The 57671-nt window shown below is 39.2% G+C and carries 48 protein-coding genes and 1 other RNA gene (1 of these 49 only partly in view); 27 read left to right on the top strand and 22 right to left on the bottom strand.

Annotated features, from left to right (window positions below; translation table 11 throughout):
- The 4 genes from B3H30_RS21975 to B3H30_RS21960 form a co-directional block, all read right to left on the bottom strand.
- Nucleotides 1-481 carry the 5' portion of an N-formylglutamate amidohydrolase gene (locus tag B3H30_RS21975; RefSeq protein ID WP_286710307.1) on the bottom strand. It extends 299 nt beyond the left edge of the window, so 481 of the gene's 780 nt are visible here — the first part of the coding sequence; the start codon lies at nt 479-481; its stop codon lies beyond the left edge, outside the window.
- A gap of 818 nt (nt 482-1299) precedes the next feature.
- Nucleotides 1300-2586: a Glu/Leu/Phe/Val dehydrogenase dimerization domain-containing protein gene (locus B3H30_RS21970; protein ID WP_236560153.1), complete on the bottom strand. Its 1287-nt coding sequence runs from the start codon at nt 2584-2586 to the stop codon at nt 1300-1302.
- Complete coding sequence (gene hppD, locus B3H30_RS21965) at nt 2558-3685, bottom strand: 4-hydroxyphenylpyruvate dioxygenase (protein WP_070569291.1); 1128 nt, start codon at nt 3683-3685, stop codon at nt 2558-2560. Before hppD ends, B3H30_RS21970 begins: the two co-directional genes overlap by 29 nt.
- Before the next feature lie 30 nt (nt 3686-3715).
- On the bottom strand, nt 3716-4873 hold the full coding sequence (locus B3H30_RS21960) for a homogentisate 1,2-dioxygenase (RefSeq protein WP_070569289.1): 1158 nt from the start codon (nt 4871-4873) through the stop codon (nt 3716-3718).
- 317 nt (nt 4874-5190) lie between these two features.
- On the opposite strand from B3H30_RS21960, the gene B3H30_RS21955 reads away from it, so the two are divergent.
- Together B3H30_RS21955 and B3H30_RS21950 are read left to right on the top strand one after the other, a co-directional pair.
- Nucleotides 5191-6165, top strand: a complete 975-nt coding sequence (locus B3H30_RS21955) for a fumarylacetoacetate hydrolase family protein (protein ID WP_286710306.1) — start codon at nt 5191-5193, stop codon at nt 6163-6165.
- A 10-nt stretch (nt 6166-6175) separates the two neighbouring features.
- Nucleotides 6176-7075 carry a flavin reductase family protein gene (locus B3H30_RS21950; RefSeq protein WP_070569284.1) on the top strand — a complete coding sequence of 300 codons (900 nt, stop codon included), beginning with the start codon at nt 6176-6178 and terminating at the stop codon, nt 7073-7075.
- 105 nt (nt 7076-7180) lie between these two features.
- Here the strand turns inward: B3H30_RS21950 and B3H30_RS21945 are convergent, their stop codons facing one another.
- From B3H30_RS21945 to B3H30_RS21925, 5 genes are all read right to left on the bottom strand, one after another.
- Complete coding sequence (locus B3H30_RS21945) at nt 7181-8938, bottom strand: aromatic amino acid hydroxylase (protein WP_070569281.1); 1758 nt, start codon at nt 8936-8938, stop codon at nt 7181-7183.
- A 133-nt stretch (nt 8939-9071) separates the two neighbouring features.
- The gene (gene tyrS / locus B3H30_RS21940; RefSeq protein ID WP_070569280.1) at nt 9072-10271 is read right to left on the bottom strand and encodes a tyrosine--tRNA ligase; all 1200 of its coding nucleotides are present in this window, start codon (nt 10269-10271) and stop codon (nt 9072-9074) included.
- 239 nt (nt 10272-10510) lie between these two features.
- Nucleotides 10511-11350, bottom strand: coding sequence for a hypothetical protein (locus B3H30_RS21935; protein ID WP_070569277.1), 840 nt, complete (start codon nt 11348-11350; stop codon nt 10511-10513).
- Nucleotides 11351-11578: 228 nt separating this feature from the next.
- The gene (locus B3H30_RS21930) at nt 11579-11998 is read right to left on the bottom strand and encodes an SH3 domain-containing protein (RefSeq protein ID WP_046675658.1); all 420 of its coding nucleotides are present in this window, start codon (nt 11996-11998) and stop codon (nt 11579-11581) included.
- 12 nt (nt 11999-12010) lie between these two features.
- Complete coding sequence (locus B3H30_RS21925; protein WP_070569274.1) at nt 12011-12517, bottom strand: BON domain-containing protein; 507 nt, start codon at nt 12515-12517, stop codon at nt 12011-12013.
- Between the two features lie 235 nt (nt 12518-12752).
- On the opposite strand from B3H30_RS21925, the gene B3H30_RS21920 reads away from it, so the two are divergent.
- On the top strand, nt 12753-13856 hold the full coding sequence (locus B3H30_RS21920; protein ID WP_286710303.1) for a DUF695 domain-containing protein: 1104 nt from the start codon (nt 12753-12755) through the stop codon (nt 13854-13856).
- Between the two features lie 61 nt (nt 13857-13917).
- Entirely contained in the window at nt 13918-14541 is a 624-nt protein-coding gene (locus B3H30_RS21915) for a murein L,D-transpeptidase catalytic domain-containing protein (RefSeq protein WP_070569266.1), read from the top strand.
- A 4-nt stretch (nt 14542-14545) separates the two neighbouring features.
- Here the strand turns inward: B3H30_RS21915 and B3H30_RS21910 are convergent, their stop codons facing one another.
- Nucleotides 14546-16045, bottom strand: a complete 1500-nt coding sequence (locus B3H30_RS21910) for a hypothetical protein (RefSeq protein WP_070569262.1) — start codon at nt 16043-16045, stop codon at nt 14546-14548.
- A 141-nt stretch (nt 16046-16186) separates the two neighbouring features.
- On the opposite strand from B3H30_RS21910, the gene yiaA reads away from it, so the two are divergent.
- Nucleotides 16187-16654: an inner membrane protein YiaA gene (gene yiaA / locus B3H30_RS21905; protein ID WP_070569259.1), complete on the top strand. Its 468-nt coding sequence runs from the start codon at nt 16187-16189 to the stop codon at nt 16652-16654.
- Between the two features lie 97 nt (nt 16655-16751).
- Here yiaA and B3H30_RS21900 read toward each other — a convergent pair whose 3' ends face one another.
- Nucleotides 16752-18497, bottom strand: coding sequence for a sensor histidine kinase (locus B3H30_RS21900; protein WP_286710302.1), 1746 nt, complete (start codon nt 18495-18497; stop codon nt 16752-16754).
- Nucleotides 18494-19831 carry a sigma-54-dependent transcriptional regulator gene (locus B3H30_RS21895; RefSeq protein ID WP_070569931.1) on the bottom strand — a complete coding sequence of 446 codons (1338 nt, stop codon included), beginning with the start codon at nt 19829-19831 and terminating at the stop codon, nt 18494-18496. The genes B3H30_RS21900 and B3H30_RS21895 overlap by 4 nt, the downstream gene beginning before the upstream one ends.
- A gap of 228 nt (nt 19832-20059) precedes the next feature.
- On the opposite strand from B3H30_RS21895, the gene B3H30_RS21890 reads away from it, so the two are divergent.
- The 3 genes from B3H30_RS21890 (at nt 20060) to B3H30_RS21880 (ending at nt 24317) form a co-directional block, all read left to right on the top strand.
- Nucleotides 20060-21655 (top strand): ABC-F family ATP-binding cassette domain-containing protein, encoded by a 1596-nt coding sequence (locus B3H30_RS21890; RefSeq protein ID WP_070569254.1) that lies wholly within the window; start codon nt 20060-20062, stop codon nt 21653-21655.
- Between the two features lie 288 nt (nt 21656-21943).
- On the top strand, nt 21944-23680 hold the full coding sequence (locus B3H30_RS21885; RefSeq protein WP_070569252.1) for a GMC family oxidoreductase: 1737 nt from the start codon (nt 21944-21946) through the stop codon (nt 23678-23680).
- A 4-nt stretch (nt 23681-23684) separates the two neighbouring features.
- On the top strand, nt 23685-24317 hold the full coding sequence (locus tag B3H30_RS21880) for a gluconate 2-dehydrogenase subunit 3 family protein (RefSeq protein WP_070569248.1): 633 nt from the start codon (nt 23685-23687) through the stop codon (nt 24315-24317).
- Between the two features lie 53 nt (nt 24318-24370).
- Here B3H30_RS21880 and B3H30_RS21875 read toward each other — a convergent pair whose 3' ends face one another.
- On the bottom strand, nt 24371-25270 hold the full coding sequence (locus tag B3H30_RS21875) for an OmpA/MotB family protein (protein ID WP_070569245.1): 900 nt from the start codon (nt 25268-25270) through the stop codon (nt 24371-24373).
- Nucleotides 25271-25373: 103 nt separating this feature from the next.
- The gene (locus B3H30_RS21870) at nt 25374-25898 is read right to left on the bottom strand and encodes a hypothetical protein (protein WP_083296085.1); all 525 of its coding nucleotides are present in this window, start codon (nt 25896-25898) and stop codon (nt 25374-25376) included.
- A 477-nt stretch (nt 25899-26375) separates the two neighbouring features.
- Between B3H30_RS21870 and B3H30_RS21865 the strand changes: the two genes are divergently transcribed.
- From B3H30_RS21865 to B3H30_RS21850, 4 genes are all read left to right on the top strand, one after another.
- Entirely contained in the window at nt 26376-26750 is a 375-nt protein-coding gene (locus B3H30_RS21865) for a hypothetical protein (protein WP_070569242.1), read from the top strand.
- 65 nt (nt 26751-26815) lie between these two features.
- The gene (locus tag B3H30_RS21860) at nt 26816-28789 is read left to right on the top strand and encodes a transglutaminase domain-containing protein (RefSeq protein ID WP_070569241.1); all 1974 of its coding nucleotides are present in this window, start codon (nt 26816-26818) and stop codon (nt 28787-28789) included.
- Nucleotides 28786-30687, top strand: a complete 1902-nt coding sequence (locus B3H30_RS21855) for a DUF3857 domain-containing protein (protein WP_070569239.1) — start codon at nt 28786-28788, stop codon at nt 30685-30687. The genes B3H30_RS21860 and B3H30_RS21855 overlap by 4 nt, the downstream gene beginning before the upstream one ends.
- Before the next feature lie 73 nt (nt 30688-30760).
- A complete protein-coding gene (locus B3H30_RS21850; protein ID WP_070569236.1) occupies nt 30761-31432 on the top strand; it encodes an HAD family hydrolase in 672 nt (223 codons plus the stop codon).
- Nucleotides 31433-31591: 159 nt separating this feature from the next.
- On the opposite strand, the gene B3H30_RS21845 is transcribed toward B3H30_RS21850, so the two are convergent.
- The gene (locus B3H30_RS21845; RefSeq protein WP_070569233.1) at nt 31592-32983 is read right to left on the bottom strand and encodes a sigma-54-dependent transcriptional regulator; all 1392 of its coding nucleotides are present in this window, start codon (nt 32981-32983) and stop codon (nt 31592-31594) included.
- Nucleotides 32984-33049: 66 nt separating this feature from the next.
- Nucleotides 33050-33429: RNase P RNA component class A (gene rnpB, locus B3H30_RS21840), an RNA gene on the bottom strand.
- Nucleotides 33430-33580: 151 nt separating this feature from the next.
- Between rnpB and B3H30_RS21835 the strand changes: the two genes are divergently transcribed.
- Nucleotides 33581-34633, top strand: coding sequence for a helix-turn-helix transcriptional regulator (locus tag B3H30_RS21835; protein ID WP_070569230.1), 1053 nt, complete (start codon nt 33581-33583; stop codon nt 34631-34633).
- Between the two features lie 12 nt (nt 34634-34645).
- On the opposite strand, the gene B3H30_RS21830 is transcribed toward B3H30_RS21835, so the two are convergent.
- From B3H30_RS21830 to argS, 3 genes are read right to left on the bottom strand one after another with little or no spacing between them, the layout of a single operon-like run.
- Complete coding sequence (locus tag B3H30_RS21830) at nt 34646-35836, bottom strand: NAD(P)/FAD-dependent oxidoreductase (RefSeq protein ID WP_070569927.1); 1191 nt, start codon at nt 35834-35836, stop codon at nt 34646-34648.
- 15 nt (nt 35837-35851) lie between these two features.
- Entirely contained in the window at nt 35852-36928 is a 1077-nt protein-coding gene (locus B3H30_RS21825; protein WP_070569929.1) for an oxidoreductase, read from the bottom strand.
- A 4-nt stretch (nt 36929-36932) separates the two neighbouring features.
- Nucleotides 36933-38717, bottom strand: a complete 1785-nt coding sequence (argS, locus tag B3H30_RS21820) for an arginine--tRNA ligase (protein WP_070569227.1) — start codon at nt 38715-38717, stop codon at nt 36933-36935.
- 108 nt (nt 38718-38825) lie between these two features.
- Between argS and B3H30_RS21815 the strand changes: the two genes are divergently transcribed.
- Nucleotides 38826-40217, top strand: coding sequence for an arginine decarboxylase (locus tag B3H30_RS21815; protein ID WP_046675638.1), 1392 nt, complete (start codon nt 38826-38828; stop codon nt 40215-40217).
- 549 nt (nt 40218-40766) lie between these two features.
- Here the strand turns inward: B3H30_RS21815 and B3H30_RS21810 are convergent.
- A complete protein-coding gene (locus B3H30_RS21810) occupies nt 40767-41273 on the bottom strand; it encodes a thioredoxin family protein (protein WP_236586101.1) in 507 nt (168 codons plus the stop codon).
- Nucleotides 41274-41368: 95 nt separating this feature from the next.
- On the opposite strand from B3H30_RS21810, the gene B3H30_RS21805 reads away from it, so the two are divergent.
- From B3H30_RS21805 to B3H30_RS21790, 4 genes are all read left to right on the top strand, one after another.
- A complete protein-coding gene (locus tag B3H30_RS21805) occupies nt 41369-41503 on the top strand; it encodes a hypothetical protein (RefSeq protein WP_262511802.1) in 135 nt (44 codons plus the stop codon).
- Between the two features lie 221 nt (nt 41504-41724).
- Nucleotides 41725-43302 carry a glycerol-3-phosphate dehydrogenase/oxidase gene (locus tag B3H30_RS21800; protein ID WP_070569221.1) on the top strand — a complete coding sequence of 526 codons (1578 nt, stop codon included), beginning with the start codon at nt 41725-41727 and terminating at the stop codon, nt 43300-43302.
- Nucleotides 43303-43336: 34 nt separating this feature from the next.
- Nucleotides 43337-44836: a glycerol kinase GlpK gene (gene glpK, locus B3H30_RS21795; protein ID WP_070569218.1), complete on the top strand. Its 1500-nt coding sequence runs from the start codon at nt 43337-43339 to the stop codon at nt 44834-44836.
- 9 nt (nt 44837-44845) lie between these two features.
- Complete coding sequence (locus B3H30_RS21790; protein WP_070569215.1) at nt 44846-45586, top strand: MIP/aquaporin family protein; 741 nt, start codon at nt 44846-44848, stop codon at nt 45584-45586.
- 61 nt (nt 45587-45647) lie between these two features.
- Here the strand turns inward: B3H30_RS21790 and B3H30_RS21785 are convergent, their stop codons facing one another.
- On the bottom strand, nt 45648-46607 hold the full coding sequence (locus B3H30_RS21785) for a GNAT family N-acetyltransferase (RefSeq protein ID WP_046671934.1): 960 nt from the start codon (nt 46605-46607) through the stop codon (nt 45648-45650).
- A gap of 5 nt (nt 46608-46612) precedes the next feature.
- The gene (locus tag B3H30_RS21780; RefSeq protein WP_070569211.1) at nt 46613-47446 is read right to left on the bottom strand and encodes a 1-acyl-sn-glycerol-3-phosphate acyltransferase; all 834 of its coding nucleotides are present in this window, start codon (nt 47444-47446) and stop codon (nt 46613-46615) included.
- A gap of 252 nt (nt 47447-47698) precedes the next feature.
- Between B3H30_RS21780 and B3H30_RS21775 the strand changes: the two genes are divergently transcribed.
- The 9 genes from B3H30_RS21775 to B3H30_RS21735 all read left to right on the top strand — a co-directional run.
- Complete coding sequence (locus B3H30_RS21775) at nt 47699-48361, top strand: CBS domain-containing protein (RefSeq protein ID WP_286732580.1); 663 nt, start codon at nt 47699-47701, stop codon at nt 48359-48361.
- A gap of 46 nt (nt 48362-48407) precedes the next feature.
- On the top strand, nt 48408-49292 hold the full coding sequence (locus B3H30_RS21770; protein WP_070569204.1) for an NAD kinase: 885 nt from the start codon (nt 48408-48410) through the stop codon (nt 49290-49292).
- A 289-nt stretch (nt 49293-49581) separates the two neighbouring features.
- Complete coding sequence (locus B3H30_RS21765; RefSeq protein ID WP_046671941.1) at nt 49582-50319, top strand: isoprenyl transferase; 738 nt, start codon at nt 49582-49584, stop codon at nt 50317-50319.
- 113 nt (nt 50320-50432) lie between these two features.
- Nucleotides 50433-52997 (top strand): outer membrane protein assembly factor BamA, encoded by a 2565-nt coding sequence (gene bamA, locus B3H30_RS21760; RefSeq protein WP_070569198.1) that lies wholly within the window; start codon nt 50433-50435, stop codon nt 52995-52997.
- A gap of 423 nt (nt 52998-53420) precedes the next feature.
- Entirely contained in the window at nt 53421-53954 is a 534-nt protein-coding gene (locus B3H30_RS21755; RefSeq protein ID WP_046671928.1) for an OmpH family outer membrane protein, read from the top strand.
- Nucleotides 53955-54057: 103 nt separating this feature from the next.
- Nucleotides 54058-54627 carry an OmpH family outer membrane protein gene (locus tag B3H30_RS21750; RefSeq protein WP_070569926.1) on the top strand — a complete coding sequence of 190 codons (570 nt, stop codon included), beginning with the start codon at nt 54058-54060 and terminating at the stop codon, nt 54625-54627.
- A gap of 361 nt (nt 54628-54988) precedes the next feature.
- Nucleotides 54989-55663, top strand: a complete 675-nt coding sequence (locus B3H30_RS21745; protein WP_070569195.1) for a TetR/AcrR family transcriptional regulator — start codon at nt 54989-54991, stop codon at nt 55661-55663.
- 192 nt (nt 55664-55855) lie between these two features.
- Nucleotides 55856-57154, top strand: coding sequence for a 4Fe-4S dicluster domain-containing protein (locus tag B3H30_RS21740; RefSeq protein WP_070569191.1), 1299 nt, complete (start codon nt 55856-55858; stop codon nt 57152-57154).
- A 7-nt stretch (nt 57155-57161) separates the two neighbouring features.
- Nucleotides 57162-57671: (Fe-S)-binding protein (locus B3H30_RS21735; protein ID WP_286777349.1), on the top strand; the 510-nt coding region annotated here is incomplete at its 3' end.

Below are 57671 nucleotides of genomic sequence, written 5' to 3'. Positions count from 1 at the left end.
TCCCAATATTGATCTGCGGGTCGGCTGCATTGTTCAAACCGGTTTCAGCCCCACCGCGACGCATATTATAACTATGAATATCATACACGATAAAATAGCCATAACGATCAATCGTGCGCTGAATCGCTTGGTTTATTTCCTCATATATACCATCATAGGCTGCATACAGCCGATCTTTTAGTTCATTGGGTAGATCTGTTCGCCATACCCGCATCCCCCAAGATTGCTCGGGTGTAAGATAAATAGCATCTTCTCGTTTTCGATTAAGATCCAGTTGAAACCTGGAAGTTCCAGATACAAATCGATTACAGGGTAATTCGGCCAAAATAGCCGTATAAGGATCCTCCTCGCGTAATCGTTCCTCGTCTGAAATATTTATGTAGGGCATCAAATGCGCATCGACCTGATGGCCGTCATGAATGGCAAAAGCCCAAAATGGGCTATCGTAATTTTCAAATTGATAGCGATATGTTAAAGACATGTACCTTTTTTTAACCAGTTTACGACAAATAGACAGCATTGATTGCTGACCTTTTTGTTTAGATAAACGCTTATGAGCAACAAAAGGTTTGAAAATTAACTGGATTGTCTTGAGAATTAGGGGCTCCCTTCTTATCCGAAAAGAGGCTGTTAAAAATCGTTAAACAGCTAACGGTTTCAGTACATTGGCATCCTTCTTGAATATTATTTTGTAGTTTCATAAATTTAGGTTAATAATTTAGTTAGTTTATAAAAAACCTGTTAGTCCCCGCTAACAGGTTTTTTATTTACCCTAAAAAGAAAACAAAATAAATAGTAGTATATTTTATTGGAAATCAATAGCAAATAGTCAAAAAATGTTAAAAAGTAAAAAAAACTCCAATCAGTTGAAACATTTCTTGAACTTACTACGTTATATAGGTACTTTTCATAAATTTAGGTTAATAATTGGTTAGGAAAACTCCTGTTGCTCCCCGCTTCGGGAGTTTTTGTTTATCAGCACTTTAAGGAAAATAAAAAACAAAAAATTTCATCAAGAGGACCAATATTTGAAAACTACAGGATGAAATTTGTTTTTAGTCTACCCCCGTTTTGATCTTTCAACAAAACTTCAAAAAAAACAAATTTCAGACAGAAATTTTAATAACAAAAAAATGACAATATGTTCATGCTAAGAAAATAAGTTTTGGCATAGGTATTGCACTGTTTTAAGCATTCATAAATTTAGGTTAATAATTGGTTAGTTAAAACACTTGAAGTTCCCCGCTTCAAGTGTTTTTTTTATAGCGTTATAGCAAAAGCAAATTAGAATTTAGCCTCTTATAATTCGTTAATGGTTTCCACCAACTGTTTCAATGCAATTTCATATGCTCGCGATGATATATGTGTCTTTTTGGAGGAAACGGTCCTAATTTTCTTTAATGCTTCAAAAATCACACTGGAAACATCCGAAAAAATTGCGTCGTCACTAATTTCGATATTAGGTTGCATTAAATAAGCAAATACTCTCGCCATACCACAATTGGCAATAAAGTCAGGTATGACCGCAACATGCTGATCTGCGAACTCCATAACAGGCCCATAAAATATTTCTTGATCTGCAAATGGCACATTGGCACCTGAAGCGATCACCTCAAGCCCATGACTTATCATGTGTTGGATCTGATCTTTTGACACTAAGCGGGAGGCCGCAGCAGGCACAAAAATATCCGTTTCCAGGCTCCATATTTCTTTTTGTATCTGATCAAAGGGAATCAGATCCGGAGAACAAAGCTCATTGCCTTTGCGCTCTAAAAACAAACGGGTAATATCTTCCTCTCCAAATCCTTCCGGATTGATCAGTCCGCCGACTCGATCAATTATACCAACTATTTTTACACCAAGTTTAGACAGATAAAATGCCGCTGCGGCAGCAACATTACCCCAACCTTGAATTACCGCTCGCTTTCCAAAGCAATTTTCGCCAAAAAGTTCATAATAATGACGAATTGACTCTGACACGCCATATCCCGTGATCATATCTGCCACTTTGTACTTGCGCTTCAGATCCGGGCTGTAGGAGCTATCTTCCAATACTTTGGAAACCCCATAACGCAATTGTCCAATTTGATGAATACGATTGCTTTCATTCACCTTAAAGTGACCATTCAAAATGCCTTCTTGCGGATGCCATAGTCCATATTCTTCCGTCAACGGTATTACATCATGAATTTCATCAATATTCAAATCTCCACCTGTCCCATAATAGTTTTTCAATAGCGGTGTGACAACCTTAAACCAACGTTCTAAGACTTCATTTTTCCTTGGGTCAAGTGGGTCGAAATCAATTCCAGATTTCGCGCCTCCTATTGCAGGGCCCGATACCGTAAATTTGACCTCCATTGTTTTTGCCAAAGATTCTACCTCATGCCTATCCAATCCAGCCCGCATTCGGGTCCCCCCGCCAGCTGCACCTCCACGTAAGGAATTGATAACAATCCATCCCCTGGCATCAGTTTCACTATCTTTCCATTCGAAAACAATTTCCGGACTTTTGTGCTCAAAAGCCCGCAATAATTCCTTCATCCCTTCCATACTCCTATAAGTTCCCTCGGCGTTCCTGTTCACGTTCTATTGCTTCAAAAAGAGCCTTAAAATTTCCTGCTCCAAAACTTTGTGCCCCCTTACGTTGGATGATTTCATAAAATAAAGTTGGTCGATCCTCTACCGGTTTTGTAAAAATTTGCAGCAAATAACCTTCTTCATCACGATCAACTAGAATACCCAGTTCTTGGATGATCCGTATCTCTTCATCAATTTTTCCAACTCGTTCGGGCAACATATCGTAATATGCTTCGGGAGGAGCACCCAAAAATTCTACCCCCCTTGCTTTAAGTTCCCGCACGGTGGCCACAATATCTTTGGTTGCTAGAGCCGCATGCTGAACACCTTCACCCTCATAAAATTCAAGGTATTCTTCTATCTGCGATTTTTTCTTTCCTTCGGCAGGCTCATTAATTGGAAACTTAACAAAACCATTTCCATTGCTCATCACTTTACTCATCAAAGCCGAATATTCTGTATTAATTTGCTTATCATCAAAAGATAAAATATTGACAAACCCCATCACATCCTGATACCATTTTACGGTTTCATTCATCTTATTCCAACCAACATTACCTACACAATGATCAACATAAAGCAGTCCAGTCTCCGTTGGATTGTAATCGCTTTCCCATTTTTCATATCCCGGCATAAATGGACCAGAATAATTGCGGCGTTCAACAAACATGTGAACGGTTTCGCCATAGGTATAAATGCCTGCTGTCCAAACTTCTCCATTTTCATCCTTCAGAAGTTGTGGTTCCTGATAGACTTTCGCTCCTCTATTTGTTGTTTCTTCAAATGATTTTCGTGCATCATCGACCCAAAGAGCCAATATTTTGACACCATCACCATGTTTTTTAACATGCGCTGTTATAGGATGGTCAGATTTCAATGCCGTGGTAAGCACTAAACGTATTTTATTTTGTTTTAACACGTAGGATACACGGTCTCGAACACCTGTCTCCGGTCCGGCATACGCATCCGACTGGAATCCAAAAGCTGTTTTGTAATAATGTGCGGCCTGTTTGGCATTGCCAACATAAAATTCAATATAATCTGTGCCATTAATCGGTAGAAAATCTTGCGCTTGGGCAATTTTTTCTGCAAATGTATTTGCCATAATTTATATAAAGGTTATTCGTTTATTTTCCTAACTCATCCAAGATTTATAATAATCTGGATCTTCTATATCGAGTGCTTCTTGGGTCAACATCAGTGGTCGAAAAGGATCGATCATCACGGCCAACTCCTCGGTTTTCACTTGCCCAATGCTTTTTTCCACCGTCCCTGGATGAGGTCCATGTGGTATACCACCTGGATGTAACGTTATCTGTCCCCTTTCCACAGATTTTCGACTCATAAAATCGCCATCCACATAATATAGGACTTCATCTGAATCTACATTACTATGGTTATATGGTGCTGGAATCGAATGCGGATGGTAATCATACATACGAGGGCAAAAACTGCATAATACAAAATTGTCTGTTTCAAAGGTCTGGTGAACGGGTGGTGGCTGATGCAATTTGCCTGTTATCGGCATGAAATCATGAATCGAAAATGCCCATGGAAAATGATAGCCATCCCAACCAACAAAATCAAATGGATGGCTCCCATAAACATACGGATAAATCATACCCTGCTTCTTGATCTTCACTTCAAAGTCACCCAGTTCATCAAAAGTTTCCAAATTTTGAGGTACCCGAATGTCCCGCTCAAAAAAGGGCGCATGTTCCATCAATTGACCAAATTCATTGCGATAACGTTTGGGCGTACGTACAGGAGAAAATGATTCAACAATAAACAGCCGATTATCTTCCTGTTCAAATTCCATTTGATAAATCGTTCCTCGGGGGATTACCAAATAATCTCCATACTTGAAGGAGATACTCCCATATCCAGTCCTGAGTTTTCCCATCCCCTGATGGATGAAGACAATCTCATCTGCCTGGCTATTTTTATAAAAATAGTCATCCATCGACCGACGGGGAGCTGCTAAGGATATATGTAAGTCCTGATTAACCAACACAGGGGTCCTGCTTTCGAGGTAGTCATCTTTTGCCTGTACCTGAAATCCCTTTAGACTGGTATGTTTAAGATGTTTGTCGCGGGCAATCCGGGGAGACACATCATAAGGCTCGCTGATTTGTTTAACGAGTGTGGGTGGATGACAATGGTACACTAAGGAATAAAGACTGGAAAAACCATGTGTGGATACTAATTCCTCGGCATAAAGCGTGTTATCGGGCTTTCTAAAAACAGTATGTCGCTGCATTGGAATTTGCCCTTGTTTAACATAAAATGGCATAATTCTACGATTTAAACGGTTATAAAATTAAATGAATATCCAAATTGCCAATAGAACTATCGACAAGTAGTAAGAGAGAAGATTAGTATTGTGCAAAAACGATATCAGCTATGATTGCTTTATTAAAAGCAACATAGGGCATGGAGGACGCAAAGCGATGTACACCACGATTGATCATTTTTTATAGTTTATAATGCTTTAATAAAGGTAAGAATATTTTTCTGTTTTCAAGAGAAGAAATATTTTTTTCAAATCTTATACAATATATTTGTGTCGAATGCTAACAACATTGAATAACCAAATAGAACACTTCATATATGAGAATTGTCACTAGCACTAAAAATGGTCAACAAGAATTGGGCATTGTTATAGACGACCGCTTTTATAGTTGCTCAGCCATCGATCAAAACCTTCCCACAACGATGTCGGACTTCCTCAAAGGTGGCGAAGATACCATGAATCAGCTACAAATCCTTGAAACAGCTTTGCGCCGCGGCGCTATAAACAGGCCCTATCATCTACTAGATGACATCCAACTCATCGCACCCGTGCCGCAGCCAGCATCTTTTCGTGATGCTTACGCATTTCGACAGCATGTCGCAACCTCGAGAAGAAACCGCGGGCTGGATATGATCCCTGAATTTGATGAATTTCCTGTTTTCTATTTCTCCAACCATCAGTCCATACAAGGACCTGGCCCCGTTCGATGCATGCCCCTGCATTTAAATCAACTGGATTTTGAACTAGAAATTGCAATAGTCATCAATAAACCGGGAATAAATATTCCCGCTGCGCAGGCGGATGAGTATATTGCAGGCTATATGATCATGAATGATTTTAGTGCCAGAAAACTTCAAATGGATGAAATGAAATTGAGTTTGGGCCCTGCCAAGGGCAAAGATTTTGCAACAGCAATTGGACCTTACTTGGTGACAAAGGATGAATTGGAACCTTATAAGGTTCAACCTGCAGCAGGACATATTGGCGACTGTTATTCGCTCAATATGACTTGTAAAGTAAACGGCACGCAAGTCTCAGCGGGCAATTTTGCGAGCATGCACTGGACTTTTGCAGAAATTATTGAGCGGGTTTCCTATGGTGTACAACTTTACCCCGGTGATATAATCGGCTCTGGAACAGTCGGAACAGGTTGCTTTCTTGAGCTCAATGGTACCGCACGCATAGCGGATCCTAATCATAAAGACCAGTGGCTCAACCTTGGCGATGAGATTGAACTCGAAATCACGGCGCTCGGAAAACTTTCCAATTCTATTGTATTATACCATTCATAAATATACGGATATGACCTCTTCCTTTGAAACCATCACCTTTGAATCTGTTAAAGACAAAGCGATTATAGATAATTTAATTAAATACGCTGTTGCACCGCGGCCAATTTGTTTTGCAAGCACGATCGATAGCAATGGAAACATAAATTTAAGCCCCTTCAGCTATTTCAACCTGATGTCCCATCAGCCGCCCATCTGTGTTTTCTCTCCATTGCGAAGGATGCGTGATGGTAGTACCAAACATACATTGGATAATATCCAGGAGGTTAATGAAGTTGTCATCAATATCGTGAACTACGCTATGGTCCAGCAACAATCCCTTGCCAGCACCGAATATGCCAAGGAAATAAATGAATTTGATAAGTCGGGTTTTACGCCTATCCCCTCTATTCAGGTGGCACCACCGCGTGTAGCCGAATCGCCAGTCCAGCTGGAATGCCAGGTCAGAGAGGTTGTCGCATTAAGCAATGAGCCAGGAGCTGGCAATCTCGTTATCGCCGAGATCCTCTATATGCATGTTCATAAACACTTATTGGGCGAGAACAATACCATTCAACAAAAAGATTTGGATTTGGTAGCAAGGCTCGGTGGTGATTGGTATTGTCGTGTAACCGACGAGAACTTATTTATTGTCCCGAAGCCCCTCCGTAGCTTGGGAATTGGCATAGATCAACTTCCAGAAAAAATTAGATTTTCGAATGTACTAACTGGAAATCACCTGGGCTTGCTGGCTAATGTTGAAACACAACCAACAATAAAAGACCCACAGCAAGAAGATAAATACTTCAACTATCTGAAGCTAAATTTCGAAGATAGCCCATCAAAATTCACGCAAAAAGTTCATGAATACGCTGCCCAACTATTAGATGCGGGCAAACTTCATGAAGCGTGGCAAATTTTATTAAGGGGCTAGTATAATTAAGTTCCAGAAAATAGTACGTTCAAACTCTTAGACCGTCCTATTTTCTAGAACTCAATGCTAAAGGCCAATTAGTTTTCCTATTGCTCAGCTGATATTTTAGTGATTATTTAAAGCCTCCTCTTTAGCAACACGCAGTCCATCGCGAATCAGTTTTTTCAAATTTGGATATAGGGTAATAAATTCCAAGAGCCTCTGTTCGGCCTGAGTAGATAATTGCTCTTCATCATTAGCCCAGGCAATTTCAAATAATTCAACCAAACCTAACCAATGATCTGCATTTTCCGGCCCCAATTGACTGAAAATTTCCAGCCAGATCTTTTGATTAAATCCGTTGTCCCGCAAATTCCGTATCGCAGCATGACACTTCACTAGTTTAACATCTTCCGTTTCGGTAGGTACTGAAGATAGAGCCTGATCCAAATGCTCCTCAACCAAATCATAGGCATCTTTATCTGCAGCGCCCGCAAATACAGATACAATTTCTGCTCCGACAGCCATATCGTATGTTCCCCATTCAGGTTTAAAATACACCTCTTCCCCATTGCTACGGTATACCTCACATCCGGTAAATGAAATCAAAACAATCTTACCCAAATGACGTACAACTCCTTGAACAATTCCTGATACAATAATCCCAGAAGCAAAGTTTAACGAACACTGCCGCCCTTCCGCTATACCATATTGAATCAATGTTGTTTCATCAAAATCGGCTAAGTTACGATCGGCACCTAGCAAGTGTCCCACCGGAGAGCCAAACCCTTCACTATGATAATTTATACCATGGCCTTCAAGTTGTTTACCCGCTACAGCCAAAGCTGTAGGTCCTTGTGTTTGAATATAAGAGAGATTTTTATCCGCGTTGGCCAACTTAAAAACGCCCGACACCTGCAAACCGGAACTATATTCCACAGTGCAAACAGCTTTACAGTCTATTGCCTTGTCAAGGCTCTGTTTGCCCCCTACGCGAAAAGCCATGGTATCAGCAAATTTATCCAATACGAGCTTTAGGTGTTCAAAATCCGGTGTAACAAATAGCTGTGGTTGTGGTTTGGTAATATCATAAGGATATTCGATTGCATTTAAACCATACGCCAACTTAGGCACATCTTTCTGCATGCAGCTTGCGCTTTCTCCAATGGAAGACAGTAAACCAGCTCCATAAATTTTGGGGTTATGAAGATCTCCAATAAGTCCGTATTCCACAGTCCACCAATGCAACCTGCTCAACAATGCCATCTCCGAAGGCTCGCCCATATTATCTTGAATGATCTGCAAATTTTTCTCTGCTTCCGCCAACTCAGCCGCCGTTGTTGTAGCGTGTTCTTTTAAAATAGATAGGTGACGAATAGCTTCGTAGAGTTCAAAATCTTTGCCCGAAGAAAGTGCTTTCGTGCCAACCTCCCCAAAATACTGCAAGTAGGTCGCATAATCTGGCTCACCGATTATAGGTGCATGTCCCGAAGATTCGTGGATAATGTCTGGTGCCGGTGTATATTCGATATGTTCCAATTGACGTATGTCTGCAGCAATAACAAGTACGCGATGTGCCTGAAATTCCATAAAAGCAGCCGGCGGAATAAATCCATCCACTGTCACTGCCCCCCAGCCAATTAATTTTAGACTATCGTTCATGTCCTGTAGGTTCGGGATGGTCGCAATGGATAATCCCGCTTTCTTCAATCCAGGAATATAGGGGTAATAGGCTACATCTTTTAAAAAAGAATAATTCTGACGCATGACATAACGCCACAATGCTTGATCCAGCGCGGTGTAACGTTCATATCGTTGGGCTACTACATAGCGTTTCAAATGTTTGGGCAACCGCTCCAAAACAATATTATTATATGTTTCCATCTATAATTGGTATGAAAATAAAGTATGAGACTCCTATATGAAGGTAGAAATTATTTATGGTTTAAGAAAGAATCTTTACGTTAATTTACGGCTTTTAGCAAAATATTACAAAAGTATACCCTCACAAACCTTACTAAATAACTTTAAAATAAGTTCTTTTTCCTAATTTAATTTTAAAACACACATTCAAGTCAACCATTAGCTCCGCATTCAGCTGTTTTATCGTATCAATCTGCACCGCACCGCCCATAATCAATCTTCGCATAGCTGACTTTGTTCCCCCCTTTAGGAAATGACATAGATCGACCAGCTTAACTTGTTCACCAAACTGGTCGCGCAATAGTTGACCCGATACCTCCTCAAAGACCTTTTCTTCCAATTTCTTGCGCTGAAATTGCCTGACAAAATAATCAACAGCACTGGTCGCAAACTCGTCGCCATGGTATTGAGCAACTAGATTCTGTGCAATAAGTTTCTTAATTTCCATTGGATTTTCCCCCATTTCAATACGGGTTTTCATGCTAAGTTTGGTTTCCTGATTGAAATCAGTAGTCAAGTCAATATATTCCGGAATTAAATGATCAGGAATAGACATGGTTTTACCAAACATTTCATTCGGTTCATCCAAAAGACCAATCGTGTTGTTTAATGATTTACTCATTTTTTCTTTTCCATCCAGCCCGCGCAATAACGGCATACACAGCACGATTTGCGGATCCTGTCCAAATGATTCCTGCAGCTGCCGGCCCATCGCGCAATTGAATAGCTGGTCCGTTCCCCCCATTTCGATATCGCTATTGACATGTACGGAGTCAAAGCCCTGCAATATCGGGTAAAGCAATTCATGCATGGCTATTGATTGGTTTTCGTTAAAACGCTTATTAAAATCATGTCGTTGCATCAACTGTGCAACAGTGACTTTCGATACCAGCTGGATAACAGCTGCAAAATTTAATTGATCCAACCAGTCTCCATTAAAAACAATTTTCGCTTTTGAAACATCAATAATTTTAGACAGTTGTGCAATGTAGGTTGCCGCATTGTGAGCGATCGCATCCTGGCGCAAAGGCTTACGGGCTTTATTTTTTCCTGTAGGATCGCCGATACGGGCTGTAAAACTACCAACGAGGATCACGATTTCGTGCCCCAGTTCCTGAAACTGCCGTAGTTTCTTTAACACAACAGCGTGCCCTAAATGAAGATCCGGAGCTGTTGGATCAAAACCAAGTTTTATAATCAGTGGTCGGTTCTTTTCTTCAGCCTCCTTCAACTTCGATGCAAGTCCCTCCTTCGGTAAAATAATCTCGATATTTTCTGCTAACTCTTTTAACATGGTGTGATATAAAATAAAAAAAGCCCGAACGTTATGTTCGGGCTTAGCTATAAATAATAATTGAATTTCTTAATTTAATAGGCATAGGGGTCCCGAACGATTATCGGGCGATAATAATTAAAGAAAAATGGAAGACGTAATATGTTGTTCATTTTCTTCATTGCTTGACAAAGGTAGCGCTATATTTTTTAAATTCAAAAATATTCGCATCCACACTTGCTTCGATATGCATTTTTAAATTATCCACCCGTATTTTTATCCATCAATTTTCCCGCTCCATTATAAACATACTTTTCTGTATTCCCTTTATCCTTTTTCTCCACGACCTTTTGCACTAACAATGAATTCTTAAAATACTCATGGTAAAAGCAGTTATTAACGCTATATTTCCGCTCAACAAGATTATTATTCTGATATAGATCCGTGTAATCAATTTTAGCTTTCCGATAGGTATGTTTTAGTAATTGACCATTGGCATCAAATGACTTTGATTCCTGTACCTGACCACCACAATTCAATTTGGCACTGTACATCAACGTATTGTCTAATCGATAGTCGGCTCTGGTATGGTCAAAATCATTTTCAACCGTGTAATAATTATCAAAAAAGACTTTTGTCACTTTTTTACCCCTATTGGCAGCTCGGTAGAATACCGTCTTTTCCTGACTGATTTTCCCATTCTTAAAATTACGCTGCACACTTGAACTATCCGTTATCATATATTGAAAGTCTGGCAAGGCAGCAGATCTCACATTCATTTGCTCCAGCACACCATGCCGTACGATAACATCACCGGTACGCCCATCTTTTTCAATTTTAAAATCACCGTCGACAATGCCATCCTGATTAATGGTAATAAATGCATTGGAAAGTCCCATAAATTGATTCTTCTGCAGAATATATTTACCCTGTTTCAATTTCGTCTCCTTACCTTTTTCTAGTATCCGGATGGTATCCTTTGGATATTCCGACAAATGCAATTGATAACGATCTTTGTCCAAGCGAACATACTCTTGCGCAACTCCCAACTGAACAGCTAAACACAAGCATAATAATAGGATAAAACGTGATTTCGACATAATGTAATAAAATTGTTGCAATCATAGTAATACAATTATTACACCAAAAATTAAAGTACAGTTGATTTTCCAAACAATTCCCCAATACGATAGATGCTGTAGTACCCTCATATTGCAGAACAGACAAGCTTAATCGTGAAATGAAAAAAGGGGAGTTATTTATCAATAACTCCCCTTTTTTCAAAACCAATTCGTACTGGTAACCATCGTATGAATAACATTCGAGAACTAAACAGACTCTAAATATTGTGCATAACAATACCCTTCTTCATTATCTTTGGTTCTGACCAACCACCATTGATCATTAGCCTTACTAATCAATGTGATGATTTCTCCTTTAGCAGCTTTTCCCACGATAGGCTGGTCTGTACCGGGACCTTTTCGAATGTTCAAATTGCTATTTTCTGTTATAACTTTCACCTGGCTTCCGGGCACTTCTGTAGCCACATCTACATTTAAGACCACATCTCCGGTTTGGAAATTAGGATCTATATTACCGTAGATTTCCCAGAGCTTATTTTTCACATCTGCTGTTGGTGCGGTACCACGAATTTGCAATACGCCATCCATTTCGGCATAGTTCAAGTCATTTACACCTGAAGATTGTGCCGTATCTAAAAGAACCTTATATTTTTCCTGCAATGACATAATTTCACTAGTTTATTTTTTGACAACAATACCACTTAAATCCACTTTTTTGGGATTTAAGTTATCCAAACCTTGTTTTAAAGTAATTATCTTAGCTTGCTCCAAAGTACCTGTAACTGCGATCACACCGTCCTTTACACTGGCCTGTACTGTAGGAAAATCCTTCATAAACGTATTCACTGCTGCGCCAAGTACCGCATCATTATTGGATACCTCAATAGGAGCTGGCGTTGAAGACACTGGTGCGCTAACGATAATATTGTTTTGAATAGACTTGACGTCTTTATCACCTGCTGTTTTAGCAATCGATTCCACTTGTTGCTTTTCTTCTTCGGAAGCAACTGTACCACTTAAGATAACTTTCCCTTTTTCAACTTCAACGTCGACTGTTTTACGCCCCGTGAGTGCATTTTCGATCTTTTCTTCCAACTTATCATCAGACAAACCTGATTTGCAGGCCGTGAAGGAAAGTACAACCGTAGTTGCCAATAGACAAAATGTTAATTTGCTCAATTTCATAAGACCAATTTTAATTTATTAATTCCAACAATAATCCTAACAAACTCCCTACACAATTGTTTGTTCATTTTTTTTTAAACTTAAATTCCCTTGCCGGATCGTAATTATATAATTAAATTTAGGAGCAGAGGTATTCATGATGGTTTCATTCGGATCATTTTCTCCGCTACGGTTATAAAAAACGCTTTGAGTAACAGATACGCACGTTGATTATTCAATCAAACAGCTATTAATTATGGGATTTTTGAACACTATTTTTGGTAAAAAAGAAAATAAAAAGGACAGTATAACGGAGTTTTGGGATTGGTTTAAAAAAAACGAACAGGCATTTTTTCAAATCGTCAAGGCTGGAGAACAAATTGATCAGCATTTTTTCAGCAAACTTTCGCCGAAGATCGATGCTCTCCGCAAGGAGCTGTATTTTTTAACGGGAATGTACGATGATAACACCGCAGAACTTGTAATCACCCCTGACGGTGTCATCAAAAACATTGCGTTCGTAGAACATCTGATCGCTTCTGCTCCAGCATTAGCGCATTGGAAATTTACCGCATTAAAACCCGCTATTGCGGATATGGAAAAATTCAAAATCACGATGTATGGCTTCACTTTTGACATCAAGGATATGTTCTTTTATCCCATTCAACATAGATACCATCCGGATGAAGTTGATATTGTTATTGTTCACCCCGATTATACGGAAGAGCATAAGGCCAATATTTCCCATGGTATAGAAATATTTCTCGACAATTACATTGGTGAATTGAACTCGATCATAGCCATAGACAACCTGAATGTAACCTCAAAAGAGCTTGCAACAGAAGAGCTGATTCCACTACTTAAATTAAAAGACTATTTGATCTGGAGGGAAAAGGAATTTGTGGAAAAATATACCGACGTTAGACACCTAACTGCAGATGATACATACACCGCTTTTGAGGGCACCCTGGAGAATGACTTACCCATCTTTGCCATCATAAATACGACCTTGTTGGACTGGGATGGAAAAGCTTCTCATCCTTGGATAGTTACATTAAAGATTAGCTATGACGGAACAGCAACCAATGGCATGCCCGATCAGGAGACTTACGATTTAATGGATAAATATGAAGAAGAGTTAATGAATAGTCTTCCAAATGATATTGGATTTCTTAATATCGGTAGAGAAACTGCCGATAGCCTAAGGGAAATTTACTTGGCTTGTACAGAATTCCGAAAAGCCTCACGAGCGATCGATCGATTAATCGAACAATACAGGGAAATTCTTCAAATTGATTATAGCATCTACAAAGATAAATACTGGAAAACCTTCGAACGATTTTATAAACAAATAGAATAAGTCTCCCGTACAACTGCCATAAGTTCTACTAAAAGTACTTGATGAATTATGCTTTATTTATATGAATAAAATCATTCTTTTGATTATTATCCTTGGCATTGGCCTTATCACATACAAAACCATTCAAAGGAACACGCTTTTGGCCGTTGTTGATAAGGAAGAAAATGCCCCTTCAGACTCCTTCCGCTATACGATGGCAATAAAGGAAGTAAAAAAACGCATCACAAACAACAAAAAGTACAATAGTGACATATCCTTTCTCTTGGATATGAGAAGACCCTCGGGAAGAAATCGTTTTTTTGTCGTCGATCTAACAACAGACCGGATTCTTGATCAGGGCCTGGTGGCCCATGGATCCGGTTCCGAAACCGGAAAAAAGAACCATTTGCAATTCAGCAACACGGATAACTCTCATGCGACGTCGCTAGGTAGCTATGCTATCGGCAGCTCGTATAATGGGAAATTTGGAAAAGCGTATAAATTATACGGCTTAGATAGCTCCAATAGCAATGCATATGCTAGAGACATCGTTCTACACAAATATGACCGCATGCCCTACGATGAACAAGTTGATCCAGTATGCCTCAGCGAAGGCTGCCCTATGGTAAACGTCGAATTCTACAAAAGACTACAGGACCTAATTGATTCCTCAAAGAAACAGATCATCTTACATATCTATTACTAATTATCTATATATCTTCTTTCATCAAACGCAATAAAACCTGATAAGGATTTTGAGACATAACGAGAGCCTTTAGCCAAGCAAGAAAGCCCATAACAAACAAATCCTTATTTTCCTCATTTTTTACCAGAGCTTCAACAGCTTCCCGAAAGGATTTCACTTGAATAATTGTAGGATTTAAAAGATATTTCTCCACCAATTTAACAAAATCAATCACTCTATTTTCCTTTACATTCAGTAAGTATTTTTTATACCTACCGACAAAGCTTTTTAATTTAAAGGTTGCCAAATCGATATGTTTGAATTGGATATGGATCAGAATTTCAAGCAGACTCTTCCGGATCGTCCACAACATGCCCATTTTCTTCTCGTACCAAGCATCTGTTCGAATCAACTGTCGAAGCTCAATCAATGCTGTTTTATCTTCAAATTGCGTTAAAAACATCACTAAACACAACTGTAAATCTGCAAGATCAACCTCGTTTGATTTTGCTGGCGCTTGTTTAATCCCCGCCCTTAATACGGAAAGACCTTTTATTCCATCGCCGAGGTAATGGAAATTCAATGCCATCAACAAATGGCACCGCAACTGAAACTGGGCTCGAAAAACCGCGTTTCCTTGGGATAAAACTTCTTTCAAGCGTTCTAAATACACCATGCTTTCGTTGAAAAATCCATTCCTCAAATTAAAATTGGCCAGATAGTACAAAATATGGAGATAGTAGAATAGGTTATGCTTCGATTGTTGATCGTACGTCATCAAAAAATTGTCTGCAGTTTTTAAAAAGGAACGAACCAGTGTATAGTTTTGATGTATTGCGGCATACTCATTTGCAATGTACAGAAGTTGATAGAGTGATTTAAATGATAAGAGATCATCCAAAGAAATACGGTACTTGCTCAGCGTACTCAAAATCAACTTATTGAGATCAATTATTTTTGCTTTCAAATGAATAGCCTGCAGTTCAGAACGTAATAGTGCATAAGCTATCTGAAATTTAGCCTCCCGCTGCAACTTTTGCTGATTTTCGGTAAAACGATCGATGAGCAATTCCAAATTGACAGTCAAATCTAAATGGGCATATTGTAGTCTGATTTGCAAGATTTCATTCAGCAAGCTAAACTGTTCAAGAACAAGAGCCTTTTCCTCAGCCCGTTGAAGGCATTTAAATCCAATCTTGATGAACTCGCTTTCCAATAGAAAACGCCCCACAACAAATAATCGCAACGCCTCGTGAGCCTCACTGTTGTCTCGTTCAAAAACCTTATTTGAAAGAAAAAACAAAAGACTATCATGAAGCCTCTTTCTCAACGCGTGATAAGCATCCCGATTTTTAATGGGGTCATATAACTTTTTCAGCTTATTTATATCATCAGTTTCTATAATCTCAAGTAGCTTGATATTTTTCACATCATTACGCTTGTTCTTTCGTTTCAAAAAGGCTTTAAAATCCTTAATATCATCTTTATTCAATAATAACATCAAATCTGATATCGCGTCTGCCATAGCTTAAATTTAGAATTAAACAAATATATTAAACAAAATTATATCGTCAGTATTCTTATAAAATCAATTTTTAAAATAATCAGCTACTGTGGATATTTGAATCATAAAACAACAACAAATTAAAACTAAAACAAGAAAATTATGGAACCGCTAAAAAACATGATTGAAGAAAAAAAAGCTGAAAGAAATTTAAACAAAAGAAACCCCTTTAAACCAACAGGCGCCTTTATCGGAGCTTCATGGACCGCACTATTGGTTGGTACCGTTGGCTATTGTGTAGGTTTATGGAATGCAACAATGGCATTAAATGAAAAAGGGTATTATTTTACAATTTTACTATTTGCGCTATTTGCCGTTATCTCCGTTCAAAAAAGTGTAAGAGATAAAGCAGAAGGACTAGCAGTTACCGAGTTATATTATGGTTTAAGTTGGTTTGCAACAATTGCCGCCGTCGTGCTATTAACCGTAGGCTTATGGAATGCGGATCTGCTCCTAAGTGAAAAAGGATTCTATGCCATGTCCTTCTCATTGAGTATTTTTTCAGCTATCGCCGTTCAAAAAAACACACGTGATGCAAAACTGATCGATGACAATGAAATAAAACTTTAGCGGGTGCCTATCCTGCAGCCTCTGCCTAGCAAGCTGCAGGATCTTTCAATCCCTCTTAAGCAAAAAAGGAAGAGCGTTTCATTGACTCTTCCTTTTTCTAAGTGGATTGTTTAAGCGACGCAATAGGAAGGTAAACGAAAAATATACTTCCAGTTCCAAAAACACTTTGCACATCAATCTCTCCACCCATGCTTTCGATAAATTCTTTGCTTATGCTCAATCCCAAACCTGTCCCCCCCTTTGTACTCCCTGGAACTCGGAAATAGCGATCAAAAATCTTCGCTAAATATTGTACGGGAATTCCCTGTCCTTGATCTTCAACACGCAAAAGCACCCTGGCTCCTATTCTTTTTACAGCAAGAGAAATTGTCCCTCCCTCATCGGAATAACGAATTGCATTGGACACCAAATTCGTCAATACCCATGCCGTCTTTTCATTATCAATAAAAACCATCGGAAGATCCTCCTCCAGTTCAAGCGCTATGTGAATTTGCTTTTGGTCAAGCATTGACCGGTTGGCTAACAGCGCATAATCTATGATCGGTCCGATAGCCGCCGGATTCAGCTTCATCTGAATGGTGCCGCTCTCCACCTGCCCAATATCCAAAAGTTCCCCCGTAATTTTTAGGAGCCGCTCTGTATCGTCAGCAATTCCCTCAAGCAGGTCTTTTTGTTCTTCATTCAGCGTTCCTATCCGCTTATTTTCGAGCAATTGGATCCCCATGCGTATTGATGCGATTGGAGTCTTCAGTTCATGAGATACCGTTCCAATAAAATTTGTTTTTGCGACATCACGTTCCTTAAAACTTGTCACGTTCTTCAACAAAATAAATTGTCCAATAAACTGCGAACTCTCCTCTCCCGTTGGTACAACATTAATGTCGATAACCTCCAGTTCAAAGTAGTTATCTTTTCCATAGGCAAAGATCTGAACCAATCCCAGATGTTCGGATTGCTGGTTTAAAGCGTCGATCCTATCGAGAAGCTTATGAATCAAATCATTGGAAGAAGCTATTTCCACTAATTTTTGCCCTTCAAATTCTGCGTGTTTTAACCCCGAGAGCAAACAAGCGGGTTCATTTGCAAAAAGCACTCTTTTTTCCTCATCTATCCCTATAACGGCATCATGCATATTATCAATAAGCGCTTCAATTCTCTTTTTATGCTGCAAGATCTTACCCAATTTACTTTCTGTATATTCCTCGAGCTTTTGAGCCATTGTATTGAACGAATGCGCCACTTCTCCAAATTCATCCTTTCGCTTAAAGTGAAGTCTCCTTTTATAGTTCCCAGCAGCAATTTGTTTAATACTATCAGTTAATTGTACAATTGGGCCAGCAATGGCTAGAGGGAGGTTCACAAGCAATACAAATGCCATCATAAAACAAAGCGCACCTACAATGGAGATGGCCAAAATTGCTTTTTCAGCTGTTGCATTGGCAATATTATTTTTGTGTTCAATCGCCTGCATATTAAGATACATTAACTGAAATATATCTTTGTGCAGGTCAGCAGCAATTGTTGCATCTTTCACCTGTTTCTTTAAACTCAAAAAGTGTTGATCTATACGTTCGGTCACCGCCCGTTCTCCAGGCTCGGTTACATTGCGCTTCTGGAGTCTTAAATTATCTTCAAATAGCGCCATGCTCTTCCCATTCGTATGAAGGTCTTCCAAAGCCAGCAACATATTTCTGGAATAATGCAGCGTATTATAATTGTCGACTAAAATATTATTGGTATCTTTTTTTAATCGATAAACATAATACCCACTCACTATCGCAAGCAGCAAGATCATAGAAAATAAAAATCCTACCCCGAATGTCAGCTTTGCTTTAAGTTTCATTGGATTCGATATTCTTCAATTTTTCGATACAAAGTAGCGATGCCGATTTCTAACAATCGAGCTGCTTCAGCTTTATTTCCATTCGTATGTTTTAATACACGTTGTATATGCTGCCTCTCCATGTTGGACATTGCAAAGTTTGACAAGACGTTTGCCCCTTCCCTATACTCACGTTCACCAAAAGGAAGGCTCTCCACACCTAATACGCCACCCTCACTCAAAATCACACTGCGTTCAATCACATTTTTCAGTTCACGGATATTTCCCCGCCATAAGTTGCCTTCCAAAGCCTGCACAAACTCAGGGGTCATCTGCAACGGTTTCAAGTTGGATTTTAAAGCAAAGATATCAGCGTAGTATTGCGCCAATGTCGCTATATCTTCAATGCGCTCGCGCAATGGCGGTAATTCAATCGTGAAAACAGAAAGCCTATAAAATAGATCACTCCTGAAATGGTCTGATGCAATTTCGGTTTCGAGATTTCTGTTGGTTGCTGCTATGATGCGCACATCCACTTTCGTTGGTTTGGAGTCCCCAACTTTTAAAAACTCGCCAGTTTCCAAAACACGAAGAATTTTAGCTTGAAGTTCCAAAGCCATCTCCCCGACTTCATCCAGAAAAATAGTCCCCAAATGCGCTTCTTCAAACAAACCACGTTGATCCTTAGTCGCACCAGTGAAAGCACCGGATTTATGGCCAAACAACTCATTTTCCAGCAAATCTTTTGTAAATGCGGCACAATTAATCGCCACAAAACTACGATCTCTTCTTGAACTCGCCTGATGGATTGCCTGTGCAAAAACCTCCTTACCTGTGCCGGTCTCGCCCGTTAGCAAGACCGTTGTATTTGTAACAGCAACTTTTTGTGCCATGCCGATGGCCGCTTTTATTGCACTGGATTTCCCAATAATCTTATCAAAAGAAAGTCGGTCGCCTAATCGTTTTTCTAACTGCTCCACCCTTCTAGCTAATGCAACCTTTTCACAGGCTTTATAAAGCAACGGTATAATGCGATTATTGTCATCTCCTTTCGTAATGTATTCAAAAGCACCATTTTTTATCGCCCGAACGCCATCCGGAATATTCCCGTATGCCGTCAATAAGATAATCTCTAAAATTGGATACCGCTCTTTAATTAATTTAGCCGTTTCAACTCCATTACCATCAGGTAGCTTCACATCACAAAGTACAACATCTACATCACTGACTTCAAGCTTTTTTAACCCCGATTTAATGTCAGCAGCCTCGATCACATCAAAACCTTCCAGGCTAATAATTTTGGCCAGCAATTTCCGAAGCTTCTCTTCGTCATCTATAAGGAGAACTCTATTCACAATATTCGTTTTTTCAAAAGTACAATTTGTCCCAAGCAAATAGTAGAAAAATAAACAATTTGACTATTCCTCAAAAAATTTCCCGACATCAAAATAAAAACGCTATATTTGTAGCGCTCAACATCGTTAAAACTGCATGTAAGATTAAAATTCTTTAGAACGAAATAAATACCATCCATTGACGATACCCGTACAAATGGTCTTTTCTAACATTTAAAGAATTTCAACATGCTTTCATTACAACAACTTTCCTATATACATCCAAATAAAGATTTATTGTTTGAGAACATAAATCTGCACATAAACGCGCAAGAGAAAATCGCACTGATCGGTCATAACGGCGTTGGAAAATCAACGGCACTACAACTGATTGCCAAAGAATTATCGCCGACCAGTGGGAGCATACATAATAGCGCTAGCACCTATTATGTCCCTCAGGTTGTTGGACAATTCGAGCATAAGACGGTGGCTGAAGCACTTAGAATCGATAAAAAATTGAATGCTCTTTATGCCATATTGGCCGGTGATGCGTCTGAGGAAAATTTCAATAGACTTCAAGATGACTGGGCTTTGGAAGAACGTTGCCAAGAGGCTTTCAAACAATGGGATCTGCCCAACATACAATTGGCTCAGCAAATGTCTTCCCTTAGTGGTGGACAAAAAACGAAAGTTTTATTGTCCGGAATCCAGATTCATCGATCCGAGCTTATTCTTCTTGATGAACCGAGCAACCATTTGGATATGGACAGCAGAACACAACTATACGATTGGATTCAATCAAGCAAAAACACTATAGTCGTTGTCAGCCACGATAGAACCCTGCTTAATTTACTGGATGACATGGCTGAAATGGCCCCAAATGGCATCAAGCGATATGGGGGTAATTATACCTTTTACGAGGCTCAAAAGGAGATCGAACGCCATGCGTTGCAACACGATATCCACCACAAGGAAAGAGCGATCAAAATCGCAAAAGAGAAAGAAAGAGAAACAATCGAGCGCCAAAACAGACTAAACAACCGTGGTCAAAAAAAGCAGGAGAAGGCAGGTGTAGCTCGCATAATGATGAATACGCTACGTAATAATGCTGAAAAGAGTACCGCCAAAATTAAAAATGTACACCAGGACAAAATTGGAGATATCAGATCGGATCTACAGGAACTTCGTGGTTCACAATCCGCATTGGATGAAATTAAAATAGATTTGGGAAACAGTAATTTTCCAACAGGAAAAAGTATGATCAAGGCCGAAAACATCAATTTCAGCTATGGCGCAAAACAGCTTTGGAAAGATAATATAAACGTTCAATTATTCAGTGGGGATCGTATCGCACTCCAAGGCCCGAACGGATCTGGGAAAACAACATTAGTTAAACTCCTTCTCAACCAACTAATGCCTGAACAAGGAAAAATTGAGCGGCAATCATTTCGCGCAATCTATTTAGATCAGACGTATTCCATCTTATCTCCACATTTAAGTATTTATGAGCAAGCGCAGCAATTCAATACCGCCGCGCTACCTGAACATGAAATCAAAATTAGACTCAATCGGTTCTTATTTGGAAAAGACGATTGGGACAAGCCCTGCCAACTATTGAGTGGCGGTGAAAAAATGCGTCTGATAGTATGCTGTCTCACCATCCAGCAACAGTCTCCCGATTTGATTATCCTTGATGAGCCTACAAACAATTTAGATCTTCAAAATATACTGATGCTAACCAGAGCGATTCAGCTTTATAAAGGTACCCTACTCGTCATTTCACACGATGAAGTGTTTCTACAAGAAATCCATATAAACAAAGTCATCAAATTAAAAAACCTCTAAAAGATAACGCCGTGTATTTCGCTGCAACGAAATACACGGAATATTTAAGTATCGCTCGCCATAAAATTTTAATAAAACAGGGTATTTTTTGTAACAATCCCATATTCTTTATTTAAAATCTGCTAAATCGATAAATTAAATTAAAAAAAACAAATTTTTATCGATATATTCACGATGATTTTAAACATGAAACAATAACCATTAAATTAATTGAACCTCCACATTTACATAGTAAGCCTTCAGGCAAATGTATCGCACAGGCCTCTCAATTAATTACTTCATTTAATTATGTCAGATTATCAAATTAAAGAAAATCCCGAATTATTTGACGCCATCGTAGTTGGTTCCGGCGCAGGTGGTGGTATGGCAGGTTATATACTTGCACATGCGGGGCTTAAAGTATTGATGCTGGAAGCAGGTCCTTTTTATGACCCAGCAAAAGATTCGTTACAACTACGCTGGCCTTGGGAATCCCCAAGAAGAGGTGCGGGTACCACAAGACCATTCGGGGATTTTGACGCAGCCTTTGGTGGTTGGCAAATCGAAGGCGAACCCTACAGCAAAGTAGCGGGAACTGAATTTGAATGGTTTAGAGCACGCATGCTGGGCGGCAGAACCAACCACTGGGGTCGAATTTCATTGCGTATGGGACCTGACGATTTCAAGCCAAAGGATGGAGTAACGGATGAATGGCCTATTACTTATGAAGAGGTTAAGCCATTTTATGACCGTGTAGATCGAATGATCGGAATATATGGCACGGCAGAAGGTATTCATAACGAACCCGATGGTATTTTTATGAAACCACCTAAGCCACGCTTAAACGAACTATATATTGCAAAAGGTGCAAAAAAAGCTGGAGTTCCAGTGATTCCCGGAAGAGGGGCGGTATTAACCGAAGTATCAAAAGATATTAAAGATCGAGGTACCTGTTTCTACTGTGGGCAATGTGGTCGTGCATGTAAAGTTTATGGAGACTTTTCCTCTTCATCTTGTCTGGTTATTCCAGCGATGAAAACGGGTAACCTGAAGGTGATAGACAATGCAATGGTAAGAGAAGTCATTACAAATGATGAAGGAATTGCAGTTGGTGTTTCTTATGTTAACACCAAGGATTTGCAGGAATATACCGTTAAGGGGAAAACCGTTATTTTGGGTGCTAGTGCCTGTGAAAGTGCGCGGATCATGTTAAACTCCAAATCAAAATCACATCCTGGTGGTGTTGGTAATAGCAGCGGTTTAGTCGGAAAATATCTCCACGATTCTACGGGAGCCAGCTTATCGGGCTTTTTACCACAGCTACTCGACCGGAAGCGTTATAATGAAGATGGCGTTGGAAGTGTCCATATTTATTCACCATGGTGGGAAGATAATGCCAAATTGAACTTCCCTAGAGGTTACCACATCGAATACGGCGGTGGTTTACATATGCCATCTTATGGATTTTTGAATTGGGTACCGAAAGTAAATGACCATGCAAAAAATTCAGCTGGAAAGTCAAAGGCCAAAGGCGGTTATGGTACTGCATTAAAAGAAGATTTCCGCAGCTATTATGGTGCAAATGTCGGCATGGCAGGACGCGGAACGGCATTGGCAAGAAAAGACAATTATTGTGAAATTGACCCCGATAAAGTCGACAAATTCGGAATTCCTGTACTACGTTTCAACTACAAATGGGCCAATGAAGAAATCGCGCAAGCCAAGCACATGCAAGAGACATTTCAGTCTATTATGCACGAAATGGGCGCTGTCATCACTTCTAAAATACCCGGAGCAGATACATTGTACGGCCTAGAAGCTCCCGGAAAAATTATTCATGAAGGCGGTACCACAAGAATGGGAAATGACCCTAAAACCTCCGTATTGAACAAATGGGGACAAGCCCACGATTGTAAAAATCTCTATGTCGTCGATGCGGGACCATTTGTTCAACAAGGTGACAAAAACCTGACCTGGACAATACTCGCTTTATCGATGCGAACAGCAGAATATATACTTCAAGAAAAGAAAAAATTAAACGGTTAAAAGCATGAATAGAAGAGAATCTTTAAGAGCATTAGGATTAATTGCAGCTGGATCTGGTCTTTTAACCGCAGCCTGCAATTCAAAAGATGCTAAAAATGCAGCAGCAGACAATAGCAAAAAATTACCTGGAGTCCAGGATTTTGAATACGAACGCACGGAACAATTATACGCCGAAAAGTTTTTCGACGAACATGAAATGGCGACAATCACTGTTTTGGCTGACATTATTATTCCTAAGGATAACATTTCAGGAAGCGCTTCGGAAGCGGGAGTCCCCGATTTTATCGAATTTATCGTAAAAGATTTGCCTGATAATAAAATCCCGATGCGCGGCGGACTTCGTTGGCTCGACCTACAGTCCAAAAAGCGTTACGGAACAGTATTTATCAAATGTAGCGCAAAAGATCAACTTGCATTGGTGGATGATATCGCCTACCCTGATTTGGCAAGACCGGAAATGAAACAAGGTGCCGCCTTCTTTTCATTGATGCGCAACCTGACTTCTTCAGGATTTTACACCAGTGAAATGGGTGTAAAAGATATTGGCTATGCCGGAAATAAACCTGGAGTCTGGAATGGTGTACCAGATGATGTGTTGAAAGGGCACGGTTTTGACCCAACTAAATTCTTTGGATAATAAAAAAATCCTTTCCAAAATGGAAAGGATTTTTTTATTTACCCAATTAAAATCTATTGTCCCGATGGTAACTCGGTAGCTTCCGGAGCCTTATCAATCAACTCCATAAATTGATCCAATTTAGGTGTGATGATAATCTGCGTTCTTCTATTCCGTTGCTTACCTAGCGCGGTCGTATTATCTGCAATTGGATTATATTCTCCTCTACCACCCGCAGTTAAGCGCTTCGGATCCACACCATATTTATTTTGTAAAGCCTGTACCACAGAAGAGGCTCTCAGGGTACTTAGATCCCAGTTATTCCGAATATTAGGTTTAGAAATTGGATCCGTATCGGTATTACCTTCAATCAAAACTTCATAATCTCTATAATCCTGGATAATTTTCGCAATTTTGCTTAACGTCTGATCGGCCCTATCATTAATTTCATAGCTACCGGATTTGTAAAGCATGTTATCAGCAAGTGAGATATAAACGACCCCTTTTAATACCTGTACATCAACTTCCTGCAGTTCCTCACGGCTAAGTGATCTTGTCAAATTATTGGTCAATACCAGATTCAAGGAATCGGATTTGTTTTTCGTCTCAACGAGATGCTTAATGTATTTATTTGAAGCGTTAATTTCATCAACCAGCTTAGAAATATTAATATTTCCCTGTGAATTCTGATTAATACTGTTATCGAGCGATTTCTGCAAAGCAGCATAAGCAGATCGGAGGTCCGCATTATTTTGACGTTCAGAAGCCAACTGATCTTCTAAGCTCTTGATCCGCGTCCGGCCTTCAGCTAATTGAAGTTGTCCATCCTGATATTGCTTGGTCAATTGACTGTGCTCCGTTTGCAATTTACTATAGTCGGACTGTAAACCAGCATATTGCTTTTTGCTGACACCACATCCTACAACAAACAAACTGGCCGTTAATACAGTCATTGGAAAAACTAAATTCTTCATGATATACTCTTTTTGTAGATGTTGAACTAATTCATATAGCAAGATACGCAATATTCTAGCCAAAATACCCCACAGTCTTGTCAAATTAACAACCTTTAACGTCCTATTGGGCTAGCTCCTTCAACTCTGTAGCGCTAAATACTTGCCCACCTTTAAGATAAGGATTGGCGCCTTTGAGATAATTATAAATAATGGATTTAGCCTCTTCATTGGGTAATTTATAAAGGTTTTTAACCAGGAAATTTTTATCCTCAAGTATATTATTGTTGTAGCCCAAAAAAGAAGGCGCATGCACCTGTACGCTCCAACGTATAAACCGTGCTTCAATATGATTTGGATTTTCCTTAATCACTTCTTCCAAATGCTTTTTCCCCTCTTTGAATTGCCCAACTTTCTTAAATGGATTGCCGATATGTTTCGCTAACAGTATTTGATAGGCGGCTAGATAGGCTTTCTCTGTCGGCGATTTGGCCCCTTCGGTCAATGCCTCCAAATTATGTTCACACAGATCCTCGTCCTTCACGGCCTCCGCATATTCTTTTCGAATTTTCTCCATATTCACCTGCTGGCCAAGCCCAACTTTTGTTAAAGTGAATAGAACAATTGTCAATACTATTCGTGTTATCATAATTATAAATCAGGCTATTTCAACAATTTCAATTTCCGACTTAAATTACTAAAAAAATCGAATCCAACTATTAATTTTCAATTATCATACCATAAAGGCCAAAATTCATGTCATCGTATCGCCACAGCTAGCCTTAAAAAAGAGAAAAGTCTTTATTAAAGTATATTTTTAAAGCAATTTTGCTCCATGAAACTGATTTTAGAAACAAGCCCAGTCTGGTTAAAGGTGATTTTGTCAATTCTATTTGGTGTGATATTAAGCTGCTTTTTAGGGGAAATAGTTTACACCTTATTGCAGGCATAAGCTCTTCATCATAATCGATATCCCCTCCTTTACCTGAGGATCTGCTGAATTTTATGCCTACAGATAGACCGCTAATTGCGGTTATTTGAATAGACCACTAAGTTTCATTATCCTTGCCAAAAATCAAATTATTTTTGCTATATTGCTTATACCAATATAAATTTAAAGCGAGCTATGGAAACTAAAGCAGAGTATCAGATTTGGGACACTATTGTGAATAGCGCAAAAACTAAATTCGATTATAAGCATATTCGTGCTATGTTTAAAAAGGAAGATGACGAAATAACCGATAAGTTTCTATTCCATATTATTGCAGGATTTGCCTGTGGTGAAAATCATCAGACCATCTCAACCAATCTTTTCAATGAATTACAAAGTATTCATTTTGAATGCAATGAAGAACAGATCGACCGGTTTATCGCTGATAAGCACGTAAAATTCAGTCCTGAAATCTACGCCACCTATCTTGCATTCTCTATGCTGGAAGATGGTGAAGAGGTCGATAACATCACCGAAATCATTAATAATCTTTTGCAACTAGATAAATAATTATCCGGAAGTATCGTTTAATTTTGGCTAAAAACTTATATTCGTGAATTATTACACCTATAGTTATGCGCCAGTTTTTAACGCTATTTTTAATATTTTCTATTTATACAAATAGTATAGCCCAGACTTTTGACTTTGGTAAAGTTTCTATTTCAGATTTTTCACGAACAGATCTGGATAGCAATGCCAATGCAATCGTGCTCAATGAGTTTGGACGGAGCTCTGTCTTTGTTGATGATTATGATAATCGCGTAAAACTTCAACATGAATACCATGTAATTATCCGGATCAATAACAAAGAAGGGTTTAAAAAAGCTAATTTTGAAATTCCTTCGTATAAACGCGGGAGTTACGTCCGTGACTATTTTGACGAACTAAAGGCTGTTACGTATAATTTAGAAAATGGTAGGATCGAGAAAACAGAGCTTGAAAATAAAAAAGTTTTCAAGGAAAATTACTCAGCCTATCTGGATCTTAATAAGTTCACCCTTCCGAATATTAAAGAAGGATCTATTATTGAAGTGTCTTATCGGACGCTGGAGCAGGATTTATTTAATTTCAAGACATGGGAATTCCAAGATGATATCCCCAAAATTCAAAGCCAATATATCGCAATTATTCCCGCTTCCTTCGCCTACAATGTAGTTTTACGCGGCCCCTACAAGCTTACCGATCAAAAAGCCGAAGCACTGAAAGAATTTATTTTCCTGGATGGGTTGCGAATGGATTGTTCAAAATTGACCTATACCATGAAGAACATTCCGGCATTTATGGAAGAGGATTACATGACTTCGCCAACCAATTTCAAATCTGCGATCTATTATGAGCTTGAATCGATCTTTTATCCGAGCACAGGCAGTAAGAAGACATTTAGCAAAACCTGGAAGGACGTCGATACAGACCTCATGAATGAAAAGACTTTTGGAGGTCAATTAAAAAAAACAGACTTATTCAAAGCCAATTTAGCAACAATTCTATCGCCCACTGACACCAAATTAGAAAAAGCAAAAAAGATATATAACTATATCAACAAACAAATAAAATGGAATAATTATTTAGGAAAATATGCTGAAACTGGTATTGAAAAAGCACTGGAAAAACGAACCGGGAATATTGGCGACATCAATTTAGCACTGGTAACTGCTTTATTGGCGGCAGATCTGGAAGCCTATCCTATTATTTTATCAACACGTCGAAATGGTACACCCAATGGCCTATTCCCGGTATTATCGGACTTTGATTACGTCATCGCTTGCGTGGATATAGACGGTGTAAAGTATAAACTCGATGCCTCCAATTTATATTTACCTTTTGGACAGCTCCCTTTACAATGCTTAAATGAACGGGGAAGAATCATCTACTCCAAAAAAAGTTCCGATTGGTTTCCACTTACGGCTCAAGAATCTTCCGATGTAAACTATATCTTGGAAGGGGCTCTGAATGACCAATTTAAAATCAAGGGAAAACTCACCATAAGCAGTAGCGGTAACAAAGCACTCCTAAAGCGGCAACATATTGCCAAATTCAACTCTTTGGAGGAATACTGGGAAAAACTAGACGAAGAAATGCCCAATATCACGTTAACAAAATCAAGTATTCAAAACCTGGAGGATATCGATCAACTATTGATAGAAGAATTTGATGTTATCCTAGATGTCTCCAAACAAATGGAACAAGACATACTCGTATTGGCTCCAAATATTATTGACAGGATTTCCTACAACCCCTTTAAAGCACAGGAAAGAACTTATCCGGTTGATATGGGTTTTAAATCCAAAACATTGTACTCCGTTAAATTGACCATTCCTGATCATTATGAAATTGCTGAGAAGCCTCAGAATGCATCGTTAGCACTCCCGGAGTCAACTGCAAAATATAGATATGTAACGCAGGTCAATGGCAATCAACTTGAAATACTACAGAGCCTCGCTTTCAACAAACCCATCTTTTCAGTCGATGAGTATTTTTCGCTCAAAGAATTGTATTCACGTATTATTCAACAACAAAAGCTAGACATAAAATTAATCGGTAAAAAATGAAAATCGTATTCATCAACTTACTATACTTCCTGCTTCCGATCCTCGCAATTGGGCAAGATAACTACGACGTCGCCAATATTCCAAGTACATTAAAGAGCAGGGCTGTCGCTACGGTGCGCAATGATAAAACGGTGGTAGAAATAAAATCTCCCGAACAAGTCATCACCACCATAACCTGTGCCATAACAGTGTATAATAAAAATGGAGACCGGTATGCCACGCTCCCAGTATATTATAATAAATCTACCGAGATCAAGAGTCTTAAAGGGGCTATCTATAATGAAATGGGAATATTGCAAAAGAAAATTGCAACGAAAGATTTCAAAGATATTAGCGCTGTGGACAATAGTACGATGTTTGCCGATTCCCGGGTAAAACTATTTGTACCTGACTACCATAGCTATCCCTATACCGTCGAATACCAATACGAGGTTAGGAGTAAACAAAACTTGATCATTCCATCTTGGACTCCTGAAGTGTCCAATAATGTATCTGTAGAAAAAAGCAGCTTTCAATTTATTGCTCCAATAGGCACAGAATGTCGAATTGAAACAACGAATTATAAAGGAAGTATCAAAGAAGAGAAAAATGACAAAACGGAAAGTAAAACATGGAATGCTGAACAGATCGCGGCAAAAAAAGAGGAATCTTATAGCCCCAATCCTAGCCTGAAAAGAACAAACGTACTCATCGTTCCCAAAAATTTTATTTATTATGGTAAGACAGGAAATTTCGGGGACTGGAAAGAATTTGGCCAATGGGTATCCAACAGCCTATTGAACAAAAAAGACGATTTGACGGAAGCGTCTAAACAAAAATTTATTGCATTAACAAAAGACGCAAGCTCAGATAAGGACAAAGCAAAGATTCTATACAATTACTTACAAAAAAACACACGTTACATCAGTATCCAAATCGGTATCGGGGGCTTGGAGCCCTTTCCCGCTTCTGAGGTTGACCGCTTAGGTTATGGTGATTGTAAAGCACTGGCCAATTACATGCGAAGCATGTTGTCGGCCGTCAATATCCCTTCCTATTACTGTATTGTCGAAGCAGGCAGACGCAAAGAAAGTTTCCACAAAACCTTTGCAAATGCCCAGGACGGTAATCACGTCATTCTATGTATTCCATTCAAAAATGATACGACCTGGCTGGAATGCACGAGCCAAAATCTTCCATTTGGTTTTCTTAGCGACTTTACCGACGATAGAGATGTCGTTGCCTGTACCGAAAATGGCGGAGTTATCATGCATACACCGAAATACATTAACTCCACCAACCTTCAATTGCGCTATGCCGACCTAAAACTTTCGGAAGACGGAAGCATCCAGGGGACCTTAAACACCAAATTCTACGGAGCCCAATATGAGAACCATATGGACGTGCTTTTAGCCAGCAATAATGATAAGAATAAGCTCCTCACGGAATACTATAATATAGACAATATCAATTTTAATCAGGTAAACTATATTGAACATAAGGAGGAAAATCCATTTATCGAGGAGAACCTGAATATTTTTATTAAAAACTATGCGGTGAAAAATGGTAATAAACTTTTGATCCAGCCTAATTTATTCAATACACATTCCAGCATTGCCGAAAGTAGAAATAGAACGGAAGATATTTTCATTGAAAGAGGCTACGCCGATATCGATAGCATTAGCATTGCCCTTCCAGAAAATATGCTCAAAAACATAACTTCTGAGAAGAAAATTATTGAGAAACCATTTGGAAAATATGAATTTAGGTCAGAAATAAAAGACAATAAACTGTTCACCTACAGAAAACTGGAACTTTTTGAAGGCAGTTATCCTGCCAGTACTTATGAAGACTTTTTCCAATTTCATAATGAGGTAAGCAGCTGCGACAAGGGACGCTTTAATCTAAGCTTTCTCTAGTCGGAAGAAAATATTTACCAGAATATGAAGGAGTAAAATCGATCAAATAAGGCAATTATTGTATATTAGCTCAATGACAGAATACGCAGCAATCTTTGACATGGACGGTGTTATCAGCCACACCAACCCTTTCCATGCGGAAGCTTTTAGAGCTTTTTTTAAAAACCACAATGTACAACAGGCGACAGAAGAGGAATTTGAGCAGCATATGTATGGTAAGCATAATAGTTACATTATGCAACATTTCTTTCAACGTCCGATATCCCCTGAGGAACTGCGAACCCTTGAATTTGAAAAAGAACAGCTTTTTAGAGTCATTTATAAAGAGCACGTTGCCCCTATTAAGGGCCTGATTGAATTTCTGACAGAATTAAAGAATAACGGTTTTAAGCTTGCTGTGGCGACATCAGCTCCACGAGAGAATATGGATTTAATTCTGGACGAATTGAATATACGCCAGCTCTTCTCGTCCACACTGAGCAGCGAAGATGTGAAACTACATAAGCCACATCCTGAGGTTTACCTAAAATCTGCAGAAAACCTGCAAATTCCTGTTGACCGCTGTATTGTTTTTGAAGATTCTTTTTCTGGTATTACCGCAGCGAAAAATGCCGAAATGAAAGTTGTTGCCGTACTTTCAACCCATAAAAAAGAAGAATTGCCTGCAAGTGATGATTATATAAATAATTATACAGAAATATCTGTTGCCAATGTAAAGGCCATTTTAAAAACACAAGAATTATAACTTGGTTGAGTGTGTGCCGACACTTAGCCCGAGGACTTCAGCTGTCTCCTCTCTACCGATAAAAAAAGAGATTCCTTAAGGAATCTCTTTTTTTATCGGTTTGCCCAAGCGAGCTGCAATTTTCGTTCACCGCTGCTAGACTAAATTTTCACGAAGTGATTAATCTCTTTTTAGACCAAACTTCTCTATTTTACTATACAGATGGCTACGTTGAATATCTAAATCGTCGGCCGTCTTGGAGACGTTCCAATTATTTTTTTCCAATTTATATTTTATAAATTCTTTCTCCGCATGATCTTTATAATCTTGAAACGAATCAAAGGAGTCCATATCTAAACCATAATTCGTTGCGCCTTTTTCATGCGCTATACCGTTTACCGGTTCACGAGAAGGATTAGCAAATGCGACAACATCTTTATCTGTAATAGATCGATCACTCAAAATAATTAAACGTTCAATCATATTGCGCAATTCCCGAATATTACCTGTCCAGGGAAGATGGCTCAATTCCCGCATGGCCGCAGTCGTAATTTCCTTCACAGGTATCCCATATTCCATACAGATTTCTTCACAAAAATTTGTTGAAAGCAGGGGAATATCATCCACACGGTCGATCAAAGCAGGTACATGAATCAAGATTACCGACAGGCGGTGATACAAGTCCATTCTAAAATTGCCATCCTCAATTTCCTTCAAGAGATCTTTATTGGTCGCGGCTACTACCCTGACATTGACGTCAATTTCTTTATCGCCACCCACTCTGGTGATTTTATGTTCCTGTAACGCCCTTAACACTTTAGCTTGAGCGGATAGACTCATGTCTCCGATCTCATCCAAGAACAATGTTCCGCCACTCGCTTGTTCAAATTTTCCGATACGCTGTTTAATAGCTGAAGTGAAGGATCCTTTTTCATGGCCAAATAATTCTGATTCGATTAATTCGGAAGGTATCGCAGCACAGTTCACTTCAATAAGCGGTCCCTGCGCACGATTCGATTTCTCATGCAGCCAACGTGCCACAAGCTCCTTTCCAGAACCATTTGCTCCAGTTATCAATACACGCGCTTCTGTCGGTGCTACGCGATCAATTGTCTCTTTAATACGTTTGATTGCCCCAGACTCACCCAATATATCTTTAGTTTTCGAACTGCTAACTTTTCGTTTCAGTACTTTGGTTTCGGTGACTAGGGAACTTTTATCCAGTGCATTCCGAACGGTGATCAATAATCTGTTCAGGTCCAGCGGTTTTTCTAAAAAGTCAAATGCTCCTTTTTTCGCCGCTTCAACAGCTGTTTCAATCGTACCATGTCCTGAGATCATAATAAAAGGGATATCCGGGCTGCTTTGGTGTGCTTCCGCCAAAACTTCCATCCCATCCATCGTATTCATCTTGATATCGCAGAGAACAAGATCTATTTTTTCCTTTTTTAAAATATCTAATCCATCCCGGCCATTGTCGACATCTAAAATCGTATAATCTTCATATTCCAAGATATCACGCAACGAACTTCTGATGGCGCGCTCATCATCAATGATTAAAATTGTACTCATAAATCGAGAGTTATGCTATTTTTTCAATTACGGGAATCAATATAAGTTTTTTTTGGCAATTAGCAAAAAGAAGCAAACCTTGTAAGCCGGGTTCTGTAGACCACCGAAGTGGAATTTCTATCATTTATCTAGATTTGCCATCGCTGACAAACTCAATCAACCTACCCATTACGAATTCCAATACATTGAAAGAAGACGAGCAGCCTTCGAATTTCGCAACCTATTTGGTCTTTCAACACACGAGGTTTACCGTAATATATGTCACCATACAAGACCGTAAGCTCTTACCTTACGTTTTCACCCTTACTCCGAAAAGCGGTATATTTTCTGTGGCACTTTCTGTCTGCTATTTTCATAACAGCCTTCCCGTTAGGAAGCGTGTTGCTCTATGTTGCCCGGACTTTCCTCTCCTCTTAAAAAAGAGCAGCGATAGAACCAGTTTGCTTCTGCGCAAAAGTAGCTATTTTACTCGGATAAACCCGAATTTCTTTTCAATTTCGAAAAGACCATTCATTTAGCACCACAGGCACAAAAATCTACGCAATTACCTTGCGTAGATAAAGAGAATTTTTGTATTTTCAATCTAACAAAAAAAACATGGCACTCAATAAACTAGCCCTCATACGTTATAAAACGATTGACCATTGCCTTCGCTTGCGACATCGTAAATGGACCTTGGAAGATCTCATGGAAAAGGTTTCCGATGCACTTTATGAATTTGAAGGAATCAAAAATGGGATAAGTAAACGTACCATACAAGGTGATATTCAACTCATGCGTAGCAATAAACTTGGCTACAATGCGCCTATTGTGGTGTTGCACCGAAAATTCTACACCTATGAAGATCCCAACTATAGCATTAGCAATTCACCGATTTCCGTCGGTGACATGCAAAAAATGAAGGAAGCAGTAGAGGTACTTAAGCATGTGAGCGGTTTCTCCAGTTTTGATGAAATGAGCGATATTGTTGCACGGCTTGAAGATAGCATCCATACCAAAAAGGACAATTCACCTTCCATTATACAAATGGAAAGTAACAACCTGCTAAAAGGCCTTTCTTTTATCAGCCCGCTGCATCAAGCCATTCGTGAAAAAACACCACTCCTGATCAGCTACCAATCGTTCAAAGCAACACAACAGCAGGATCTGGTCTTCTCCCCTTATCTCTTAAAAGAATATCGGAATCGATGGTTTCTAATTGGTCAGCATAAAAAGAATGAAGGATTAATGACGCTGGCGCTTGATCGAATCAATACCATCGAGGAAATGGGCAAAAATTCATACAAGGAATATACAGGGGTCGATTTCGAACGTTACTTTTCGGATACCATAGGCGTAACGAAGACACAAAAAGACCGCGGCCAGCGGGTGATATTGCAAGTCAATGCAAAAAATGCACCTTATGTAGCAACAAAACCCTTACATCCTTCACAGCAGATTTTAGACAAAAAGGAGGATGGCTCAATCTTAATTCGCATCGATGTTGTACTTAACTTTGAACTGGAAAGAGAAATTTTAGGTTTTGGCGAATCCATTAAAGTACTCTCGCCAAGAAATTTACAAACGAGAATAAAACAGCGCTTGACAGCTGCCACAGAACTCTATGCTGAGAAATCTGTCGATAAGATATCAAATTCACAACATGAATAATAGCTCACACACCTAAATATCTTGGGCGATGGCGTAACCACTAGCCCAAGCCCATTGGAAATTATAGCCGCCAAGCCATCCTGTAATATCAACAGTCTCCCCGCCGAAATAAAGGCCTTCAACTTTTTTAGACATTAAGCTTTTGGAGTGAAGCTCTTCCGTTGAAACTCCTCCACGCATGACCTCAGCTTTATCATACCCCTTATCTCCCGCAGGTTTTACCTTGAAACGATGGATCGTATCGACAATCAACTTCGCATCAGCTTTACTCAGTGAGGCGATTTTGGTATCCAAGGCCAAAAATTTCCCAAGGGCGTCGACCAATTTCCTGCTGAAATAATCGTTTAGCAATTGTGAAACAAGTCGCTTTCCGCCGTATTGTCGCTCCTGTTTAATCAGATTATCCAAATTAAAATTAGGCAAGAGATCAATCGTAATCTCCTGTCCAGGCCGCCAATAACTTGATATTTGAAGAATTGCAGGTCCGCTTAATCCCCAGTGTGTAAAGAGAATATTCTCTTCAAAAGACATTCCGGCAACAGACACTTTCGAGAACACCGAATTTCCAGCCAGAGAACTATACCAATCCGCATCTTTTCCAGTTATCGTCAAAGGGACTAATGCAGGCGCTGTACCGACTACATTCAAACCAAATTGTTTAGCTAAGCGTACTCCAAAGTCTGAGGCCCCAAGCTTTTGCACCGGAAGCCCACCGGAAGAAACAACCACTTTATGGGCATGGTATCGGGACTCACCTTTTGCATTTTCTACTTTTACCACAAAGCCATTATCGTTTTTTTCTACAGATTTGACCAAGGTATTCAAGGCTATATCCTGCCCTGTCTCGTATAAAATTTTAGAAAATACAGCAACGATATCTTTTGCTTTATTGGTCTCTGGAAACAACTGTCCCAGTGTTTTTTCATGTCCCACGATACCATATTGTTCAAAAAATGTAATGGTATCGTCCACGGTCCATTGTTTGAATATACCGTGCAAAAAATCTGGATTTTCAGAAATGAAATTAGCGGGACTGCTACCAATATTTGTATAATTACAGCGCCCACCTCCGGAAATCAGGATCTTCGCACCGACCTTATCGTTTCTTTCAAGGACCAAGGTCTTCTTCCCAATTAGCCCTGCTTGGGCTGCACACATCAATCCGCAGGCTCCCCCCCCAATAATGATGGCATCGTATAGTATACTCACAGCAACACTCTAATAAGCAATCAATGTATTTTCAACAGAAACAACTCTTCGTTCCAATTGACTCTGATACCCCAATTCAATAATTTTAATGACATCCCGCGCCTGTTCCGCCGATGCGATCAAGGTAGTTTTTCCCAATATGCTATCCGCAACGTTCTGATAAAAATCAGGATAAGAACCTATTTCAGAAGGAATCATTTCTTCAATATCATTCCCCTGTTCAACAATATTGAGCTTGCCGTATAGACTTGGATCTTCTTGTCCCCAGGTTGGATCTTCATCGGGAAATTTACCATCGCGCAGTAAAGCTTCCTGTGGATCGACACCATATTTTACAAAATTTCCGTTCATGCCAAAGACACGATATCGAGGTGTAGGTTCTTTTGTAAGCATAGACCCTTTCAGCGATACCCGTAAGTCATCATAGTACAATAAGCAGTCGAAATTGTCAATGGTTTTCGCATAATCCCGTTGAATAGCTAAATCTGCAAAAACAGCATCTGGTCTTCCAAACAATTGTAAAGTTTGATCGATAAGATGCGAGCCCAAGTCGTAGAATATCCCCGAACCCGGTAAATGCTCTTCACGCCATGCATTTGGTCTCAAGTAATTGCGGAAACGATCAAACCTAGCTTCCAAATTTACAATTCTTCCCAATCGTCCACTTTGAATCACTTTCTTTAACGTTCGATAATCGGAGTTGAATCTTAAATTGTGATAAGGCGCCAAAATCAGATTTTTCTCCTTAGCCAGCGCGATAAGCTCATCGGCCTGCTCTACATTGTTCGTAAATGGTTTCTCGACAATAACGTGTTTCCCTGCTTCCAAAGCACGTTTTGCAAAAGGATAATGCATGTCATTGGAAGTCGCAACCACGACTAAATCAATAGTTGCATCATTAAAAATATCATCTGCCGACAAAGCAATTGCTGCCTGTGGATAGCGTTCCTTTAGCAAACTTTGCTGATCTGCTTTCCGGGCGGTCACTTTAACAAGATCCAGTTCAGCTATCGAACGCATCACGGGAGCGTGAAAAACCTGACCTGAAATTCCAAAACCAATAAGTCCTACGCGAATTTTTTTCATAGCATTACATTCTTTCAGGTACATGAATACCCAATAAGTTCATCCCTTTGGCGATAACCTTTGCCGCAGAAGCCGAAAGATGCAATCTAAAGTTCTTTACATCAGGATCTTCCGCTTTCAATATCGTTTCTTCATGATAGAATTTATTGTAGAACTTGGCTACTTCATAGATATAGTTTGCCAATTGCGCCGGGCTGAACTCTTGCGCAGAAGCCTCAATAGCCTCCGGAAACGCACCTAATTGCTGAATTAGATCTCGCTCGTAAGAGGAAATCGTCGCCGGTACAGACACAGCACTGTCAAAATCGAATTCAGCTTTACTTAAAACAGATTTGATACGCGCATGCGTGTATTGAATAAACGGCCCTGTATGACCTTGAAAATCGACAGACTCATTTGGATCAAACAAAAGACGTTTTTTAGGATCCACTTTCAATAGAAAATATTTCAATGCTCCCATTCCGATCGTATCGTAAAGAGCAGCTTTTGATTCCTCGTCCAATCCGCCAGTCTTGCCAAGCTCCTCAGTACGTACCTGTGCAGTTTTAAGCATTTCAGCCATTAAATCATCCGCATCAACAACTGTTCCCTCCCGCGATTTCATTTTACCTGAAGGAAGGTCGACCATCCCATACGATAAATGGAACAATCCGTCAGCCCAGGCTTTACCTAGTTTTTTTAAGATTAAAAACAATACCTTGAAATGGTAATCCTGTTCGTTACCGACAACATAAATAGAATCATTCATTTTGAATTCATCATATTTCAATTGTGCTGTCCCCAAATCTTGTGTAATATAGACCGAAGTACCGTCGCCACGAAGCACAAGCTTCTGATCCAATCCTTCGTCTGTTAGATCAATCCATACGGAGTTATCCTCTTTTTTAAAGAAAACCCCTTTATCTAAACCTTCCTGGATAATATCTTTACCCAACAAGTATGTATTGGATTCATAATAGTATTTATCAAAATCGACGCCTAATTGTTTGTAGGTCTTTTCAAACCCCGCGTACACCCAACTGTTCATGGTTTTCCAAAGGGAGATCACCTCTTCATTACCGGCTTCCCATTGTTGCAACATCGCTTGTGCCTCCTTCATCAAAGGTGCATTTTTCTTTGCTTCCTCTTCGGTTTGCCCCTCAGCTTTCAATGCCTCGATTTCCTTTTTATATTCTTTGTCAAAGACAACGTAATATTTTCCAACAAGGTGGTCGCCTTTAAGTCCAGTAGACTCGGGTGTTTCACCGTTACCAAATTTCTGCCAGGCCAACATGGACTTACAGATATGGATACCACGATCGTTCACCAAATTTGCTTTGATCACATCATAACCATACGCTTTTAGGATTTCCGCAACAGCATATCCTAATAAGTTATTACGGATATGTCCCAAGTGCAGTGGTTTATTGGTATTTGGAGAAGAGTATTCCACCATCAATTTTTTCCCGTTCGCAGGAAATACAGCAAAGTCCTTCGCCGTTATGGTCTGATTCAACAACGTGATCCAGTAAGCATCGGAAAGAACAATATTCAAAAAGCCTTTTATCACATTGAAATCTGATATTTCAGCGATATGCTGTTGCAAATAAGCACCAATTTCCTTTCCGGTTTGTTCCGGAGAAGATTTCGAAAAGCGCGTTACGGGAAAAGTTACGATTGTAATTTGTCCCTCAAACTCCTTTCGGGTAGCTTGTAAAGCAATTTGAGTTTCTAAAATATCTGCATTGTAAAGCTCTTTTACTGCCTGTACAGTGACTTCAACAAGTCGCTTTTGAATAGAATTTGCCATTTAATGATTTTGTAATTTTTACAACTTCCTGATAGTGAATTGGAAATAAATAACATTCCTTATTTAGGTATTCACCATTAAAGTATATCTTTGCAAAAATAATAAAAAATGCAGAGCTATCAGGAATTTCTTGACTTAAGTGTTGGTTTTCCGCAAGACGGATTCGAAATCATCGACGACGAATTGTATTTCCACGATTTGAATTTAATGGAAATGATAGAAACGTACGGTACGCCGTTACGTTTTACCTATTTGCCTATCGTCAGCAAAAAAATTCAGCAAGCGAAAATCCTCTTTCAGACCGCAATTCTGAAACACAACTATCGCGGATCTTACAAATATTGTTATTGTACCAAGTCATCCCATTTCAAGCACATCGTAGAGGAAGCTTTGAAAAATGATATCCACCTGGAAACTTCATCTGCATTTGATATGCCGATGATCGATTCATTGGAAAGACAGGGCACAGTAACAAAAGACATTACAGTGATCTGTAATGGGTTCAAAACCTACCAGTACAAACAATATATTGTTGATATGATCCACGATGGATATAAAAACATTATACCGGTGCTGGATAACAAAGAGGAGTTTAACCTTTATGATGATGAAATCGAATTGGATGAGCCTTGTGCTTTAGGTATCCGCGTTGCTTCCGAAGAGCAACCAGATTCTCAATTCTATACATCTCGCCTAGGGATTCGCCAGGAAGACGTCGTTGAATTCTATAACAACAAGATCGCCGACAATCCAAACTTTAAAGTAAAGTTGCTCCATTTTTTCATTAATTCAGGTATCTCGGACACCCCGTATTACTGGAACGAATTAGAGAAATACGTTACTTTATATTGTAAATTCAAGAAAGTAAACCCGGATTTAGATACCCTAGATATCGGTGGTGGCATGCCATTTAAGGATTCATTGGTACACGACTTTGATTACGAATATATGGTCAATGAGATCGTCAACCGTATCAAACAAATCTGTGCTCACCATGAAGTGATGGAACCAGACATTATTACTGAATTTGGCAAATACACTGTTGCTGAAGCATCAGGTATCCTCTATAAAGTTTTAGGGCGCAAGCAACAAAACGACCGCGAACGTTGGTTTATGATTGATGGTTCATTCATTACAAATTTGCCGGATGTATGGGCATTGAATCAAAAATACATTCTATTGCCGATCAATAACTGGGATTCAGAATATGAACGCGTCAATTTGGGTGGCATCACATGCGATGGACAGGATTATTACAATCAGGAGGCGCATATGAACTCGGTATTTATGCCGAAGACCCGTAAGGTTCAATACCTGGGCTTCTTTCATACAGGCGCCTATCAAGATGTTTTAAGCGGATATGGAGGCATCCACCACTGCTTACTTCCTTCACCCAAACATGTGCTTGTACGCCGCAATAGAGATGAAACATTCAACTACGAGGTGTTCGGTGAGGAGCAAAACTCCAAACAAGTAATGAAATTGTTAGGCTACCAATAAGATATTATATTCTACCAAGAGTAAGCACGCTCGTCATTGGGGGATCAAAACAATATCCTCGTAAAAAAGAGCTATTTTAAGCCAAAATAAAAAGGTCTCGTTTCTAGGAACGAGACCTTTTTATTTTCAGCCTATCCGCCATTATTTACAATCGGGCGTAAATTAAAGGCAAAATCACAGACAATGACAACCATATCCAGTAGAAAAAAATAGATTGTAAAATCTATATAGTAAGCTGTTCGGTAGATGTAAACCTATTTCAGTATAAGACAGCTGGCTTTTATTCATATTGTGTTCGTACCTGCTTCGGACCACGTTCGGAGCTGCCCAATTCCGTTACGACTGTTGACCTAGTAGTGTACAGACCTTTCCTGTTTGGAGACTGGACAATATCTGTACAGCATCTGTACAAGATCTATTGATGATCCGAAGCAGATACGAAGCAGGTACGAAGGAAAGCTACTGATCTTTCAGAATGTATCGTCGTTTAGGAAAGGATTGCTGGGTATTTTCCTTTAGCGCGACTAGAAATCCCAAAGTCGATAATTGCTATTTTGCAACCCAAGTTTTAAAGAAATTAAGCACTTTTTCTTCATCATAGCCCTTTCCTTTTTCCAGACTACCACTCTCCTGTACATGCAATGTTTTTCCATTTCTATCCAAAATAATAAAAAATGGATAACCTAGTTTATTGCCTTCAGGGGCATACTTTTGAAACACAGCTTCATTTTTATTTTCCTTTGAATAATTGAGGTGATAATAGAGGAAATGACTCTTTAACAACTTGTCGACACTTGCCGTTTTATGGATATATTCATTAAATCTTAAACACCAGACACACCAATTCCCACCGGCTTGAATGACGATGTTTTTCTTTTCTTTCTTTGCTTGAACCAATAGCTGATCAATATCATTCTGTGCATTGGCATCTGGATTGTAAGGCTTCGAAAGATCCTGAGCTGTAGCAAGCTGCTGTGAGAACGCTTTGGACTGTACGAGTACCGTCCCCAAAAACACAATAGCTCCACACAGTAATAATCTTATATTTCTCATCATAAATAAATTAAATACGAATCTAAAATTACAAAATCATTTCCCCAAACCAAAACATAAGCAGCACATAATCGTTAAACATGATATAGCTATTGACCATGAAAAAAAACACCCAGGACTACAACGGACCGTATTTCAGCGGATTCATAAAAACGCGATTAAGCCCTATATACATGACCTTAGGTGATCAGAATAGGGGTGTCATTCAAAATACCGCCATTGGGGAGAAGTAAAAAAGGCAACCTGTTGATATGCTATACCCTATCACCCGTAAAAACCAAAAAGACTTCCTTTTGCTAAAATAAAAACAAAACAAAACAAAAACAAACACCTGACCTTAACATAAATATTATTTAATTTCCTTTAAAATTTAACAAATATAGCATAACTTAGTGTAAAGGAAGTAGTAAAAGAAGCACAGAAGATTCACTACAAAAATCCAAAACGAAACAAAATGAAACACCAAGAATTCAACAGGTCAAAACTGATAGAAAAAATAAGGGATACGAGCGCGTGGGATGTTATCGTCATAGGCGGCGGTGCCAGCGGATTAGGTGTTGCATTAGATGCCTTAAGCCGAGGGTTCAAAACAATTTTATTGGAGCAGGTTGATTTTGCAAAAGGCACTTCAAGCAAAGCAACAAAGCTTGTTCACGGTGGTGTACGCTACTTGGCTCAAGGCGACATCTCATTGGTTAAAGAAGCGCTTCATGAAAGAGGTTTACTCCAAAAAAATGCTCCACACCTTGTTAAAAACCAATCGTTTATCATTCCAAACTACAGCTGGTTCGATGGCCCATTTTACACCATTGGAATGAAAATATATGACCTTCTGGCAGGTAAATTAAGCTTGGGAAAATCCATTCATATCAATAAAGAAGAAACGCTCAATCGCATAAGCACTTTACGACCTAAAGGGCTATATGGTGGCGTGGTATATCAAGACGGACAATTTGACGACTCCAGGCTTGCGCTCAACGTTGCGCAGACCTGTATACAAATGGGCGGAGTCGCCCTAAATTATGTAAGGGTCAATAACCTCACCAAAGACAGCGATGGACGAATAAACGGTGTCATCGCCAATGATACCGAAACTGGTGAAGTTTTCACCATACAAGGCAAAGCTGTTATCAATGCTACAGGAATATTTGTCGATGATATCTTAAAAATGGATAGACCTGAAGCGAAACAAATGGTACGCCCCAGCCAGGGTGTTCACCTTGTATTTGACAAGTCGTTTCTCCCGGGCGACGATGCCATTATGATTCCAAAAACGGATGATGGACGGGTCCTTTTTCTAGTACCTTGGCATAATCGAGTCATTGTGGGAACAACGGATACACCGATAGACGAGCATAGCCTTGAACCGGTAGCTTTGGAGCAGGAGATCGATTTTATTCTGAAAACGGCGGGACGTTACTTGACAAAACAACCAACAAGAGCGGATGCATTGGCCGTATTCGCCGGCCTCCGTCCACTGGCAGCCCCTACAGGTAACTCAAACAAAACCAAAGAGATCTCACGAAGCCACAAGGTTATTGTTAGCGACTCCAAATTACTGACTTTAACTGGCGGAAAGTGGACAACATTCCGTCGAATGGGCCAAGATACCCTAGACAAAGCGATAAAAATTGGTTGTTTACCTCAAAAAGAAAGCCGGTCTGCCACACAAAAGATCTATAGCGCCATTCCAACGTCCGACAGAAGCAATCATATGTATATTTACGGTGCCGACCAAGAAATGATCAATGCATTGGCTCAGGAAAATCCCGAATGGAACGAAAAGTTAATCCCACATCTTGAGTTCAAAAAGGCCGAAGTTGTTTGGGCAGCACGCAATGAACTTGCCAGGACTGTGGAAGATGTGCTATCCCGTCGGGTACGGATGCTATTTCTTGATGCGAAAGCTGCAATTGAAGCTGCACCTAATGTCGCAAAAATACTCGCCCAGGAACTGGAAAAAGATGAAGATTGGCAAAATGATCAAATAACGCATTTTCAAAATGTTGCAAAAAATTATATCTTAAAGTAATACAAAATAACCAGCAATACTCAATTACTCAATTATGGAACAACAATACATCTTGGCAATGGATCAAGGTACCACCAGCTCCAGAGCTATCATTTTTGATAAAGACAGAAATATAGTCTCCATTGCCCAGAAGGAATTTACGCAAATATTCCCACAACCAGGATGGGTTGAACACGATCCACATGAAATCTGGTCAACACAGGCAGGTGTCACTGCAGAAGCAACCACAAAAGCAGGGTTAAACGGCAAAAATATTGCCGCTATTGGCATTACCAATCAACGGGAAACTGTGGTCGTTTGGGAAAAAGAAACAGGAAAACCCATCTACAATGCCATTGTATGGCAAGATAAACGCACAGCAGATTATTGCGACGAGTTGCGTAGCTCTGGAAAACATGAGATGATCCAGGAAAAAACAGGCCTAATATTAGATCCTTACTTTTCTGCAACCAAAATAAAATGGATTCTGGATAACGTGGAAGGTGCCCGGGAAAAAGCACAAAACGGGGAATTAATCTGTGGAACTATTGACACTTGGCTCGTCTGGAACCTCACCCGGGGCGATGCTCACATTACGGATGTAACAAACGCTTCCCGCACCTTACTCTTTAATATTCATAGCATGGAATGGGATAAGGAGCTACTCGAATTATTTGACATCCCCGCCGCCATGCTGCCCGAAGTAAAAGAAAGCAGTGAAATATATGGGGAATCACGGACAACCATTTTTGCACACAAAGTCAAGATAGCTGGAATTGCTGGCGACCAGCAGGCGGCACTGTTCGGACAGCAATGTATTGAAAAGGGAATGGTCAAAAACACGTACGGCACTGGATGTTTTATGTTAATGAACATCGGGGATAAACCAATCCGTTCAAAGAACAACCTTTTAACGACTGTCGCCTGGAAAATCAACGGAAAAACAGAATATGCCTTAGAGGGGAGCATATTTATCGGCGGTGCACTGGTCCAATGGCTACGCGACAATCTCAACATCATCTACAAATCGGCAGACATAGAGCAATTAGCGCTGACAGAAAAAGATAATGGCGGTGTCACATTTATCCCTACATTCGCCGGACTGGGGGCTCCATACTGGAACGCTCGTGCACAAGGTACACTATTTGGCCTTACGCGTGCAACAACCAATGGTCATATTGCACGCGCCTCGCTAGAGGCAATTTCCCTGCAGACTCGTGATGTGCTGCAAGCCATGGAAGCTGATAGCGGCATACCGATCAAAGAATTGCGTGTAGACGGCGGTGCAACAGCAAATAATCTACTTATGCAGATTCAGGCCAATGTACTAAACAGCAAAGTTGTACGCCCCAAAATTACAGAAACTACAGCTTTGGGGGCAGCATACCTCGCCGGACTGGCCGTGGGATTCTGGAAAAATGAGGATGAGATTTCTAAGTTTTGGGCACAGGATCGTATATTTGAACCTGAAGCAGAGCAAGAAGAGCAAACAAAAAAGATTATTAAGCTCTGGACCAAGGGAGTCAAAGCATTACAATACTGGACCGAAAACTAACCAACAAGCATGAACCATTATTTAGCAGAATTTATCGGCACCACCCTTCTCCTTCTTTTAGGCAATGGGGTTGTGGCCAACGTTATCTTAAAAGGCACAAAAGGAGAAAATGGAGGGTGGATTGTAATCACGACCGCATGGGCACTTGCAGTCTATTTAGGTGTTGTTTTTGCCGGCCCATATACCGGAGCCCATCTCAATCCTGCGGTAACCATTGCCGTAGCCCTTAATCATGGCCTCCCTTGGATGGAAGTACCTGGCTATATTCTCGCACAAATTGCCGGTGGTTTCTGTGGCGCGATGTTGACCTACATCATGCACAAAGACCATTTCGATGCAACAGCAGACCCAACGACCAAACTTGGTGTTTTCGCTACTATACCCAACATCCGAAATACATCAACAAATCTAGCAAGTGAAATTATCGGAACCTTTGTGTTGATTTTTGTAATTTTCTTCATAACAGGTCAAGATGTCACCATTGACGGAAAAACAGCTCCCATTGGCATGGGCTCCCTTGGTGCGATACCCGTTGCATTCCTCGTGTGGGCCATCGGTCTCTCCCTAGGCGGAACTACGGGATATGCCATCAATCCTGCCCGGGATTTTGGCCCACGCTTATTTCATGCGCTTTGGCCAATCAAAGGAAAAGGTAGCTCCGACTGGTCTTATGCCTGGATTCCAATCCTAGGACCGATCTTGGGCGCCATTTTAGCCTTTGCACTGTATACCTGTATAAAACCGGCCTAATCAAGGTCGAGCTGCACGAACAAAATAAAAGGGATTCAAAAATTGAATCCCTTTTATTTTATTATCCACGCTTGGGTTTTCTATGACCGTATTCACGATCCCGATCAAACGTATTCATATGGCGTTCCTTCTTCACGGGATACACATCATCAATTACAATCAAAATACCTTTTTCTTCTACCGTACCAAACTCATCATTACGTGCAGTGCCAAATGATTTCATCGTAGGCGATAGGTTCATATAGGTATTGATCAACGGTGGAATATTCTCTCCCAATGCTCTCACATGGCTATTTAACACCTTATATCCTTCTTTATAATCCAGCCCATCAAATACGCCGACAAAGCGATCGTAATCATTTTTGATTTCCAATTCCGGAAGAGGAAGAACCAATTTATCATGGTCAGGAAAATAATAGTCCATAAAATAAAGCAACATATCCCGTGCATCTTTATTATAATGTGGATACATGGTCACTTTACCAAAGAGGTATTTAATTTCAGGGTTAAGCATCACCAAAGCCCCTAAACCGTCCCAAAGATTGTCCAATGAAAAAATTCCTTTTCTATTGTCGATGGCTGGTTGGTACTTAGGCTGTACAAACGACCGCCCCAACTCTATGGTGTAAGGTAGATATTCATTCGTAAATAATTCGGAAAACTGAAAATAATGTGCTGTTGATAAATTGGGTATGCCGTTTACTTCACCAGCCTCGGCACATTTGATCACCCTATAACCGGCAACCACCTCTTCATCTTCGGGATTCCATGCGATCAACTGATCGTAACAATCTTCGCATGTATCATTTTCATCGATATCAATTGAAAGTCCTGTACCTCCCCCTGCGCCACGAAAAGTCAACTCCCGCAAACGCCCAATTTCACGCATGACATTTGGCGAATTATGATAGTTGATTAAGTATATCTCGTTATTTCCATTGTTGGTATATCGTAAGAAGACTTCTTTATTCAATTCGGTCTTCAATAATTCTCTATCAACTGGAGGTATAATTTCTTGCATAAATTCTATTTTTCTTGAGCCAATCCATAAACCCTTCTTTTCACTTCCTCAGCCCAAGTTTTTTCGTTTTTTGATTGATCAAACGCTGTATAAGGGATTCTTTCTCCTACTATAATATTGACGGTATGTCCGCGTTGAGCAAACATTTCATCAGGTAAATATAACATTTCAATGTTTACCTTGAGACCCAATTTCTGTCTAAGCCTTGCAAAATTATAAAAAAACTTAGAGTTTTTACCGTCAATCAACACCGGAATGACATCTTTTTTATATTTTTTTGATTTGCTAATAAAACTTTTTTTCCATTCGAGGTCTTCTATGCGGCCATCGTTTTGTTTTCTGGAAACCAAACCTGCAGGAAATACCAGTAGCGCATCGTCCGCTCCATAGGCCTCCTCAATCGCAGAGATCGCCTGTTTCCCTTGCCCCCCTAACTTATTGACACCGACAAACAAAGGCCTCAAATTACCTATATTTAAAAGAATATCATTAACCAAGAACTTCACATCGCGCCTATATTTACCTATAGCGTGCATAAATGCAATACCATCCAATCCTCCCAAAGGGTGATTGGACGCAAAAATAACCGGATCCGATACGGGGATATTTTCTGCCCCATACAAATTGACCTTGACATCCAGATCGTTGATCAATGCATCAACAAAATCCAAGCCTTGAAGATCTGCAAAGCGCGTCATAATATCATTTATCTCGTCCTCATGAATTGTCCTTTTTAAATAATTAAGTAAAAAAGACGGAATCCATTTAGCAAGCCCCGCATTTTTTTTGTGAATAACTTCACGTATATCAATAAACTTTTTACTCTCGCTTGTGATCATCAATCTTACTGTTCCAATTAAAAATACTTCTCCTCCATTTAGGCCCCGTTTTATGCCTATTCCAATTCGTTGACAAAAATAATAACAGAATGGTAATAAAAGTACAATTTTAAACTTTAAAATTGTACTTATTTGCAATTATGTAATCTTTCGCTGTTCTTCGTATTTTAGGTATTACAAGCAATCAATGAATTACGCATAAATCTGATCTGTAAAATTTCTTTTCACCTACTTTTTTTATTAAGTTTGAGTATGCTAATAAGTCAATTTCTTTCAAATGCTGATTTCAGTATTCAAAATGCTGATTCAATACAACAAGCGCTAGAGAAGCTGCAAGATATGCTTTGTAAAGAATTAGTCGTTTTAAATGGTGACGACTATATTGGCCTGGTTAATGAAACCATCTTATTGGATGCGGAAGATGAAGATGCTCCCCTTTCATCCATAAAAATAAATACAGCCCCCATACAACTGAAGTTTAATCAACACCCCTATGATGCCTTGGTGATGATAACTGTATATAATAGTACAATCATCCCTGTTTTAGATCAAGACAACAAATATATTGGTGTGTCAACGCAATTAGATATATTAAAGGCAATAAGTTCAATTCAATCGCAAAATGAATCTGGGGCTATTATTGTGTTGGCAATTGGCCTACATGATTTTTCACTTTCACAGATTGCACACCTTGTTGAAAGTGACAATTGTAGAATACTCAATTGTGCGACCAAAATAAATTTGGAAAGTGACAACATTGAAGTTACCCTTAAAGTCGACAAGTCGAACATTAATGCATTACTGAATTCATTCCTAAGACACAACTATTTAGTTCTTGAAACCCATAATACCATAGCTGCATTTGACGACACTGCCGACCGTTATCAGCAGCTCATGAATTATATTAACATTTGATTAGGATTAGTTTTTTCTCATCTTTGCCCCATAAATTGAAAACAATATGAGAATCGCAATATATGGAAGAGAGTTTCAGCCCTCTGTTATACCACATGTGAAACACTTATTTGAATATCTTGTCGATAAAAATATTGAGATCTGGGTCTATGATCCATTTCATGAATTTCTGCTATCACAATTGGAATGTGCCTTTAACTTCTCAACATACAATACCTATCAAGAAATCAAAGACGATATTGACATTATGTTGAGTCTGGGCGGAGATGGAACCATGTTATCTGCTGTTTCCTTGATTAAAGACTCCGGAATTCCAATTGCAGGAATAAACTTTGGACGCCTCGGCTTTTTAGCGTCCATCAATAAAAATGATTTTGAGGATGCCATCGAGGATATACTGAACCAGCGTTTTACCATACAGAAGCGCGTGCTGCTCTCTGTAGAATCTGAACAGCTTAACTTGTTTGAAGGCAATCATTATGCCCTTAATGATATCACCGTATTTCGTTACGACAGCTCGGCCATGATTACGGTCAATGCACGCATCAATGGCGAACTACTGAATTCATACTGGGCAGATGGACTAATTATCGCTACACCTACCGGATCCACAGCCTATTCATTGAGTTGCGGCGGACCTATTATTATGCCGGAAAGTGGCAATTTTGTCATTACCCCCATCTCTCCGCACAATCTCAATGTGAGACCCATTGTCATCTCGAATCAGTTTACCCTTGAATTGGAAATAGAGAGTCGAAGCAATCAATACATCTTAAGCTGTGATTCCAAAAACGAGTCTATTGATACATCTGTAAAATTAACCATTAAACAGGCTCCATTTACTATTAATCTGATTAGACTCCCCCATGAAAGCTTTTTCAGTACGCTGCGGGAAAAATTACTTTGGGGCATCGATGTCAGAAATTATTAGGCTATCAATTCACTTCGCACAAGCTCGCTTTGTATGAAGAGAAACACACAAAACAATCTTTCTACATATTGTCCTTCTAAATTTCCAATTAAAAATCGATATTTGGAAGAAATAAAGAAAGACGGAATAAGAACATCCGGAATAGAAATCCAAGTGCGATAATTAATCAATGAAAAGTACGTTAAACAAACAATAATCATTGGTAGCAATACAGGAAACCAAAAGTAGGTTTTAAAACGCCAAAATAGCATTGATGCCTAAGGTGTTCATTTTATTGAAAACAGCAAAAATGAGTTTTTTAGATCAGATAGATAGTATTAAATTGCCACAGCATATAGCCATCATCATGGATGGCAACGGCCGTTGGGCAAAACAGAAAGGGAAACTTCGCGTATTTGGGCATCAAAATGGTGTAAAAGCAGTACGAGAAGCATTAGAAGGATGTGTAAAAGCAAATATTAAATTTCTGACACTTTATGCATTTTCTGCAGAAAACTGGAATAGGCCTAAGCTCGAGGTAATGGCACTCATGGAGCTATTGGTTACTTCCCTTAAAAAAGAAATCAAAACTTTTCAGGAGAATGGCGTCCGTTTGAATGTCATTGGTGATATCACCAAACTACCTTCCAATGCACAAAAGAAGCTACAGGAAACCATAGAAGCAACGAAAGAAAATACACACTGTACATTGACATTAGCGTTGAGTTACAGTTCCCGACAAGAAATTGTAGATGCCGCCCGGAATCTAGCCCAACAAGTAAAAGACGGAAAACTCCATGCGGAAGAAATCAACGATGAGTTATTCGCTGCAAACCTCTATACACAAAACCTCCCCGATCCTGACCTGTTGATACGTACCAGCGGAGAATTGAGAATAAGCAACTTCCTACTTTGGCAAATTGCCTATTCAGAATTATGCTTCCTTGATAAGATGTGGCCTGAGTTTACGAAAGAAGATTTATTTAAATCCATCGTCGATTACCAGCAACGCGAAAGAAGGTTTGGAAAAACAAGTGAACAGTTATAAAGATTTTATTAAATTTGACCACTGATTTGAATAAAAGCAAGCTGGTTAAATTTTCTTAATTAACAAAAATTAACAAACGATTGGTGTACTTTAGCGCCAATAATTATAGATAAATGAAGCGTATACTACCCGTAATACTATTTTTTGGCCTCTCATCAATGCAGCTTGTCTACGGACAAGACAAAGGTGCGTTCAATTTAAATGACCCAGAAAAAATCAGCTATCTCAATCCTAAAAACTATGTAATTAGCGCTATTGATATAACTGGAACACAATTTTTGGATAAAAATGTATTAATTACAATATCTAAATTGTCAGTAGGTCAATATTTGGAAGTTCCAAGTGAGGCAACTGCAAAAGTAGTAAAGGATATGATGGCTCAAGGCCTCTTTGATGATGTCGAATTATGGGCAGATAAAATTGAAGGTGAAAATATATTTTTGACCATCCGTGTAGTAGAACGTCCTCGTTTAACGCGTATTGATATTAATGGCCTAAGTAAAAGTCAGACCGAAGAAGTTCGCAAACGTTTAAATAGCAACACCGGTAAAATTGTCAACGAAAACTTGATGAACACCACACGTGCTACGATTCAACGGTTCTTAAAAGAAAAGGCTTTTTTATATCCGGAGATCACCCTAAAAACAGTGAAAGATTCGGCACAGGCTAATAATGAAATACTTATTGCCGATGTGGATAAAAAACATAAGGTAAGAGTCAAAAAAATGACGTTTACAGGGAATGAACATTTTTCTCAACAAGAATTGAGAAAAATGGCCAAGCCCATCAAGCAAAAAATGTGGTATCGCATTTTCGGTCCTGGAAAGTTCAAGGAAGAAAAATACAAAGAAGGTAAAGAAAACCTAATCAAGAAAATGGCCGCCAAAGGCTATCGTGATGCCACGATCTTGAAAGATACGGTTATTCGCGATGGTGAAAAAAATGTGCTGGTTAATTTTGACATCTATGAAGGTCCTAAATATTATGTAGGTAATATTGTTTGGACAGGTAATGCAAAATATTCGGATACCCTACTGAATAAAATTTTAGGGGTTAAACGTGGTGATGTCTTTTCGGAAGAAAAGTTAAACGCCAAATTGTTAGGTGGTGGTCGAAATGCAGATGACATCTCTTCAATCTATATGAACGATGGTTATCTTACGTTCTCAGTAGACCCCGAACAAACGCGTATTTATAACGATACCATCGATTTAAATTTACGTGTTTATGAAGGTGCTCAATATACCATCAATAACGTTATTGTTAAAGGTAATGATGTAACCAACGACCGTGTTGTATTACGTTCTATTTATACAAAACCTGGTCAAAAATTCTCAAAAGAACAAATTATGCGCAGTGTGCGTGAGATTGCGCAGTTGGGAAATTTTGATGAGCAAAAGACAAACCCAGTACCGACAAATCTAAATTATGCGGATGGTACAGTGGACATTGTTTACAATGTGACTGAAAAACCTTCGGATCAGGTCGAGCTTTCGGGTGGTTATGGTGCCGGTCAGATCATCGGTACGTTAGGTTTAACATTTAACAACTTCTCTACCAGTAATTTCTTTGATAAAAGTTCCTGGAAACCGCTACCACGTGGAGATGGACAGAAGTTGAGTGTCCGTGGTCAAACTTCGGGTAAACGTTATCAATCGTATAGTTTCTCTTTCTCCGAGCCTTGGTTGGGTGGTAAAAAACCAATTTATTTTGGTTTGAGCGCCTATACTTCGAGTTCATCATATGGTGGGTTTAACTACTATACTGGCGAGCAAATTGTTAAGGATTCCGAGTTGAATCGTATTTGGATGACTGGTATTACCGCAACATTAGGTAAACGCTTGCAATGGCCAGACAACTGGTTCCAGGCAAATACTTCCTTGTCATTCCAACGTTATAAGCTTCAGAATTATGGAAATTACTTCCTATTTGATAATGGTACAGCCTATAACATCAACTTGACGCAAGAGTTTAGCCGTAATTCGATCGATGCTCCTATCTATCCTACTTCGGGTTCAAACATCAAATTCTCGGTGCAATTGACGCCTCCATATTCATTGTTCAACAACATTGATTATAAAAATGGTTCGGCTCAGGAACGCTACCGTTGGACAGAGTACCACAAATGGAAATTTGACTCGCAATGGTATGCAAAAATTGCGGGAAAACTTGTTTTCAAAGCACAAGCTCAATTTGGTTTCTTGGGTAAATACTCCAGCAAAACTGAGATATCAACTTTCGAGCGTTTCAAAGTCGGTGGGGATGGTATGCAAGGGTTTGATTACCTACAAGGATCTGAAATTGTTGCGTTACGTGGTTATGCAAATGGTGTAATCATTCCTGAAGGAACACAAAATGTGAATGTGGCACGAAATTCAGGTAGTCCAATCTATACGAAATATCAAATGGAATTACGTCACCCGGTGATGTTAAATGATCAGGCAACAGTTTACGTATTGGCTTTCGCTGAAGCGGCAAATACCTGGAACAAGTTCACCGAATACAACCCATTTAAAGTACGTCGTTCTGCAGGTGTTGGTGCCCGTATCTTCTTACCTATCTTCGGTATGCTAGGAATAGATTACGGCCATGCATTCGACCCTATCCCGGGTTTACCAAGCAGTACATGGAAACAAAACTTTACATTTAGTATCATGCAAAATATGGGTGGATTCTAATCTTTGTTGATCCAATCCTGTCGAAATAAAATAAAAAGCTATCGCAAGAAATTGTAGATAGCTTTTTTGTTTTAAGATTATTTTCCAATAAATCATGCATTTTTCTTTCATTTCCACCCGATCGGATTAAATGCGAAATCACCCTATATATCTTATAAATTTTCTTATATTGAGTGCGGTTATGATCACCGAAAAAAGAAGCTATAAACAGCACTCAGGCAACTAGCATTGGAGCATTCTTCAACAAGTTAAATAGTGTTAAACCCGAGAAATATCTGTTAGATTGCTTCTTTTTTCTTATTTTTGAGCCGTAAATTTACGTAGAGCGGTTTTCTCGAATTAAACTTTTGGGATTATCCGAAGTCATAAGGTAAATTAGTGTTAAATAATAAAAAGTATAGTCTATAAAAACTTACAGGAAATATGAAAAAAATATTGTTAGTTATAGCTTTTGTAGTCGTGAGTGCTACAGCGACATTTGCCCAACAACTTGCATATGCTGATTCAGAATATATCCTAAAACATATTCCTGAATATACGACTGCACAGAAACAGTTAGATGACCTATCTAAGCAATGGCAGGAAGAAGTGGATCAGAAATATGCTGAGATTGAAAAACTATATCAGGCTTATCAAAAGGACCAGGTTTTATTAAATGAAGATATGCGTCGCCGCCGAGAGGATGAAATCGTGACAAGAGAAAAAGAAGTAAAAGACTATCAAAAACAAAAGTTTGGATTTGAAGGCGACCTCTTTAAAAGACGTACTCAATTGATGAAGCCTATTCAAGACCGTGTAGCAAAAGCTATCCAAGATGTTGCTTCGGCCCAGGGAATTGATTTTATTATGGACAAGGGCAATGAGTCTACTTTTCTCTATGCCAATCCAAAATTGAATAAAAGTAATGATGTCATTACAAAATTAGGATATAAACCCAATCCGAGTCTTGCAAACTAAGCGGGAGTTTATTATCATTGTGAACACAAATAATAATAGTAGTAATTAATTAGAAAACTAAAAGATTGCCATAAAGATGGCTCATTAGATTAAAATGAAAAGCATGAAAAATTTATTAAAGGGTGCGGTTGCTTTAGTGGCAGTATTTTTCTCAACTCAATTCGCAAATGCGCAACAAAAGATTGGTCATATCAATTTTGCTGAAATTATTCAGTCAACATCTGAATTTAAAACAGCTGAAGGGCAGTTGAAGACATTGAGTGATGGTAAAACCAAAGAAATTCAAGATATGGTTACCATCTATCAAACAAAACAAAAAGATGCAAACGATAAATTGCGTAACAGAAGTGAAGCAAATAAAGATACGGTTGATCCAGAAATCAACAAAATAGGTCAAGAATTACAAGATATCCAAGCGCGTATTCAAACAGCACAACAAGCTGCTCAAGAAGACTTGAACAAAAAAGAAGAAGAATTAATTGCACCTATACACAGAAAAGTTGGTGAAGCTGTAAATGCTGTTTCTAAAGAAAAAGGTATGGCTTATGTATTTGATATTTCAAGCACAAATATTCCTTATTTCCAAGGCGGAGAGGATTTAACTGCTGCTGTAAAAACAAAATTAGGTATTTCAGCTACAGCTGCTCCTACTGCTGCTCCAGCAAGAAAATAAGCTAGTATACAAGGCAATAAAAAAGGGATTATCGATATCGATAATCCCTTTTTTATTGCCTATCTATTTTCCCAATGGCAAGTGAATTTCAATCAGCGTAAAACGCCGACAGCACCAAATACGCTCCAGTTCTACAGCGAAAAGAATAAGGTAAACTCAAAAGCTTATCGAATCAGTCAAATTATAGTGTAAATAAAAATCTGCTGCTTGATTTTCTTGCATTTACCAGCTAAATTGTAGATATTGGTTCGGAAAACAAACATATCTACCCTAATGAAAACTTCATGGTCCCAAATTTGTTCATTAACTGACGAATATGAGGTACCCAGGAAAGCTTCGTCGTTAAAATGATTTTATTCGCATGAAAAAGAAAGTAATTGAGGATAATCCTAAAAAAGAAAGAAAGGTAACTTCCGGTCCTATTCGCGACAAAGAACGCACCAAGGCGCGAATGATCGCTGCTGTCGGAAAGGTAATTCAGAAAAAAGGATACCATGCATTGAATGGGCCTAATATTGCTTTGGAATGTGGACTGAACAAAGCATTAATATGGAATTATTTTGGCGGTCTCGATCAACTGGTGGAAGCTTACCTAACACAAAAAGATTTTTGGCAAATCGGAGACAAGGGCGTATTGGAACAAATGATCACAAACCCGGGCTCCATCAGTATCTCCTTGATAGAAGAATTGCTTAAATCTCAATTTAACACCTTTTTGAAGGATAAGACGAAGCAAAAAGTTATTCATTGGGGACTGGGCGAAAAAACAAAAGCCCTTAAAAATATAGCCGACAGAAGAGAATTGCTCGGCGAAGAACTATTTAAACATGTCGATTCAAAATTCGAAAACTCCGAAAACGACCTTAGAGCGACATTAGCGATTTTAGTCAGTTCAATTTATTATTTGAGCCTTCAGGCAAAATCTACAGGTAGTACATTTTGCGGTATTGATGTAAATACCGAAGCAGGAAAAGAACGAATTCAGAAAACGATGCGTAAAATATTAGAACAGACATTTTCTGATGTTGAGCTGTAGTCTACTCAGATACAACTAGAGAAAACGTCCAAGAAGAAATAATTCCTTCTGGACGTTTTTCATTACAGCCTAAATTCACCATTAAAAAATTCCAATAATTTATCGTGTTAGGTCCTCATTTTTGATTTATTTTTACTATGTTAGCATAACAAAATAATATAGTATATTTGTTTATAACCAAGATACAAGCATATGATAGGTCAACTAATATTTGCGGTTTGTTTCGCTGTAGCATTGTTTCTTTTTAGCAAAAATGCACAACAGATTTATCGTAATATCAAGCTAGGCAGACCGGCAGATCGTTCGGACAGATCCGCGGAGCGTTGGAAAATGATGTTCCTCGTCGCCTTTGGTCAAAAGAAAATGTTTAAGCGTATTTTCCCCGCAGTCCTACATTTATTTGTATACCTTGGATTTGTCATCATCAATATTGAGATGTTGGAGATTGTCATAGACGGGCTTTTTGGTACACATCGTATCTTTTCATTTCTAGGGGGTCTTTATAATTTCCTGATTGGGGCATTTGAATGGCTCGCGCTGGGTGTACTGGTATCCTGTCTCATCTTTTTATTTCGGAGAAATATTGCTAAAGTAGCTCGCTTAAATAGCGCGGAATTGAAACATTGGCCCAAGACGGATGCAAATATTATTTTAATCACAGAGATTCTTTTAATGTCGGCTTTCCTACTGATGAACGCTTCTGATCTTAAATTGCAACTCTATGGCTTTGCACATTTTAAATCGGCAGGTTCCTTTCCAGTAAGCCATTATCTTCTTCCATACCTTCCTACTTCGACGGAGGCCTTATTTTTAATAGAGCGGTCTTGTTGGTGGTTTCATATCCTAGGTGTACTTGCCTTCTTAAACTACCTCCCCTATTCCAAGCACCTTCATATTATTTTGGCTTTTCCGAACACCTATTTTTCTAATCTGAACGCAAAAGGCAAACTATCCAATATGCCAGCTGTGACCAATGAGGTTAAGGCAATGCTTGATCCGAGTTTCACCCCGCCTCCAGCAGATGCAAATGCACGCTTTGGAGCCAAAGATGTCCAGGATTTAACCTGGAAGAGCTTATTGGATGCATATACCTGTACTGAATGTGGACGTTGTACATCTTCCTGCCCCGCAAATATAACGGGAAAGCTGCTGTCCCCACGAAAAATCATGATGGATACAAGGGATCGACTCACTGAAGTCGGTACGAATATCAAAACAAATGGAAGCTTTCAGGATGACGGAAAATCTCTCATTGACACTTACATCAGTCGAGAAGAGTTATGGGCCTGTACAAGCTGTAATGCATGTGTAGAACAATGCCCGGTCAATATTAATCCTTTGGATATTATTATTGAGCTACGCCGCTTTGCTGTTATGGAAGAATCACAAGCTCCTGCGAGTATTAACAATATGTTTGGAAATATTGAGAATAATGGTGCCCCTTGGAAATATGCGCAATTGGACCGCGCCAATTGGACTCAACAACAATAGTTTTATGATGGAAAATGAATTAAAAGTTCCCACAGTTGCAGAACTGTTGGCCAAAGGAGAAACTCCTGATATACTATTTTGGGTAGGTTGTGCAGGGAGTTTTGACGAACGTGCACAGAAAATTACGCGCGATATCTGCAGAATATTACAACATGTCGGTTTAAAATATGCCATCTTAGGTACAGAAGAAAGTTGTACGGGCGATCCTGCCAAAAGAAGTGGAAACGAATTTCTATTTCAAATGCAGGCCATGATGAACATCGAAGTACTCAATGGCTATGAAATCAAAAAAATAGTAACGGCTTGCCCACACTGTTTCAATACCTTGAAAAATGAGTATCCATCCCTAGGTGGTAACTATGAGGTCATTCATCATACACAATTGATCCAAAACCTGATCAATGAAGGAAAATTAAAAACAGCAGATAACAACTTATTCAAAGGAAAGAAGATAACCTATCATGATCCCTGTTATCTTGGTCGTGCGAATGAGGTCTATGAGGCGCCGAGAAAAGTA

It is taken from the genome of Sphingobacterium sp. UBA7038, assembly GCF_002494055.1.
GTDB classification, from domain to species: domain Bacteria; phylum Bacteroidota; class Bacteroidia; order Sphingobacteriales; family Sphingobacteriaceae; genus Sphingobacterium; species Sphingobacterium multivorum.
Note: the sequence above shows the minus strand (reverse complement) of the source record. Positions and strands in the feature narration are given on the sequence as shown.

What these genes read in the sequence shown, in the direction of transcription:
- B3H30_RS21775 (WP_286732580.1), top strand. Translation starts at nt 47,699, where the DNA reads ATGCTAATAAGTCAATTTCTTTCAAATGCTGATTTCAGTATTCAAAAT.
- B3H30_RS21755 (WP_046671928.1), top strand. Translation starts at nt 53,421, where the DNA reads ATGAAAAAAATATTGTTAGTTATAGCTTTTGTAGTCGTGAGTGCTACA.
- B3H30_RS21785 (WP_046671934.1), bottom strand. Translation starts at nt 46,607, where the DNA reads ATGCAAGAAATTATACCTCCAGTTGATAGAGAATTATTGAAGACCGAA.
- B3H30_RS21955 (WP_286710306.1), top strand. Translation starts at nt 5,191, where the DNA reads ATGAGAATTGTCACTAGCACTAAAAATGGTCAACAAGAATTGGGCATT.
- B3H30_RS21915 (WP_070569266.1), top strand. Translation starts at nt 13,918, where the DNA reads ATGAATAAAATCATTCTTTTGATTATTATCCTTGGCATTGGCCTTATC.
- B3H30_RS21850 (WP_070569236.1), top strand. Translation starts at nt 30,761, where the DNA reads ATGACAGAATACGCAGCAATCTTTGACATGGACGGTGTTATCAGCCAC.
- B3H30_RS21790 (WP_070569215.1), top strand. Translation starts at nt 44,846, where the DNA reads ATGAACCATTATTTAGCAGAATTTATCGGCACCACCCTTCTCCTTCTT.
- B3H30_RS21920 (WP_286710303.1), top strand. Translation starts at nt 12,753, where the DNA reads ATGGGATTTTTGAACACTATTTTTGGTAAAAAAGAAAATAAAAAGGAC.
- B3H30_RS21865 (WP_070569242.1), top strand. Translation starts at nt 26,376, where the DNA reads ATGGAAACTAAAGCAGAGTATCAGATTTGGGACACTATTGTGAATAGC.
- B3H30_RS21935 (WP_070569277.1), bottom strand. Translation starts at nt 11,350, where the DNA reads ATGTCGAAATCACGTTTTATCCTATTATTATGCTTGTGTTTAGCTGTT.
- B3H30_RS21750 (WP_070569926.1), top strand. Translation starts at nt 54,058, where the DNA reads ATGAAAAATTTATTAAAGGGTGCGGTTGCTTTAGTGGCAGTATTTTTC.
- B3H30_RS21860 (WP_070569241.1), top strand. Translation starts at nt 26,816, where the DNA reads ATGCGCCAGTTTTTAACGCTATTTTTAATATTTTCTATTTATACAAAT.
- B3H30_RS21870 (WP_083296085.1), bottom strand. Translation starts at nt 25,898, where the DNA reads ATGATAACACGAATAGTATTGACAATTGTTCTATTCACTTTAACAAAA.
- B3H30_RS21815 (WP_046675638.1), top strand. Translation starts at nt 38,826, where the DNA reads ATGCAGAGCTATCAGGAATTTCTTGACTTAAGTGTTGGTTTTCCGCAA.
- argS (WP_070569227.1), bottom strand. Translation starts at nt 38,717, where the DNA reads ATGGCAAATTCTATTCAAAAGCGACTTGTTGAAGTCACTGTACAGGCA.
- B3H30_RS21900 (WP_286710302.1), bottom strand. Translation starts at nt 18,497, where the DNA reads ATGAAACTTAAAGCAAAGCTGACATTCGGGGTAGGATTTTTATTTTCT.
- B3H30_RS21825 (WP_070569929.1), bottom strand. Translation starts at nt 36,928, where the DNA reads ATGAAAAAAATTCGCGTAGGACTTATTGGTTTTGGAATTTCAGGTCAG.
- B3H30_RS21805 (WP_262511802.1), top strand. Translation starts at nt 41,369, where the DNA reads ATGAAAAAAAACACCCAGGACTACAACGGACCGTATTTCAGCGGATTC.
- B3H30_RS21890 (WP_070569254.1), top strand. Translation starts at nt 20,060, where the DNA reads ATGCTTTCATTACAACAACTTTCCTATATACATCCAAATAAAGATTTA.
- yiaA (WP_070569259.1), top strand. Translation starts at nt 16,187, where the DNA reads ATGGAACCGCTAAAAAACATGATTGAAGAAAAAAAAGCTGAAAGAAAT.
- B3H30_RS21910 (WP_070569262.1), bottom strand. Translation starts at nt 16,045, where the DNA reads ATGGCAGACGCGATATCAGATTTGATGTTATTATTGAATAAAGATGAT.
- tyrS (WP_070569280.1), bottom strand. Translation starts at nt 10,271, where the DNA reads ATGTTAAAAGAGTTAGCAGAAAATATCGAGATTATTTTACCGAAGGAG.
- B3H30_RS21800 (WP_070569221.1), top strand. Translation starts at nt 41,725, where the DNA reads ATGAAACACCAAGAATTCAACAGGTCAAAACTGATAGAAAAAATAAGG.
- B3H30_RS21945 (WP_070569281.1), bottom strand. Translation starts at nt 8,938, where the DNA reads ATGGAAACATATAATAATATTGTTTTGGAGCGGTTGCCCAAACATTTG.
- B3H30_RS21835 (WP_070569230.1), top strand. Translation starts at nt 33,581, where the DNA reads ATGGCACTCAATAAACTAGCCCTCATACGTTATAAAACGATTGACCAT.
- B3H30_RS21780 (WP_070569211.1), bottom strand. Translation starts at nt 47,446, where the DNA reads ATGATCACAAGCGAGAGTAAAAAGTTTATTGATATACGTGAAGTTATT.
- B3H30_RS21740 (WP_070569191.1), top strand. Translation starts at nt 55,856, where the DNA reads ATGATAGGTCAACTAATATTTGCGGTTTGTTTCGCTGTAGCATTGTTT.
- B3H30_RS21810 (WP_236586101.1), bottom strand. Translation starts at nt 41,273, where the DNA reads ATGATGAGAAATATAAGATTATTACTGTGTGGAGCTATTGTGTTTTTG.
- B3H30_RS21855 (WP_070569239.1), top strand. Translation starts at nt 28,786, where the DNA reads ATGAAAATCGTATTCATCAACTTACTATACTTCCTGCTTCCGATCCTC.
- bamA (WP_070569198.1), top strand. Translation starts at nt 50,433, where the DNA reads ATGAAGCGTATACTACCCGTAATACTATTTTTTGGCCTCTCATCAATG.
- B3H30_RS21845 (WP_070569233.1), bottom strand. Translation starts at nt 32,983, where the DNA reads ATGAGTACAATTTTAATCATTGATGATGAGCGCGCCATCAGAAGTTCG.
- glpK (WP_070569218.1), top strand. Translation starts at nt 43,337, where the DNA reads ATGGAACAACAATACATCTTGGCAATGGATCAAGGTACCACCAGCTCC.
- B3H30_RS21885 (WP_070569252.1), top strand. Translation starts at nt 21,944, where the DNA reads ATGTCAGATTATCAAATTAAAGAAAATCCCGAATTATTTGACGCCATC.
- B3H30_RS21960 (WP_070569289.1), bottom strand. Translation starts at nt 4,873, where the DNA reads ATGCCATTTTATGTTAAACAAGGGCAAATTCCAATGCAGCGACATACT.
- hppD (WP_070569291.1), bottom strand. Translation starts at nt 3,685, where the DNA reads ATGGCAAATACATTTGCAGAAAAAATTGCCCAAGCGCAAGATTTTCTA.
- B3H30_RS21875 (WP_070569245.1), bottom strand. Translation starts at nt 25,270, where the DNA reads ATGAAGAATTTAGTTTTTCCAATGACTGTATTAACGGCCAGTTTGTTT.
- B3H30_RS21950 (WP_070569284.1), top strand. Translation starts at nt 6,176, where the DNA reads ATGACCTCTTCCTTTGAAACCATCACCTTTGAATCTGTTAAAGACAAA.
- B3H30_RS21745 (WP_070569195.1), top strand. Translation starts at nt 54,989, where the DNA reads ATGAAAAAGAAAGTAATTGAGGATAATCCTAAAAAAGAAAGAAAGGTA.
- B3H30_RS21765 (WP_046671941.1), top strand. Translation starts at nt 49,582, where the DNA reads ATGAGTTTTTTAGATCAGATAGATAGTATTAAATTGCCACAGCATATA.
- B3H30_RS21880 (WP_070569248.1), top strand. Translation starts at nt 23,685, where the DNA reads ATGAATAGAAGAGAATCTTTAAGAGCATTAGGATTAATTGCAGCTGGA.
- B3H30_RS21770 (WP_070569204.1), top strand. Translation starts at nt 48,408, where the DNA reads ATGAGAATCGCAATATATGGAAGAGAGTTTCAGCCCTCTGTTATACCA.
- B3H30_RS21925 (WP_070569274.1), bottom strand. Translation starts at nt 12,517, where the DNA reads ATGAAATTGAGCAAATTAACATTTTGTCTATTGGCAACTACGGTTGTA.
- B3H30_RS21930 (WP_046675658.1), bottom strand. Translation starts at nt 11,998, where the DNA reads ATGTCATTGCAGGAAAAATATAAGGTTCTTTTAGATACGGCACAATCT.